This is a genomic window from Glaciecola sp. 2405UD65-10, assembly GCF_048820975.1.
In the GTDB taxonomy this organism is placed as follows: Bacteria; Pseudomonadota; Gammaproteobacteria; order Enterobacterales; family Alteromonadaceae; genus Glaciecola.
Window position 1 is genome coordinate 230,687 of record NZ_JBMEUF010000003.1, and the last position, 57,671, is coordinate 288,357.

Genomic DNA, 57,671 nt, shown 5'->3' on the forward strand with positions numbered 1-57,671 from the left:
AGTATGCCAAGTACGTACGCGATATGTTGTTTCAATATGAAGCAATGTATCAAGATTTGCCATTGCACCCACAAGAGCGTTCTTATGCTCGTGGTAAAATTTTCTGGCAATGCCTGAATGACAGTAACTGGTTAGTTTATATGGCCCAAGCCTACGATGCTATTTATTACTATTTAACAGAAAATGAGCGTGATGCACTAGAAGATAACCTATTTCGTCCTTTTGCAGACTTCATATCATTAGAAAATCCAAAATTTTATAACCGTGTTCACAACCACAGTACGTGGGGTATTGCTGCTGTGGGTATGATTGGATTAGTAATGAATGACGAAGAGTTAATTCAACGAGCCCTTTATGGGATTGAAGATGATGGCTTGGAAATTGGTGGAAAAGACAATGACGGCGGTACTATTAAAGTTGAAGGCCAACGTAAAGGCTTTTACGCAAACTTAGAAGAACCGTTTTCACCTGATGGTTATTACACCGAAGGCCCTTACTATCAGCGCTATGCTATGTATCCTTTCTTAATTCTAGCCCTTGCAATTGAGAATGCTAGACCTGAGCTTAAGGTGTTGCAACACAAAGATAACGTGTTGTTGAAGGGGGTGAATGCTTTGATGAATTTATCAGATGCTGACGGTGAGTTTTTCGCTATAAACGATGCACAAAAAGGCATGTCGTACCATAAAGAATCGTTAGTAACAGCGGTAAATGTGGCTTATCACTATGGCAACAAAAACCCTAAGTTGCTTAGCATTGTACAAAAGCAGGGCAAAGTTTTGTTGGACGAGTCAGGTTTGTCTGCGGCGATGGCTATTCGCGACGGCAAAGCGAAGCCATTTACCAAAAAGTCGATTAATTTAAGTGATGGCAAAGATGGAGATGAAGGCGGAATAGGTATTTTGCGATATGGAAACGAAGCCTTAACTTTAGTGTTTAAGTACGCAGCTCAGGGCTTGAGTCATGGCCATTACGATAAATTATCTTATTCTTTGCATGAGAAGGGCGATGAAGTACTTCAAGATTATGGTTTAGCCCGCTTTGTTAATATTGAGCAAAAAGGTGGCGGTAACTATCTGAAAGAAAATACAACATGGGCGAAAACCACCATTGCTCATAACACCTTGTCACAAGATCAAACAAAGCACTTTAATGGTAACTATGACATTGCGAGCCAGCATCATTCTGAGTTGTATTTCTTTGATGATAGTAACGAAAATGTACAAGTGGTAAGTGCAACAGAAAGCAATGCGTATCCGGGTACTACCATGCATCGCACAATGGCTTTAATTAAAGATGAGCATTTTGAAAAAGCGTTTATGCTAGATATTATGAAAGTGAGCTCTGCCTCTGAGCACCAGTATGATTTTCCCTTTTACTTCTTAGGACAAGTGCTTGATATGAACTTTCAGTATGAGTCACCGAAAAGCCTACATCCTTTAGGAGAAGCGAACGGTTACCAACATTTGTATGTTGAGGGTAAAGGTAAGCCTTCGAATAACAGCACTCAATTCTCATGGTTAAATAAAGGTAAGTACTACACTTTAAGTACCGTTACACAAAATTCAGATGAGTTATTATTTACCCGTATTGGTGCTAATGATCCTGAGTTTAATTTACGACGTGAAGCGGCCATCATGATTCGCAGAAACGACGCCGATACTACCTTTGTGTCAGTGGTTGAGCCTCATGGGTCTTATAGCCCTGTTTCAGAATTGTCGTCAAATCCGAAGAGTAATATTGCTACAGTGGAGCTTGTATTAGATACGCAGGCTTACACCGCAGTAAATATTACTGATTTAGCGGGCAATACGCAGCTGTTTATACTTGCTAATGATGACGCTAGTGGCGCAGCTAAGCACGAAGTAAAAATAAACGGGGAAAATTACTCGTTCACAGGCCCTTACTTTTACCAGTAAAGCTACTTGTATACCTTGCTAGATAACTAGCAAGGTATACGCACCGGCTAGCTGCATTCTAAAGCTAGAAAGTGCATGTTCTAGTGATTGGTATAAAGATTTTCAAACCAGCAACAGTGAGCCTTAAGCTTAAATAGGCTGGTTGGTATTCAATAAACTTCATATCTATTTTCGCGAAAATCACTGATGCTTTGATTGCTCATTTGGGGCAGTTTTCCGACGTCCACTTTTTCTATCATTTTGCAAAATTAATATGTATTTGATTGAAATACGAGCTGGTAGTCCACACATAATGGATCGGGAAAGATTTTCAATGAGACTCGCATACGCGTTCCCCGAATGCTTACAATAATGTTCGTTGTAAGAACTGGCAAGCCATCTGCGTTTAAAGCACTTAAGTGAATAGGCACAAACAAAACAAGGAAGTGGTCAAGAGTGAGAATAATAAAACTTGTTAGTATTTTTATAATTATATTTTCTATTTTAATTGGTATTTGGATTAGTCGGGCTACTGTAGAACTCACACAGGGCGGTGTGTATACAAATATTCTTCTCCCATTGGGCTCTCAAAGTATAAAAATCAACGCATTACGTGCAGTGCATGCCGAATCACCTAGCTTACAATCTATGCAAGGCCCTGTAGTGACATATGAAAATGACAAAATGAAGCTCCACTGGCACTGCCTCAATGAGACTTTTCTCAAATTCTATGATATCGACACCACCTCTGTTTCGTTCGACTGCTTAAAGCGAACGCATCATTTTTCGATATACCCAACACCACAATATAGCGAAGCTAATTACGAACAAGCTACCGGTGAAATAGCTGTTATAGGTGACCTAGAGGGAAATATAGCGTTTTTTAAAGATTGGGCACAAGCTAACGGAATTATCGATACCGAGGATAACTGGACTTTTTCTGACAATCACCTGGTAATTATCGGTGATATTGTTGACCGAGGCAGATATGTACATGATCTGTTGTGGTACATATATGAACTAGAGCAAAAGGCAAAAGCGAAAGGTGGTCATGTTCATGTTGTTATTGGCAACCATGAACAATATATTTTAACCGGAGTATTAAGCAGAGTAGAAGCAGAGCATTTGTATGCCACTGAGTTACTCATGCCATACACCCAAGCTTTTGCTCGGCAGAGTGTTATTGGAGCGTGGTTACGAAGCAAACCAATAATAATTAAGTTGGGAGATACCTTGTTTGTACATGGAGGTATTGCTAAGCATGTAGTAGCCGATGAATGGAACATCGACATGATAAATGAAGCGCATTGGAAATCGCTCTCAACAGATATTCCCTCAACCGAGCATAAACAAGTTCTTTATCAGAGCGACAGCTTAACTCGCTATCGAGGCTTTGCTGACGCTAATAATCATAAGTCGAAAGAATATGAGTCTGCCATAGCAGACACGCTAGAGCATTTTAACGTAAAGCAGATTGTCGTAGGTCATACGTTTGTGCCAGAAATAAAGGGTGTCTTCGATAACAGGGTTTGGCTCACGGAAGTTGATGATGCAAAACTTCAAAGCTTAATAATAAAAAATAACATTCCATATATAGTGACAACGCCATCACTGAAAGAAAATTATATTGATAAAGGCAAGCAACTTAGAAAGTTCAACTTATTCAATTACGATGATTGGTATGCACTATTTGGGGGTGGTGACTTTGTTAAAACACAATCCGAGGTATACGAAAAATACTTTGAATAAATAATCATTATAATCTGTCTGCGATAACAGAAATGATGCATATTCTTTATATCGAAACCTGTTCAGCACTTGCCCTGAAAAAGTTAACATTGCGCAGCCTTTTTCTTATTCGCACGTCGAGGTCATTTGGTATCGAAACTTAAGGAGTCTCGCCAATATTCCGTTTGATTTTTGATTTTATGTTATTCCCCGTCTTACGGACGGAAGCTGGCGCATAAGAGCTCTCAGCAGGTTATTAAGCTGCTAGTGCATAGTTTTCCACGGTTGCGACTATTTTTTATAGCTTTTAACGAGGCAAACCGAGCCTCGACGTGCACCGCCGAAATCATCAATCCTGTCGAATCCTGAATCAGCCGCGAAAGCCGGTTCACGGTATTGACTAGCCTTAGGCTACTCTTATGGTTATCAAAGCCATGAAAAAAATATGGGACCAACGAGCAATGCCGTATTCACGTATTAACAGCCAAACGTTTTTTATGTAATAGCTAAAGTTGTTTTGTCACTCATTTGTTTACCTATTATATATTTGGCTTCTATCCGTTTACTTTTCAATTAGGCGCGATAGAATCCTAGCTATTATCATCAATGTAGTATGTCACATGGATTTGTCTTATAAATCAAAACGTCGTTTGGTCGGCCTAAAGCTGTATACTTCGGGTCTCAAACAAGACGCCAAGACGCTTACTCAATCAATCCCGCTTGCATCTCAACTTGATATCATAAAAAAACGGACACTTGCGTTTTGGCTGAGCTTAACCACTCCTCAACGTATATACCTTTCTGCGACGTTAGTATTTATGATGTTTCTTTCTTTGGATATCGAAATAAGCCTTTCGGTACTTGCGCTGTTCTGTGGCGTTGTCACGATTGGTTTAGCAATCGAATTTTGGCCTAAATTTCTTAAAATGTGGGACAGTATACTGGGCAAAACATTGGTCTTAGTGTTTTATGCCATATTGGCTAACTTTTCACTCGCGAGCGCCGCCGGGCTTGTAAATGAAGTGTCAGGTGTCAGTGCAGCTCAACTTAGCTATACGCACAATATGGCGTTAATTCTTCATGTTCCCACTTGGTTTTTGGTAACGACTACGTTTTCACTCGTTTTAATACAGCTTTTGGTTCCATTCTACTTGGTTTTGCTTCTGCTACTTAAGCCGTTTGGTATTCATGGCTTATGGCACTCTCCCGAATACAAATACATTTTTAGTACCGCATTAATCAGGTACGTATGGATTTTTTTCATCGCTACATTTATTGTCGTAGGTGGGGCGAATTCCGGTATATTGAATGAAGAAACGCCAGTTTTTGGCGCAGTTGTACAAGGGTATGTACATGCTGACTCAAACATGCTCAGTGATGCGGTAGAAGATGAAAGTGCGCCTACATCAACAAAGCCTAACGGCAATGAGCTTGACGCCACAGTCAATGATAAAAATGATGTTGATGAATCCGGCGATATTGAAGTAGCAATTAGTGAAGAAAACGATAATAGAATAACGGTATCCCTACAACACACTCACAGCGCGATAAATATCAAAGAGAAAAGCGCTAAAATGAAACTTGCGCTCCATACATTAATCGCACATTTCATATATCATTATGAAGCTGACATTTACTCTCGATGTGAGCACCCAGAAAACACACGTATAGTCGAACTCAATGACTATGAAATATTAGTGGTTAGTGTGGATGAAAACAGGGAAATTGGATTTAGCTTTGACGTCATCGCCTGTCGTAGCCCCGGAATTGGATCCTAAAAAAGGGGTCAGAGTTAATTAAGAGAAATTAACTCTGACCCCTTTTTTGCATTATCCAGGCAATTTTCTTTTCGACTCAAAGTGGGTACTTAGTTCGAGAATTTAAATGTGCACTACGTGGTGCAATGCAGATAATTATTGCGTGTTACGCAAAAGTCTTTCTTATTTTGATGTGTTTATCCTTCTTCGTATTACCGCCATTATACCGCCAATGGTATCTACTGAACTCAAAGTTACATACAGGATTAAACAATGAAAGACCTATTTTCACCACTTACTATTGGCGCTACCACACTGCCTAATCGCATTATTATGTCACCTTTAACACGCTCGCGTGCTAGTCAACCTGGTAATGTTCCCAACGCACTTAATGCCGAATATTATGCTCAGCGCGCCAGTGCCGGCTTAATTATTAGTGAAGCAACTCAAATTAGCCAACAAGGGCAAGGCTATGCTTGGACACCCGGGATTCATTCAGATGAGCAAATTGAGGGTTGGAAGGCTGTGTCTAGTGCCGTCCACGACAAAGGCGGTCGTATATTTATGCAGCTATGGCACGTTGGAAGAGTATCTCATTATTGTTTTCAGCCAAATGGAGATACGCCTGTTGCACCGTCAAGCATGCCGGTTGAGGGGCAAGCGTTTATCTTAGATGAAAATGGTGAAGGCGGCTGGGCCGACATTCCTACACCACGAGCGCTCACAGTTTCAGAGATACAAGATATTGTGGCTGATTACGCAAAAGCTGCTGCTAATGCGATTAAAGCGGGTATGGATGGTGTCGAAATTCATGCAGGTAACGGGTATTTAATTGATAGCTTTATCAATTCTAATAGTAATGTACGTGACGACGAATACGGGGGAAATTTTGAAAAAAGAAGCCGTTTTTTACTCGAAATTGTCAAAGCGGTGTGTGATGAAATTGGCTCAGAAAAAGTAGGTGTTCGATTAACACCAGAAGGCCGCTTTATGGGAATGGGAGACGACACACCTAAAGATACATTTGGTTATATCGCTAAAGAGCTGAATGCATTTAATATTGCATACTTGCACGTTGTTGAGCCAAGAATGATTAACTTCGATAGAGATGAAGCATTCGATTACGGCGATATAGATGTAATTAAACTCATGCGTAATAATTTTAATGGTGTACTAATTGCTGCAGGCGGCTATGAAAAGTCATCGGGCGAGGAGGCCATTGATAATGATCGCGCCGATGCCATTGCATTTGGTCGTAAGTTTATTGCTAATCCTGATTTACCATATCGCTTTAGTATTGATGCCGACTTGAACGAACCTGATTACGATGCGTTTTATGGCGGGACTGAAAAAGGTTACACAGATTACCCTAGCTTGAATAATGCTGCGGCGGAGTAACTGAGATGACATTTTCGCCCGTAGTCGTTGCGTTTGTTATGACCTTTTTGGCAGGCTCAGCACTTACTGTGCAAGTAGCGACTAACGGTGTGTTATCAAAAGCATCAACCGGCCCGCTTTGGGCCGCGTTTTTCTCATTTTTGATTGGCACTCTTGCGCTTCTAATCTTACTGCTTATTTTACGTGAGCCACCACCCTCTATGTCATCGCTTCTTAAACTACCCAAATGGTACTTTTTCGGAGGCGTGCTTGGGGTGTTTTATGTGACGGTTGTGGTGATGTCTATTGGTGTTATTGGTAGTGTGTCATTAGTGACCACGGTAATTGTCGCCCAACTGATCACGGCAACTGTGTTAGAACATTTTGGTGTGTTGGGGATCCCCAAAAACCCAGTTCAGCTAAAGACATTAATTGGCTTTGCCTTAATGTTGGCAGGGTTCTCTCTTATTAAATAGCGTGGTAAATCCACGCTTTACAACTTCATACCTTGTCAAAATCTATTCCGTATATATTCACCTCGTCTTTTAAAATGTGTGAATTCAATACTCTATCAAACATGAATTACATGATAACCTGTCGGTAATGATCAATATCTTTGCATCTTAAGCAAAAATTATTTGGGTAATAATGCATGATATCAATAGAGTTGCTGCATGTTTATATGAGTGTGGTCGATACAAAAAGCTTTACGTTAACCGCCAACCGCTTGGGGGTAATGCCAAGTAGCGTATCGCGACAAATGAATATGCTCGAGCAACATTTAGATACCAAGCTGTTTAATAGAACGACACGAAAAATTCAACTCACCGAGGCAGGGCACACGCTTGCTGCCAGACTACCCGAAATTTTAAAGTCGTTGGACGACACGTTTGGGTTCATTGGTGACTTGTCGAGTAAACCTAAAGGGCTACTCCGCATTACCGCTCCAGTTGTTTTTAGTGAATTGTATTTGCACGATATGTTGATGGCTTTTCGTAAAAAATATCCAGAAGTTACATTGGACATACATTTAAGTGAAGGAGTTGTAGACATTGTTGAGGAGGGCTTTGATGTTGCTGTGCGCATAGGCAAGCTTGCAGACAGTAATTTAAGAGCGGTCAAAATAGCAAATAACCAACGTGATCTTGTTATTGCTCCGGTGCTTGAAGCGAATCTGCCCCCCATCGCTACACCAGAAGATATCACCGACTTACCTTGTCTGACATTTCGCTATAAAAGTGGGCGTGAAATATGGCAGTTTAAATCTCAGGGACACAATCAAAAAGTAGCCGTAAAAGGCCCACTTCGCGCAAACAATTCAATGTTACTTGTTAAGGCTGCGATTGATGGCGAAGGTCTTGCATTGTGCCCAAGGTGGCTCACTGAGCCATATTTAAAAAATAAGTCGCTCAACACTGTACTAGAGCACTACGATATTACCGCCAGCGATTTTGATTCCGCTATTTACTTGGTTTACCCGGACTCAAATTTAGTGACAGGAAAAGTCAGAGCGTTTATTGATTTTACCAAAGAGTATTTTTCACAATTCGCTTGGGCTGAGATGCACAAACGCTAGAGGTCGTTGCATCTAGCACCTTGTGTACTCCTGCAGACACTGAATGATAATTATCAACAATCTACCGTCATTCCTCGCGCATGAATAATGCGACATTGATAAATGAACCAATGCCGCTTACGCTAAATGTATTACACTAATACTCGTTTAGTTTTTCTGCGCCTAGCAACATAGCCAAACAGCGTAGCGAAGAATAAATAGCTTAAAGATGGCGCGTTAACGGGTGTTGGAGTGGGGGTAAGGTTGTTACTACCATTAAATACGCTTGAAGCGGAAGTGAATGGAACAGGAGAGTCAAAAACAAGTCCAGGCGTGAAGAAGTCTGCGTTACCGAAGACTTTCATTTCTATAAAAAAGTCAATTTCAGTAATTTTACCGGTCTCAACAGAAAATAAGCCTGAAAATGAATTCAAGGGTAGACCCGATGCCGCCCAGTCACCTGAGAATGTACCATTTCTTATAACATAGCCATCATCACCATACTTTAAAGGTTCGCCTGCTTGAAAGCCTGGATTCAAAGCACTTAGTATGAATGCATCTACATCAGCCCGTGTGGCTAAACTCAGTTCATCATCTTCGCTTGTTAAACCAAAGATTAACGATGCACCACTGGGACGGTTGGCAATATAAGGGAGGAATATTCCGTCCCACGCTACGCCAACGTCTATGTCAACTGTACCGCCTGCTGCTTGGTCTGTTAGGTCAAAGGTGAGTGTGTCGGCCATTCTAAGAAGAGCACTAGTGGCTACGCTTGACGTTTGACCCAGCGGTATTAGTGTTGTTGATACTCCCATTTCGCCTGTTGATAGGTCACCACTAACATTTGCAGTTCGCTCAACAAATTGTGAGCTATATATATCTTGTGTCACATCAACAGATGTCGCATCGCCTAGTTCTTCAGATATTATCGTATTGGTTAATACTCCTAATTCATATTTCATTCCATAACCGGTGCTTTCAATCGTCGCTGAAAGTGCAGGCACACTGACAAACATACTGGCTAACGCCAACACACATATTTTCTTTTTCATGGCTGATCCCTATTTTACTAATCCGTTTTTAACATTATTGTTATCTATATTTTGCGATCGACTAATGTTCTTCGGCAACAACTTCTTTATTGCTGTGCGCACGTGATACAAACACAAACGATGTCAACGATTTTGTATATCGTGGTGCACGAAATCAAGCGTAAAGGCCATTCCTTATAAAAATCTTATAAAAATATATATAAATTTTGAGGCGTAAAATACGGGGTTATTAGAGGTGAAATGTGCAGCCTAGGTCAGGGAAAAAGGAAAAAGTGGGTAAGGAGAATAAGACGGATTAAAGCTATTTGCTATCTCCCGTGACAGCTGTCTTTTTGACTAGATTGTTTTTTTTGAATATCTAATTATGGGAGTGTTTTATGGCGTGTTAGTTTAGCATTTCATGCGCAGACAGGGCGTTGGTGCCGGAAATGGATTATTGAAGCGCGAATAGCCCCACCATTTACTAGCGTTTTTCTTTATTATTGCAGCAGTAAATTGAGCCTATTCATGCTTGACCAAATAAAAAGATTAGATATTAGAGTACGTAGTAATACGCCCATCCGTCAAAAATCAAAAAGATGGATTTTTATACAATCATTATCTTTCCCTTATATTTTTAACAGGCATTCACATCCTAGTTTACAGATACTTTTTAAGCACTTGGATACCATCTCATATACCAAGCCATTAATTAATAGGAGCGAGTCGTCATGTTATGCATGGGAGATAAATTTAGAACTTTTCAACAATCAAAAAAAATCATTTTTGTTATTATGGTATCAGTTGCGCTGACGCCATGTGGAAAAGCCGTCGTTGCGTGTAATCAAGGGATACAAATTCCAGAAACCTTAGCTGTCGAGTATAGGATTTCTATCAGTGAGCGTCAGTTAGGTGAAAGTTCCGTTTGGTCATCACCTTCGCTTTTAGCTAAAGAGGGATTATTTACCGAAGCCCTCATGCCAATTGTAAGACTAGCTGATGATGGTGCTACTGTAGTGATTTCACAACGTTTAGAAAACAATAGTTTAGATATTCAAAGTCACGAAATTGACTAGCCTATGTGACTGATTTGACCTTAAGTGCGAACATGTTGTTGTTTCGCGTTGAGTTTCCCCCAAATGCCAACTGGGATGGAAGTTGTATGGGTTTATAAGTTAACTCACTTGTCGCCTCGACACGCCTCAATACCTTGTATAGTTTAAAAAATATATGCTATAAAGCATTCTAGAATTAAACAGGAAATGCGATGTTAAGGCTTTTTGCGCTTAACACGCTAAAAATTATGGATAAATTGTGAAAATATTCTCTGCATTGGTATGCGTGTTATTGTTAGGAATAAGTGGCTCATCATTTGGTAATGACATAGAAGTTAAAGCCGCCAAAATAATAAAAAGAGCTAATAAAGCGGAAGAAGCCTTTACCTCGCGCGGAGGCATGGAAGGTTGGACAAGAATTTCATTTATAGTAGATAAAGACGGAACAACGAAAGATATTGTTGTTTTTGATCATTCAGGCAAAGACCGATATGTCAAAAAAGCCACTAAATATATAAGAAACCTACAATACTCTCCTGCACTCGTTAATAATAAGCCCGTAACAAGTGCTCAAATCTTGTTTATTAAACACACATACTCAGAGGCTGGCCATAGCGAAGGTAGCGTTACGCCTGCCTTTGCAAAAGAATATCAAGCGACAATAGATGCTCTTGCTAGCCCTAACGTGAATATGCTTAGCATAAAAACATCCATAGACGATTTGGTAGAAGACCATACTAAAAATTTAAACGAGCATGCTTTGGCTGCTTGGTTAAAGTCTATCTATTATTATAAAAATGAAGAATTTTTAGAATATATGCGCCAATCTCAAATTACAGTAGATTTATACGAATACTTACCTGTAGCGATATTGGCTAAGTCAACGGTGAATCTTTTTGAGTCACAGCTCTATTTCGGAAATTTCAATGGCGCCTCTGAAACGCTTGCGCGTATGGGGAGTATTAGTGGCCTTAATTTATCTCAACAAACGTATCAGCAATTTGTAGATTCACTTAAAGCTGCCAAAGCGGCTAGATCAGAAAATGCGACTAAAGGTCAACTCACTAGCTTAGGCGCGTGGTCACAAACTTATGAACTCTCTACATTTAAAGTTGAAGTGTCTCAGGGAAAAGTTGATTCAGTAGAACTTAGATGTAATGACTATCAACAAAAATATGTTGAAGGTTGGGAGAAGAAAATAGAGCTTCCAGCACAAACTTCTGATTGCATTTTGTTAATTAAAGGGGATGCGGGATCAACATTTGATATTATTGAAATGACTAGTTGATAAGCAAAAAAGCAAAAGCAGGTTCACAAAAATGATTGGCTACAAGAAGCTCTTCTATGGGCTTGCTTAAGCCGTTGCCACATAGTGCTAGTAAATAATTACCAGCACTGTGAACACACTTAAGATTCGCAAGTTTAAAATCAAAATAACGTTTATATTAAAGGAATTTTAATTGAACGCCTGCGCTTATTCTTTTCTGGTGGCGATTATAATCAATTAGCGAGTCACCGTAACCATTAAAGTATTGAATTAAAAAATCATAACGCGCGTTAATGGGGTACGTATAGTTTATTTCGATACCGCCACGGTTATCATCAAAGCGTAAGTTATTACGTAAGCGGGTGGTAACGGTCGAACGTCCAAATTGCGCACTAAAACCTATTTCTATTCGCCCGTAATAGTCATTTATATCAGGGTTATCATCGCCTCTTGGGTCAAGCGGAAATTCTTTATCATCTTCAGGTATTCTATACCAAGTACGAACAAAATAAGCCGTATCTTCATCACTGAATAATGCAGAAACGGTAATACGGTTCCAGCTTCTAGACTTCAGTCCGTTTTGCCCATTTGACTGATGGTTCAAACCAATTTGCATCAAGTTAAATTGGTAGCCTAAAATCTTTATGTCAGTGTCAAACATATAGAATAACTCAGGCTCATAATTAGTTTCCCTAAAAGGTTTAGATGTTTCACTATTATATAACTGCCACAACGACATAGCGGTAAAACCAAAATACAGGCCCGAAAAATCATCATTGTGTGTCCACAAAGGTGTTTTTACGCTTATTTGATACTTGGCCTCTAAGTTATCTATGACTTCTTCGCCTTCACCATCTAAGGTTATGGAATTAGGATCGCTTACATGGCTCACTGGTAGAATATAGTTTGGCCAATGTTGGCTCATTGAAAAAAGGTTTTCGTTAGCTTCTTTATCACTGAGTATGCGCTCTTCATATATGCTGGAATTTGGCTCACCAGGCTTAACGGTAATCACCTCTACATCTTTTGGCTTAGCGTCATCTTCTTGCTGTGCGTCTTGTGCGTGGGCCGAAAATGCGCCTGCGCTACAACACAGTAATAACGCCATTTTAGGCACAATGCGGCTATATGAAGATGTAAACATGAAGGTCCTTATTAAAGAATAAAATGGGTATATTAAAGTTAAAATGTGAAGGTTTGACTTTCCCTCGCGCCCACACAGCTTGTTGTTCCGCCGCCAATTGCAATAATTTCATTCGCGTGCTCTACAAGTTCATCTACCATGGCGTCGTTGCGCTCTGGATCATGGCTATAAAGGGCGAGAGTCTTAACGTTTGCAGCTAAAGCTAGCTTTATTGCTTCCTCTGCAACCGAGTGCCCCCAGCCAGATTTAGCGGGCATATCTTCAATTACATATTGCGCATCATGAATAAGTAAATCAGCGTGTTTTACAAAGGTAACAAAGTCTAGAAAGTCGGTATTTTTCGCATAGGGAGGATAGAGTTCATTATCAGTTACGTACGCAATTTTAACGCCGCTATCTTCAATGCAATAACAGCTTCCACCACCAGGGTGGTTCATTTTTAAGCGCGTAATTTTGGCCGTAGAAATAGACCAGCTGTTTTGGCTAGGTTGATGTAAGCTCAGCTTCGCTTGGATTGCTTCTCGCGGAACCGGGAAAAAACTGCCTGACATTTGCTCTAAAAAAGCCTCAGGGCGAAGTTCATCGGTTTCACCCGGAGTAACATAAATGGGCCTATCTTTTTGATAAATAGGCGCAAAAAAAGGAAAGCCTTGTATATGATCCCAATGATTGTGCGACAGCAATATATGAATGGGGGAGGCGTCGCTCAACAAGCGTTTACCTAATAGGCGAATGCCGGTACCTGAATCAAGCACAATGTGCGTGCCATCATCAAGTTTGATATAAGTGCAGGCGGTGTTGCCGCCATAGCGGACAAAATCTTCGCCTGGTGTGGGAATAGAACCCCGTACACCGTAAAACGTTACCTGCACTGCAATCTCCTGATAGTTAGCTATTAAAGTGCGCTTAAAAACGCGGAAACTTCATCAATGGCTAACATAGACTTTTCACCCGTGCGTCGATTTTTATATTCAACTTGCTGGTTATCAAGGTTACGTTCACCAATTACAATGCTATGTGGCACACCAATAAGTTCCATATCAGCAAACATTACGCCTGGGCGCTCTTTTCTATCATCAAACAGCACTTCAACGTTTGCATCACTTAAGTTTTTGTATAAGTTTTCAGCCACCTCTTGCACTCGATGTGACTTATGCATATTCATTGGAATAATAACCACTTTGAATGGCGCAATTGCTTCAGGCCAAATAATGCCGTATTTATCATGGTTTTGCTCAATCGCAGCGGCAACAATTCTGGTTACCCCAATTCCATAGCAACCCATTTGTAACACTTCATGCTTGCCTGTTTCGGTTAGCACGCCGCAGTTCATGGCTTTAGAATATTTATCACCCAGTTGAAATATATGACCAACTTCAATGCCTTTGCGAATTTCCAACTCACCTTCACCGTCGGGTGATGGGTCTCCAGCTACAACGTCGCGTAGGTCGGCCGTGGTAAATTTAGGTACATCACGCTCCCAATTTACGCCTACAAAATGCGTATTGGCTTCGTTAGCGCCACATACAAAATCGCTGCAAGCCGCTGCGCTGTTATCTACAATAATAGGCAGGTTTAAATTAACTGGGCCTAAGGTGCCAAATCCGCATCCTACAAGTGCTATAACGTCTTTTTCATCAGCCATAAGCAAAGGGCTGGCAACCAAGTCATGTTTAATGGCTTTTATTTCGTTTAGTTGATGATCACCGCGAAGAACAAGTGCCACAATTGGCGACCCTGATGCTTCGCTGCCTTTCACCATAAGGGTTTTAACTGAATTCTTGGCGTCTATTTTTAATACTTCGGCCACCGAATCAATTGTTTTAGCTTCGCCGGTGTCTACTTTTTCTAAGGTTTGAGTGGCGGGTGCAGCATTGGCGGTGCAAACGGCTTGTGCCAATTCTACATTAGCAGCGTAAGTACTGGCGTTGCTAAACGCTATATCATCTTCGCCTGATTCAGCTAGCACATGAAATTCATGTGATACAGCACCGCCAATTGAACCTGAATCAGCAATTACTGAGCGGTATTCAAGGCCAATACGCTCAAATATATTGCAATATGCTTGATGCATTGTTTGATAAGTTGAATCTAAGCATTCATCACTTAAGTGAAAAGAGTATGCATCTTTCATCACAAACTCACGGCCACGCATAATGCCGAAGCGAGGGCGAATTTCGTCTCGAAACTTGGTCTGAATTTGAAATAAATTGAGCGGTAACTGTTTATAACTGCTTACTTCGTTGCGTACAAGCGCAGTAATAACTTCTTCATGAGTAGGGCCTAATACGAAATCTCGCTGTTGGCGGTCTTTAATACGCAGCAGTTCTGGGCCATATTCTTCCCAGCGGCCTGACTCTTCCCATAAATCTGCCGGTTGAACTACTGGCATGTTAATTTCAATAGAACCCGCTTTGTTCATTTCATCGCGCACAATATGCGCCACTTTATTTAATACACGTAAACCTGTAGGTAACCAATTGTACAAGCCAGCGGCTACCTTTCTTACCATACCGGCTCTTATCATAAGCTGGTGGCTAATTACTTCTGCGTCGCTAGGAACTTCTTTTTGTGTGGCAAGTAAATACTGTGATGTGCGCATATTCTTTATTATTTAGTGTTTAAAAGTGTATTGTTGCGCGATTTTAGCAGTCTGGGAAAACATACTAAAGCGAAATATGGTTTATTTAAATATCTATGCTCAATACCGTCACGGTATTGTTATGAACTTGCCAATGAACGTCGCTTGAGTAAAGCGACAAATGGTAAGTTTTGGTATCCGCTTTTGCTTTTTTATACGCTGGGCGAGGGTCTTGGCTAAGAATATTTTCAAGCAGGGCGCTAAAGTCACTAAACTGCGCTTCACATTTTGCTAAGGCCTTAAGTGTTGAATTGTCATACTTCACGCTGAGTAGACTTGAAGGTGCTTGTTCTGCATAACCTGCTAGGGCGTTTGGCTGCGAATCGGCATAAGGTAAGTAAGGCTTAATGTCTATAATAGGCGTTGCGTCTAGTAAATCTATTCCCCCCACTCTTAGGCGTTGTTGATTAAACCCTAGGTTTTCTACTAGTGACATGCCTATACCATTTGGACGAAAAGTGCTGCGCGTGGCAAATACGCCCATTTTTTTATTCCCGCCAAGGCGCGGAGGCCGAACCTTTTCACTAAATCCTTGTTCTAAATTTTCGTGAAACATAAACAAAAGCCAAAGATGTGAAAATTGTTCAATACCATCTAATGCGTGTTCGGGATTAATTTCTTTCACAAATTCTATTTCACCTTTTGCCAAGCTTAATGCTTGGCTTTGCCTTGGGATGGCAAATTTTTGCTTAAAAGGTGAATGAATATGGGCAATGGGAGATAGGCTGTACACAGCAGTGGTTCCTAAACAACTAATTTGTATAATGACACATAAGGTAAAGAGTAATGGTTTATAATACAAATAATTGACTTGAATAAAGCAAAATCACCCTTAAATTACGCTAAAATAATTGAGTAAATAAAAGCGCAAAATCTTAAGCTTCAAGGCAAGCATCGCTAAAAATATAAAACAAAAAGAATGTGTGCAGCAGAATAAGGAAAGTTATGATTTCGGTAAGCAATCTTTGCAAGCAGTTTGGCGGCAATACCGTGGTGAATAATTTGTCATTCGAACTCGCCCAAGGCGATGTACTGGCTTTTTTAGGGCCAAACGGTGCGGGCAAATCAACCACTATGAAAATGCTAACGGGTTTTCTCCCCGCTTCATCAGGTGTGATGACTATAAACGGCCTTGATTATAATGAGCCGGGGCAAGGCATTAAAATAAAACAAATGATTGGATATTTACCCGAAGGCGCGCCGGCCTATGCCGATATGACCGTGTATCAGTTTTTAGACTTCATAGCGCAAGCGCGCAAAATTCCAAAAAAAATCCGTAAACAAGCTATTAATAAAGTCTGTGAACAGGTTGAGCTAAAAAGCGTTCTTAATAAGAAGGTTGAAACCTTATCCAAAGGTTTTACTCGCAGAGTGGGTTTGGCACAAGCAATTATCCACGATCCTAAAATTTTGATTTTAGATGAACCTACTGACGGCTTAGATCCAAATCAGAAGCACCAGGTACGCCAATTAATTGCAAATTTAGCCAAAGATAAAATAGTGATTATTTCTACGCACATTCTTGAAGAAGTGACGGCGGTGTGTAACCGAGTAATTATTATAGCAAATGGTGAGAAACGCTTTGATGATACCCCTCAAACTTTACAGCAACAGTCAGCCTATCATAATGCGGTAACGATCAAATTAAGCTACTTAGCTGACATATCGGGCTTACTAGAAGTAGAGGGCGTAGCTGATTTAAAGCATGACAAAGCTTCAAGCCGCGTAACTATTTTTCCTGAGCCAGGTGTGTCAATTATTGAAAATGTTTCTGCCCACATACAGCGCACTCAAATGCCGGTAGATATGATATTTCCCGAAAAAGGCCGCTTAGACGAAGTATTTAGAAGTATTACAAAAAGCGAACAGAAAAAGGAGGTTGAATAATGTTTTCAAGTCCAAGCGTGATTATCTTTAAGCGGGAATTTGCGAGCTTTTTTGCCACACCGGTTGCTTACATTTTTATTGCAATATTCTTAGTTTTATCAAGCGTATTTACCTTTATGTTTGGCGGCTTCTATGAACAGGGACAAGCCGACTTACTCAGTTTTTTCAATTTTCATCCTTGGCTATACTTGTTCTTAGTACCCGCTATTGCTATGCGCTCGTGGTCAGAAGAGCGCAAAAGTGGCAGTATAGAACTGCTCATGACACTGCCTTTTACTACCATGCAAATCATGTTGGGTAAATTTTTTGCCGCGTGGGCTATTTTGGCCTTGTGCCTAACCTTAACCTTTCCTCTTTGGATAATATTGAATTATTTAGGCGAGCCTGACAACGGCATTGTGCTTGCGGCTTACCTTGGAAGCTGGCTCATGTCGGGAGCGTATTTAGCGGTAGGTGTGTGTATGTCGGCTACTACGCGAAATCAGGTGGTGGCCTTTATTCTTGCAGTAGTGGTGTGCTTCTTTTTAGTACTGGCCGGTTCACCGCTTGTGATTGATTTGTTTAAGTTGTGGGCACCTAACATGGTAGTCGATACCGTTGCCGCTTTTAGCTTTTTGAGTCATTTTCAAAATATGGCAAAAGGTGTAATAGCCTTAAATGATGTTGTGTTTTATATATTGAGTATTACCGTTTGGCTGTACGCAGGATATGTAGTTATTGAACAGAAAAAGGCGGACTAAAAATGAAAAAAACGTTTTCACAAGTTCTGTTTTATTTATTGTTAGCGGCAGTTTTCTTTACTGCAGTTTTAATTAGCCAATTGTTTTTACGTGGCTTTAGCCTTGATTTAACTGACGATAAAATTTATTCATTGTCACCGGGAAGCGTATCTATTGTTGAAGACATAGAAGAGCCGATTAACCTTTACTTTTTCTTTTCTGATACTAATTCCAAAGGCCTTACGGCGATACGTGATTACGCCAATAGAGTCGAAACCATTTTGCGCAAATACCAAGCCTTAAGTAATGGTAAAATCAATTTAGAAGTAATTGACCCCGTTCCTTTTTCAGAGGCTGAAGATAGAGCCGCATCATTTGGTTTAACAGCCGCCGGTGGAGCAGGGGGGGCAAATGATGCCGTGTACTTTGGCTTAGCGGGCACCAACTCACTTGATGATGGGATGATTATTGGTTTTTTTGACCCGCAAAAAGAGTCATTTTTAGAATATGACATTAGCAAGCTGATATACCAATTAAGTGAACCAGAACCCATACACTTGGCGCTAGTCACCGATTTGCAGGTAGCTGGCGGCCCTAATCCTATGACCATGCAAAACTCCCCACCAACGGTTATGTACCAACAAATGGAGCAGTTTTTTGATGTGAGCTTGTTAAGTGGGTCAAATGAAGAATTGCCAAGTGATACTGAGTTGTTAGTCATATTGCATCCACAAAATATAAGCCCAAGCTTAATCAATAGTATTGATCAATTTATGATGAAAGGTGGTAAGGCAATCGTGTTTGTTGACCCGCATTATGAATCTGAATTGATGGCACAACGAGGAGCCGTGGGAGCAAATAGTTCGAGTTTAGATTTACTTGAACACTATGGTGTTGCTGTAAACACCAATGAAGTGGTGCTTGATAGCATGGCCGGACTGGAAGTTAGAGGGGCGCAAGGCAATGTGATTAGGCATTTGGGATTCTTAGGTTTAGGCCGCGAAAATATCAATCAATCAGATATAACTACTGCTGATTTAGATAGTATCAATGGCGCGTCATTTGGTTCGATAAAAGTAGTGCCCGGAAGCCCTATTAGATTCAATCCATTGTTACAATCAACTAAGAATACGTCCTTAATGGAAGCAAGTGCCTACGCAAATATAAACAATCCAGAAGAACTGGGCGTAGCATTTAAAAATGCGCAAACACAACATACTTTGGCCGCTCGTATAACGGGCCGAGCGCAAAGTATAATAAGTCAAGAGCAGGCTGCTTTAATGCCTGATTTTACAGAGCAAACAAGCAAGCTTAACCTAGTGGTTGTGGCCGATGCAGATATCACCGCTGACCGTTTTTGGGTTCAACAAAGTAGTTTCTTCGGGCAAGCGATGTTTTCTCCCTTTGCTAACAATGGTGATTTAGTGATTAACGTGCTTGAAAACTTAGGCGGCAGTGAAGGCTTAATAGGCGTAAGAAGCCGCGGCACATTTTTACGTCCCTTTACCCGTGTAGAAGCCATTCGCAGTGTTGCCGAAGACAAATTTCGCACTCAAGAGCAACGTTTGCAGAGCGAATTAGAGCAAACTGAACAACAATTAATAGAATTACAATCGCAAAGCAATGGGATTAATTTAAGCCCTGAACAGAAACAAGCTATAGATGCTTTTACTGAGCAAAAAATTACGATTCGAAAAGCATTACGAAACGTGCAATTTCAGCTTGATAAAGACATTAACGCCTTAGGGAATACGCTTAAAATTGTTAATATTGTTGTTGCTCCATTTGTTCTGGTATTCATCTTATTTTTGATTTCAAGAGCGTTTAGAAAAACAGCAAAATCTTAAATATTGTAAATATACCTAAGGCAAAATTGATTAATATAAGGAAAGCAGCATGCAACGTCAGTTTACACTAATGATTATCTTATTGCTGGTATTAGGCACTGCTGGCGCTTTAATGTTCAGTGATTTTAAACAGAGCAAACGAAGCAACGCATTTATCAAGCAGCCGCTATTAGCTTCCTTGGATGAAGGGTTTACGCGCGGTAAACAATTTGAACCTATTTCAGTGCGCATTATAAATCAAGATCAAACAATACTAGATGCGACAGAACAAGACGGTAAATGGTTTACCAAGCATCTTGATGCAAGCCAAACTTACCCCTTAAATGACGTTGACCTGATTGCTTTGTTGCGCAAGTTAGCACAAGCAAATATTGTAGAATATAAAAGCAATAAAGCTAAGCATCATAATATCTTAGGGCTAGAAGCGGCATCAGCAAATAATCCAAATACCTTTGCCGTGAGTGTATTAACGAAAAACGGTAACACAGTGGATTTGTTAGTGGGTAATGCTTCATCAGTTCAGCAAGGCCAATACGTAAGATTTGCGGGGCAAAACCAAATGTTTTTAATAGATACACTATTGCCAATGCCCAGCCACCACACAACTTGGTTAGCACCAGATCTTTTAAATATTGACATACGTAAGGTTGCAAGTATTGAAAACATCGCTGTTAATGAAAGGGCAGTTGCGCCTGAACTAAGCGCAAACCAAAGTGTAAAACAAGACGTATCTTATATTGAAGCTGTTAACGCTATGCACTTTACTGATATTAGCGTGTTTGATGCGCAAAAGTGGGCACTTCTACAAAACATAACAACACTAAGTATTATGTTGCGCAATGGCGAAATAATAAAGGTAAGTTTAGCTAATTCTGAAGCTGAGACTTACCTTCACGTTGAAAGTGACGAGGAATATGCTCATTTACAACATTGGATGTTTACTATCCCTGATTATCAAATAGAAGTATTTGTACAAAGCACTGATGTACCTGAAGAACTAAGTGAAACAGAACAATAGCGACGCAATGTTTGCTATTGTTCCTGTAACTTTTTCACTAAGTAAGGCGTGAAAAAATCACGGCCTAAACTGCTTGCATGATCTATATTGCGTAGGGGGATGTCGTCAGGGTTATCCACAAATTGCAGCGCTAGGGTGATGCTCGCCTCTCGGATAAGGTGAAATATGGGTACAATAGAACGATTAGTAAAGTGACTTGTACTGTCTGCCGGCTCTCCCTCAAATTGATATTCTGGATGAAAACTCGCAAGTTGATATGTTCCCGTATAGCCAAGGTCTTCAAGTAAAGAGTTTGCCATATCAAGCACATCAAGGTAATCATCGAATTTGTACAAGGCTTGGCTGCAGGCTATGAGCGTGGTTTCAGTACTGGCGTTGTCATCCAGAAACTTACATTCCTGCGCAATAGTTTCAAGAATATCTGCAATTTTTTTGCTGGTGCAAATATGTAGCTTAATACTGCCTTTTTCACGCGGAACTTTAGCAAAGGGGCAGAACTGCTCGCCAATAATGACGTTATCTACCCAATCCCAAATACGCGTTTCAAGTTGCACTTCCATTACGATGGGCGCTTACTGTGATATTGCACGTAAGATTCTAAAGTGTTTTCAATTAAACTGGCCACCGTCATTGGGCCTACGCCACCGGGTACAGGTGTTATCCAATCAGCGCGTTCGCTAGCAGTTTCAAATTCAACATCGCCGGTTAAACTACCATCTTCTAAGCGATTAATACCCACATCTATCACAATTGCGCCTGGTTTTATCCAGTCGCCAGGAATGAAGTTAGGCTTACCTACTGCAACCACAAGCAGTTCAGCACGTTCAACATGGCTTTTTAAATCTTTACTAAATTTATGACAAGTAGTCACGGTGCAGCCGGCTAATAATAGCTCTAGACCCATAGGACGGCCCACAATGTTTGATGCACCTACTATTACCGCATCTAAGCCTTTTATAGGGCGTTTCGTTGCGTTAATCATTGTCATTATACCCTTGGGGGTACAAGGTCGAAGCGCTGGCATGCGCTGAGCTAGCCTACCAATATTGTAAGGGTGAAACCCATCTACATCTTTTTGTGGATGAATACGCTCAAGTACTTCCTCTGCGTTCAAGCCAGCAGGCAAGGGAAGTTGCACCAAAATACCATCAAGTTCATCATCATTATTGAGTTGGTCAACCAAAGCGAGCAATTCAGCTTGGCTTGTATTAGCCGGTAAGGTGAATTCTTTTGAAACCAGACCTACTTCAGCGCAAGCTTTGGTTTTATTGGCTACATATACTTGCGATGCTGCATTACTGCCGACCAATACTACCGCCAAGCCAGGCATTCTTTTATTGGCTTCTTTTAGGGTATCAATGTGAGAAGCCACGGTACTGCGAACTTGTTTTGCTATTTTTTTGCCATCTATGAGTTGAGCTGTCATATTTTTGAGAACACTGGGATAAGATGCGTGTATTGTAGCAAAGTTGTTTTTGTAATTGCAGAAAAAACATTTTTGTTAAAGAATATGAGTAATGCAGCGTAATTCGCTTTGTGTTTGTGCGCTTTTTATACACTCAATAAAAAAAGCGTGCTTAGGGGTAAAAAGTGTTTGACGAAAATGGGTCTAGTCGGTAACATGCGCCCCCCGTAAACAATAGCATTAACGCTCGTTGTTTATATGTCGGTGAGTGGCGCAGCTTGGTAGCGCACTTGGTTTGGGTCCAAGGGGTCGTAGGTTCGAATCCTATCTCACCGACCACTTTTTTAGCGCAGTGTATTTATTGTGCGTCCGTAGCTCAGCTGGATAGAGCACCCGCCTTCTAAGCGGGTGGTCGCAGGTTCGAATCCTGCCGGACGCGCCATTAACTAAATTTACTGATTGCTGCAATTTTAGCCTTTTAGATGGCATTAATTGTTGACGTCATAATATTTAAATGTACAATGCGCGGCTGTTGGCAATAGGCGGTATAATTGTTAGCACTAAGTTGTAAAGAAAGGTAGTACAGTGGTGGGCGTAGCTCAGTTGGTAGAGCCCCGGATTGTGATTCCGGTTGTCGTGGGTTCAAGTCCCATCGTCCACCCCATTTCTTCCCTATTTATTACTTGCACATATCTCTTTCGCGGGAGTGGTGGAATTGGTAGACACGCTGGATTTAGGTTCCAGTGCTTCACGGCGTGAGAGTTCAAGTCTCTCCTTCCGCACCATTAAAAAATATTCGGTGAGTGGCGCAGCTTGGTAGCGCACTTGGTTTGGGTCCAAGGGGTCGTAGGTTCGAATCCTATCTCACCGACCATTTTTTAATTTAGTTTCTCTTTTCGCTCAAAAAATCCTCATTAAATTCAAATTTCGTTGTTTTTTTCGTTTAAAAGCAAATGAATCTCTCGACTCTATTGTTTACTCTCTGTATAATCTGGCGTCCTTTTTTAAACTCATGCACCTATTTAGTTGTTTGGGTGCCACCCATGTCAGTGAACAGCATGCTACTGACGTGATAGATTTTACAACGCGCAATTGGCGCATAGTTGAGGTAGAAAAATGCAAGTTTCAGTCGAGACGACTCAAGGGTTAGAACGCCGTCTTACTATTACCGTTCCTGCGGCATCTGTAGATACAGCAGTTAAGTCACGTTTACAACAATTAGCAAAAACACAACGTATAAACGGTTTTCGTCCGGGTAAAGTACCTGTAAAAGTGATACAAAAGCGTTTTGGTGCAGCTGTACGTCAAGAAGTTTCTGGCGAAGTTATGCAACAGCATTTTTATCAAGCCATTATGCAAGAGAAAATCAATCCTGCTGGCATGCCTAACTTTGAACTTACTAAAGATAAAGACGGCGAAGATTTAGAATTTGCTGCTACTTTTGAAGTTTACCCAGAAGTTAAAGTAAACGGCTTAGACAAGCTTGAAGTGGAAAAAACTGTTGTAAATATCGCTGATAAAGACCTTAGCGAAATGATGAAAACCCTTCAAAAGCAACACGCTACATATAAAGAGTGTAAGCGTAAAGCGAAGAAAGGCGACAAGCTTACTATCAACTTTGTTGGATCAATTGACGGCGAAGAATTTGAAGGCGGAAAAGCTGATGACTTCCCACTAGAATTAGGCAAGAGCCAAATGATTCCTGGTTTTGAAGAGCCATTAGTAGGCGCTAAAACAGGTGATGAAGTTGTTGCTGAAGTAACCTTCCCTGAAGATTATCATGCTGAAGCATTAAAAGGTAAAGCGGCTTCATTCGCGATTACCGTAACTAAAGTTGAAGGCTTGAACCTACCTAAAGTAGATGACGAATTTGCTGAATTGTTTGGTGTTAAAGAAGGCGGTTTAGACGCACTTAAAGAAGAAGTGAAGAAAAACATGCAGCGCGAACTAGACCAAACGCTGAAAACTAAAGTAAAAGAGTCTGTTATTGAAGCCTTATTGGCCGATAACAAAGTAGACGTGCCAAAAGCACTTCTAGATCAAGAAGTAGAAGCCCTACGCGAACAAGCTAAACAGCGTTTTGCACAGCAAGGTAATGGTCAAAACTTACCAGAGCTACCAGCTGACATGTTCACTGAAAATGCTAAGCGTCGTGTTTCTGTAGGTTTGTTAATTGGTGAAATCATCAAAGAGAACAAAATTGAAGTAGACAGTGAGCGTGTTGATGCACTTATTGAAACTACTGCTTCTGCTTACGAAGATCCAAGCGAAGTTATTGAATATTACAAAAATAACCAAGAGTTATTACAACAAATTCAGAACTTAGCACTTGAAGAGCAAGCAATCGATGCCATATTAGATCAAGCGAAAGTCAAAGAAGTGGAAAAATCGTTTGATGAAGTCATGAACAAAACGGCGTAATTTATTACGTAGTATTTGACTTGACAGGTTATCAACTGATTAAATGCTCGGACTATCCGGGCATTTTTTTTAACTAAAAATAAGAGATGAAATGACTAATACTATTTTCACACCAAGCAATTCTTCTGTTAGTGCACCTTCAAACGCCTTAGTGCCAATGGTTATTGAGCAAACGGCAAGAGGGGAGCGTTCATTCGACATTTATTCACGCTTGTTGAAAGAAAACGTTATTTTCTTAGTGGGTCAAGTTGAAGATCACATGGCTAACTTAATTGTGGCCCAAATGCTTTTCTTAGAAGCAGAAAATCCAGAAAAAGATATCTTCTTGTATATTAACTCACCAGGCGGTTCCGTTACTGCAGGTATGGCAATATACGATACAATGAATTTTATAAAGCCAGATGTTAGCACTGTATGCGTAGGCCAAGCGGCTAGTATGGGGGCATTTTTGCTATCTGCCGGCGCAAAAGGCAAACGTTATGTTTTGCCAAATGCACGTGTAATGATTCATCAACCTTTAGGTGGCTTCCAAGGCCAAGCGTCAGATTTTGAAATACACGCGAAAGAAATCCTGTCTATTAAAGAGAAGATGAATCGCTTAATGGCTGATCATACCGGTCAAAAATATGAAAAAGTTGCGCAAGATACTGACCGCGATAATTTCTTAGGTGCGCAAGATGCAGTTGACTATGGCTTAGTTGACAGTATATTGAACAGTAGAGCCGATGTAGGTAAGTAAAATTTAAAGTAAACCGTTTGTATAATGGTTACAGTAATAAGTATATAGAAATGCCAAGTAATCGCCGATGCATGTATGTTTAGGCATTGGCGAAGCTGGACAATAAAGGCAAATATTATGAGTGATAACAGTACCAAAGACGGTGATAACAAATTATTGTATTGTTCCTTCTGTGGTAAAAGTCAGCACGAAGTGCGCAAACTAATAGCAGGTCCTTCCGTATTTATTTGTGATGAATGCGTAGAATTGTGTAATGACATTATTCGCGAAGAAATAAAAGAAATCTCGCCAAAGCAAAAGGCAGATGCTTTACCTACGCCTAGTAAAATTCATGCGCATCTAGATGACTACGTAATTGGTCAAGAGCACGCCAAAAAAGTGTTATCGGTTGCGGTTTACAACCATTACAAGCGCTTGAAAAATGGTGATGTACATGATGGCGTAGAATTAGGTAAAAGTAATATTTTGCTAATAGGGCCAACCGGTAGTGGTAAAACACTGCTTGCTGAAACCTTAGCGCGATTGCTTGATGTACCTTTCACCATGGCTGATGCCACTACTCTTACCGAAGCCGGTTACGTGGGTGAAGATGTAGAAAATATTATTCAAAAGCTACTACAAAAATGCGATTACGATCCTGAAAAAGCGCAGCGCGGAATTGTTTACATAGATGAAATTGATAAAATTTCACGTAAGTCTGATAACCCATCTATTACGCGCGATGTTTCCGGTGAAGGTGTTCAGCAAGCCTTGTTAAAATTAATTGAAGGTACAATAGCTTCTGTACCGCCTCAAGGTGGACGAAAGCATCCACAGCAAGAGTTTTTACAAGTAGACACTTCTAAAATACTGTTTATTTGTGGAGGCGCGTTTGCTGGTTTAGACAAAATTATTGAACAACGCTCAGCAAAAGGAACCGGTATTGGATTTGGTGCTGAAGTTAAATCAAAAGTTGAAGATTCAAAAGCGGCAGCATCATTTAAAGATGTAGAACCTCAAGATTTGGTGAAATACGGGCTTATTCCTGAATTTATTGGCCGCTTACCAGTGGTGACTAGTTTAGAAGAGTTAAGTGAAGACGCGCTTATTCAGATTTTGCAAGAGCCAAAGAATGCGATTACAAAACAGTATGCAGCTTTGTTTGCATTAGAAGATGCGGAGCTAGAGTTTAGAGAAGATGCACTTCGAGCAATAGCAGCCAAAGCGATGTCACGTAAAACCGGTGCTCGTGGACTACGCTCTATAGTAGAAGCGGTGTTATTAGACACTATGTACAGCTTGCCTTCTACTCCGGAAGTATCTAAAGTCGTTATAGACGAAACGGTAATTAAAGGTGAGTCAGAGCCTTTGTTGATTTACGAAAATAGCGATAAAAAAGCAGCATCCGAATAAAACAAAGGGCCTGATTTTGGCCCTTTTTTTGCAAAAGACTTTAAACTTTCCAGCTGTATCCCCATATAACAATTATGATAATTAGTTAAGAGAGAAACATGACTCCAAGTAGTATGCTCACAGGTATGCCCGTCCTAGCTCTACGCGACGTTGTAGTATACCCGCACATGGTAATCCCCTTATTTGTAGGTAGAGAAAAGTCTATTCAATGCCTTGAAGCCGCCATGGAGAATGACAAAAAAGTATTCTTAGTTGCTCAGGTTGATGCCGGCATAGACGAACCAAGCACCAGTGAGGTGTTTGACATAGGCACCGTTGCTACAATTTTACAATTACTTAAATTACCTGATGGCACGGTTAAAGTATTGGTAGAAGGAAGCGTTCGCGGAAAAATTGATAAGTATGTTGAAACTGAGCCTTTCTTTGTTGCCGATGTTAAAGTACTAGACGACGAGTTAATGGAAGAAACAGAGCAAGAGGTGCTAATTCGTTCAGCTGTGTCTCAGTTTGAAGGTTACGTTAAGCTAAATAAAAAGATTCCACCTGAGGTATTAACTTCTTTAAACGGTATTGAAGATATAGCACGCTTAGCAGATACCATGGCAGCTCATATGCCGCTTAAGTTGGTCGAAAAGCAGAAAGTGCTGGAGATGGCCTCGGTTGCTGAACGTATTGAATACCTCATGGCTTTGATGGAAGGTGAGATTGACCTTCTACAAGTAGAGAAAAAGATTCGTACACGTGTTAAAAAGCAAATGGAAAAAAGCCAGCGCGAATATTATTTGAATGAGCAAATGAAAGCGATTCAAAAAGAGCTTGGTGAATTAGATGACGCACCTGACGAATTTGAAGCGCTAAGTCAAAAGATTGAAAAAGCGAAGATGCCAGAAGAGGCTAAGCAAAAGGCCGTGACTGAGTTAAGTAAACTTAAGATGATGTCACCGATGTCAGCAGAGGCTTCCGTTGTTCGCTCTTATATTGATTGGTTAGTGTCAGTGCCATGGCACAAGCGAAGTGCTGTTAAGCGTGATTTAGGACAAGCTGAGAAGGTACTAGATAACGATCACTATGGCCTGGAAAAAGTCAAAGAACGTATTTTAGAATATTTAGCAGTTCAGCAACGAGTTAAAAAATTAAAAGGTCCTATTCTTTGTTTAGTGGGTCCGCCAGGCGTAGGTAAAACATCGCTAGGACAATCTATTGCGAAAGCAACTGGGCGCAAATATGTGCGTATGGCCCTTGGTGGCGTGCGTGATGAAGCTGAAATTCGCGGCCATAGACGCACCTATATAGGTTCATTACCGGGTAAACTGATACAAAAAATGTCAAAAGTGGGCGTGAAAAACCCCTTATTTCTACTTGATGAAATTGACAAAATGTCATCAGACATGCGCGGCGACCCGTCATCAGCTTTACTTGAAGTGCTAGATCCTGAGCAAAACTCTAGTTTTAGTGATCATTACTTAGAAGTGGACTACGACTTATCGGATGTCATGTTTGTTGCTACCTCAAATAGTATGAACATTCCAGGGCCTCTTCTTGACAGAATGGAAGTGATTAGACTTTCAGGCTACACCGAAGATGAAAAGTTGAATATTGCTGAACGCCATTTAATTGCAAAGCAAATTGAGCGAAACGGCTTAAAAGCCAAAGAGCTTACAATTGAAGATTCAGCCATTATTGGCATTATTCGTTACTACACGCGCGAAGCCGGTGTAAGAAGTTTAGAGCGAGAAATTTCCAAAATATGTCGTAAAGCAGTTAAAAATATTCTTTTGAAAAAAGAATCAGGCACAGTAGTAGTGAACCATGATAATTTGAAAGACTACTTAGGTGTTCAGCGTTTTGACTATGGAAAAGCCGATAAAAACAATCAGATTGGTCAGGTAACTGGACTTGCATGGACTCAAGTAGGCGGTGATTTGCTGACTATTGAAACCAGCGCAGTACCCGGCAAAGGTAAGACTACTGCAACAGGATCGCTTGGCGACGTAATGCAAGAGTCTATAAAAGCAGCCATGACCGTTGTGCGTTCAAGAGCTGAAAAACTTCGTATAAACGAAGATTTTCATGAAAAGCGAGATATTCACGTACACGTTCCCGAGGGCGCAACTCCAAAAGATGGGCCAAGTGCCGGTATTGGCATGTGTACAGCACTTGTGTCGTCACTTACTGGAAACCCTGTAAGATGTGATGTAGCCATGACGGGTGAAATTACCTTACGAGGTGAAGTACTTGCTATTGGCGGTTTAAAAGAAAAATTGTTAGCTGCGCACCGTGGCGGAATAAAAGTAGTAATTATTCCTCATGAAAATGAGCGTGATTTAGAAGAAATTCCTGCAAATGTTATAGGTGATTTATCTATTCACCCAGTTAAGTGGATTGATGAAGTACTAGACATTGCACTGGAAAATCCAGTGGAATCCTTCTCTGTAGCATCATAAAAAAGGCCAAATGGCCTTTTTTTATGCAGAATTGACAAGAAAATCACTTTTTTTGTTATTTTTTTTAAATAAGGTATTCACTTTCACTCTGATTATGCTACCTTAAGAAGGTACTCGCTTAAAGCCTTATTAATAAAGGGATAGCAAGCGATTTTATAATGAAAATAATTTTGTTGGTAAATTTATCTTAGCGAAATCTAATGAAGTAACTAACAAAGCATTAACATTTTTTTTAAAAGCAATATAATAACAACGAAGGGGATCATATTGTGAACAAATCTCAACTTATCGATGCAATAGCTGGAAGCGCAGATATTTCTAAAGCAGCTGCAGGACGTGCGCTTGACGCATTAACTGATTCAGTAACTGCTGCACTTAAAGAAGGTGACCAAGTTGCTCTAGTTGGCTTCGGTACTTTTTCTGTTCGCGAACGTGCTGCTCGTAGCGGTCGTAACCCACAGACAGGTGCTACTATTCAAATTGCTGCTGCAAAAGTACCATCTTTTAAAGCAGGTAAAGCACTTAAAGACGCTTGTAACTAAGCATCAATTATTTTTAAAAAGGCGATGGGAAACCATCGCCTTTTTTGTATCTGTCTTTTTTATACATAAGATGCGTAATTACTCGCGTATCATACTAAGGATAGGTATAATCTAGCGTCTAAATTTTTATTAAATCAAGGTGCTAGTTAGTCTGGCAGCAGATTCTTTTTATAAGAATAATTAACAAAAGGTTGTTGTTAAACATGTTACAAAACATTCGAGAGGGTATACAAGGCCCTTGGGCGATAGGAATTGTCGCAGTAATTGTAGTAAGTTTCGTATTTACTGGCGTTGGTAGCTACATTTCATCTTCTAATACAACAGCAGTGGCTATTGTAAACGGTGAGGAAATTGACGCGTCGACGCTTGATATTGCCTACCAAAACGAGAGAGCTCGTTTAGAAGGCCAGTTTGGTGAAGCAGTAAATTCATTATTTGCTAGCGAGAGCTATATAAATCAATTTAGATCAGACATCCTTGATCGTCTTATAAACGACGAGCTAGTGTCTCAAAAAGCACAGGCCTTAGGCTTGCGCGTGAGCGATGAACAAATTAAGCAAACCATCGCACAAATGCCTGAGTTTCAGGTGGCCGGTAGTTTCGATAATACAATGTATACTTCTAGCCTAGCGCGCGCGGGTTATAGCCCTAGCCAATTTGCTGAATATATGCGCAAAGAAATGACGCGTCAACAACTACAACAAGCTTTGCGCGGAACCGGTTTTAGTTTGTCTCATCAGGTACAGCAGTTATTGTCTTTGCAAGAGCAAACACGTGATGCCAAAGTAATTGAAATTGATATTAATAAATATCAAGATTCAATCACTTTAACTGATGAAGAAGTTCAAACGTACTATGAAAATAACTTGTCAGATTTTGATACTGAAGAACAAGTTAAGTTAGCTTACGTCACATTATCTGTTTCAGATTTAATGTCTAAATTTGAAGCAAGTGATGAGGAAATTGAACAAAGCTATCAAGACAACATCGCTTTTTATACCAATGAAGAAGAAAGAAGAATCGCTCACATCTTAATTGAAACCATCAACGGTGAAGATGAAGCACAGCAAAAAGCGGAAGAAGTAGTCGCGAAATTGAACGCGGGTGAAGACTTCGCAAGCTTAGCTGAACAATATTCTGATGACATCGTTAGTGCTGAAGAAGGCGGCGATTTAGGGATAATTGCACGTGGAGATTATGAAGGTGCGTTAGAAGATGCTGCCTTTGCTCTTGAAGCAAAAGGCGACATAAGCGGAATTGTTGAGAGCGAATTTGGTCTTCACGTTATTAAGTTATCTGAGTTGTCACCTGCGGTGGTTACGCCGTTGGCTGAGGTTCGCGATGAACTTAAAGAAGAAATCATCACAAATAAAGCCACTGACGAATACTTTGCGCTGCAAAATGAAATGTCGCGTTTAGCATTCGAAGAGCCTGATTCTTTAAGCGCAGTTGCTGAAGCGGTTAATCGTCCTATTATTGAAACACCTTTCTTTGAAGCAGGCCAATTACCGCCAGGTGTTAACTACCCCCAGTTAAATGATATTGCTTTTTCTAGCGAACTAATTGACGAGCAAGTTAATAGTGAATTAATTGAATTGAGTGATAACGTTATTATGGTTACTCGCGTTGCTGAGCATAAACCTCAGCGCACGCGTGCTTTAGATGAAGTGAAAGGCCTAATTGAAAGTGAACTTAAAAATAATAAGGCACAAGATCAAGCCTTTGAGTATGCACAAAGCATTCAGACCGCCTTATTCAACAATGAAGACGTAAGCGCTTTATTAGACGAGCATGACCTTGCTTGGCGTGAGTATAGCGATGTACGAAGAGATAGCGGCGAATTAGCACGTGAGTTTGTGGAGTCACTGTTTGCGCTAGGTGTAGATGTAGATGGCGCAGAACTTGTGACTTTATCTAATGGCAACGTAGGCATTGTTCAGCTCACAGCTGTTAAAGAAGCGTCTGACTTTGCTGAAGAGCAAACAAGTGCAGGTAAGAATCGTATTGCAAATGCACAAACACAACAAACTTACGAGAGCTTCGTAAATGCTCTGCGTGAAAACGCAGCAATTGAAGTGATTACGCAGTAAGGTTTCAAAACACTAATAAACCCCGGTTGCTGAAAGGTACCGGGGTTTTTTATTGCTTGCTTTATGTTAAGGGCGAGTGATTAGCCATACAATGGCAAAGAAAGCGATAATGACTGCAGACACAATAGTAATATAAATAAATCCTTTTTTGCCATCAGCTACAGAGTGCCCGTTGTAGCTTAAATAAGCGTACCAAATTAAGCAAAGTGTTAACGGAAATAAAAAAACAAACTTGATCATAAATGAGCGTTTCCCAAAAGAACAAAATAAAGCGTGTGCTACGTAAATTAGCAAAGTTACGTTAGTAGAACAGACCATTGATATAGGTAATATACTATAGGTAAGTAGGTTTAAGTTCATCCATTTACATATTTGATTTCTTTACAAACAAAAAAAACCGACCATAAAGGTCGGTTTTGAATTTTTAAAAGATAACTTATTCAAATGATATAAACGTTTATAATAAACGTGGCACCAAGAGTAAGTTAATTAACGTAAATTACGCTAACTCTTTAATTTGTGCATTTAAGCGAGACTTATGACGCGCAGCTTTATTCTTATGAATAAGGCCTTTAGTTGCCATTCTGTCTAATTGCGGTACAGCAGCATCTAATGCTGATTGTGCAGCTTCTTTATTACCAGCTTCAATAGCGGCAACCACTTTCTTTATGCAAGTACGAGTCATGGAGCGACGGCTTGCATTATGCTGGCGACGCTTTTCAGCTTGAATTGCACGTTTCTTAGCAGACTTAATGTTAGCCAAGGTGTAACTCCTAAAGTATTGATGTCAAAAATTGAGGGTGCGGATTATCTAAGTTATTGGCTGTTTTGTCAACACAATGACGCATTTTAATGAAAATAATCGTTAGTCTGTTTGCAAAACAAGTATACTATACTGATATTGTGCAGAAAAATTAGAATACGACCGATACCTTTGTATATTATTTTTTAATTTTATAGGCCTATTATGCAAACTGTAGCTGATTTAATGACCACACAGCTAGTTACCCTTACTAGCGAACACACTATGAAAAATGCCCACGACCTTATTAATAAAAAGGGAATTCGGCATATTCCAGTAATGGACAAAACAAACTCAACAATGCTGGGTTTAGTTACGCAAAAAGTGATGATATCAAAAGTGGTTGGGTTTATTAGTGAATTTGGCTCAGGTCACTTACTTGAAAAAGAAATGCAAACCTCCGTAATGGATGTAGCCATCACTGATTTTGAACGAGTACCTACGTCAATGAGTTTAAAAGATGCTGCAGAATATTTTTTAAAGAATAAAAATGGTTGCTTACCGGTTTTCGATAGCGAAAATAATTTAGTGGGGATGTTAACCTCATCAGATTTCGTAAAATTATCACTAAGCTTGTTAAGTTAACAAGCCAACACTAGACCTAGGACGAAGGAATGCCCAAAAAGTTATTAAAAGCCGGAATGATCGTGAGCGCAATGACCCTCATTTCACGAATTCTAGGCTTGGTTAGAGATGTTGTTGTGGCAAATCTTATGGGGGCGGGTGCCGCCGCCGATGTGTTTTTCTTCGCCAATAAAATTCCCAATTTTTTACGTAGATTATTCGCAGAAGGAGCCTTTGCTCAAGCGTTTATTCCTGTATTAACCGAAGTGCAAGCGCAAAATGACCAAGCAAAACTTAAGGATTTCACCGCTAAAGTGTCAGGCACCTTGGGTTTGATTTTATTTATTACCGCTATTGTAGGTGTAATTGCTTCGCCTGTGCTTGCTGCCTTATTTGGAACAGGTTGGTTTATAGATTATTTAAACGATGAACCTAGCGGAGCAAAATTTGAATTAGCATCGACTTTACTTAAAATTACCTTTCCGTACATTTTCTTTATTTCACTCACTGGTTTCGCTGGCGCTATACTCAATACCCTAAATAAATTCGCTGTTGCCGCTTTTACACCGGTATTGCTTAATGTTTGTATTATTGCCTGTGCGTTTTACCTAACACCTTATGTATCTATTGGCGCATATGCATTAGCGTGGGGCGTGTTTATTGGTGGTATAGTACAATTGAGCTTTCAGCTTCCATTTTTGTACCGTGCAGGTGTACTAGTTAAACCTAAATGGGGATGGTCAGATCCGAATGTGACCAAGGTGCGAACGTTAATGATTCCGGCGTTATTTGGCGTATCGGTTAGCCAAATTAACCTATTGCTCGATACCTTGATTGCCAGCTTCCTCATGACCGGTTCTATTAGTTGGTTATATTATTCTGACCGCTTGTTGGAATTCCCCCTTGGGCTGTTTGGTATAGCCATTGCTACTGTTATATTGCCTACTTTATCTAAGAATCATGTAAGTGATGATAAAAAGTCGTTTTCATCAAATATAGATTGGGCCTTACGCATTATTGCTATGTTGGGTATTCCGGCAAGTGCCGCCCTTATGGTGCTAGCAATGCCTTTGCTGCTTGTGATTTTTCAACGTGGTGAGTTTAGTATTGATGACACCTACATGGCCTCATACAGTTTAATGGCTTACGGAGCCGGTTTATTTAGCTTTATGCTGGTAAAAATATTTGCCCCTGCTTTTTATTCACGCCAAGACACTAAAACCCCAGTTAAATTTGGGATCATTACCATGGTTGCCAATATGGTGTTTAACTTAATTTTGGCATGGCCATTTAGTTATGTTGGCTTAGCAATGGCTACTGCTTTATCAGGCACGCTGAATGCGGTATTGCTTTATCGCAGGCTTGCCCAACTAGGGGTATATAAAATTCAAAAAGCAACTTGGCTTTTTCTGATTAAGGTGCTTGTTTCTACCGCGGTAATGACCACGGCAATAGTTTGGCTTTCATCGCAACTCGTATGGGAAGAAAGCACTTTTTATGTGCGGGTGCTTAATCTTTGTACTGTTGTTGGCGTTGGCTTAGTCAGCTACCTAGTTTGTTTACTTTTAGTTGGTATTCGCCCGCATCAACTAATAAACAAAGACTAGCCCGTAAAGAGCATGTCTTATTCCTTTTTGTGCCGTTAAATAATTGACTAAACCTAGCGAAAGCATTGGTATTAGCGCGTATGTTGTTTATAATCGAGGGTTTTGAAACTAGCATTCTTTATATAAATTGCGCTTAGTCAACAATATCTTGAAAAGTCGCCTTAGAAGAACAATGAGCACAAGTAATTTAGCGTGGAATTAATCAGAGGTTTACATAATATTGGCACTCATCATCATGGGTGTGTTTTGACTATTGGTAAATTTGATGGTGTTCACTTAGGACATCAGGCGGTACTTAAAAGCGTATTGCAAAAAGCCGAGGAATTAAATTTACCGGCGGTAGTGATGGTGTTTGAACCTCAACCAGAAGAGCTTTTTAGCGCAGAGCGTGCGCCTGCAAGGTTATCATTGCTTAAAGACAAATATATAGCTCTTCGCGATATAGGTGTTCATCGCTTATTGTGTGTGCGTTTTACTCGAGATTTTTCGGCAATTTCACCACAAAGCTTTATCCACGACCTACTGATAAAACAGTTAGGGGTAAAGTTTTTAGTAGTGGGTGACGATTTCCGCTTCGGCTATAAACGCGAAGGGGATTTTGACATGTTGCGTGATGCCAGTGAAACAGCAGGCTTTGATGTGGTAAGCACACAAAGTTTTAAGGTTCACGATTGCCGAATTAGTTCTACCGCCGTTCGCACAGCCCTTAGTCAAGGTGATTTTGAAGGTGCTAAAGAAATGCTAGGTGGTGCCTACGTAATAAGAGGCAAAGTTGTTCATGGTGAGAAAAATGGGCGTACCATAGGATATCCTACAGCTAACGTTTTAATGCGCCGCCATAAATCGCCCGTCAAAGGCGTATTCGCAGGGCTAGTTAAGACCAAAACTGGTATTTATAATGCGGTTATTAATGTAGGGAACAGACCTACCTTAAACGGTCAAAGAATGCAGCTAGAAGCGCATTTATTTGATTTCGACGGGGACCTTTATGGTCAAAACGTTGAAGTTGAACTATTGAAAAAGATTAGAGACGAGATTAAATTTCCTGATTTTCAGGTCTTAAAACAACAAATCAACAAAGATGCGACTCAAGCCAGAAGCTTGTTAGCTAACTTTGAATAATGGAAAAACAATATGAGTGATTACAAAGCGACGTTGAATTTGCCAGATACCGCCTTTCCTATGCGCGGCAATTTAGCAAATCGTGAACCTGAAATGCTTAAAAAATGGGACAAAAAAGATTTGTACCAAAAGATTAGAGAAGCAAAAGAAGGTAAAAAGCCGTTTATTCTTCATGATGGCCCCCCGTATGCGAACGGTGACATTCATATTGGCCATGCTGTAAATAAGATTTTAAAAGATATTATTGTTAAATCAAAAACCTTATCTGATTTTGATGCGCCTTACGTGCCTGGCTGGGATTGCCATGGTCTGCCTATTGAGCTTATGGTTGAAAAGAAAGTCGGTAAGCCAGGTAAGAAAGTTTCGGTAGCTGAGTTTAGAGAACGTTGCCGTGCTTATGCGAATCGCCAAATTGAAGGCCAAAGTAAAGACTTCCAGCGCTTAGGTGTACTAGGCAATTGGAAACAACCTTATAAAACGATGGATTTCAAAAGCGAAGCCGACATTATTCGTGCTTTAGCGCAAATTGTATCTTCAGGACATATGGAAAAAGGTTTTAAACCAGTCCATTGGTGTACTGATTGTGGCTCAGCGCTCGCTGAAGCTGAAGTAGAATATCAAGATAAAGTGTCACCCGCTATAGATGTTGCATTTACCGCTTATTCTGTAGATGCTATTGCATCTGCATTTGGCTTAAGTGCTGAGCAGTTTGAGCAGCATTCACCTAGCGTAGTGATTTGGACAACCACGCCATGGACGATTCCCGCAAACCGCGCCATTAGCTTGCACCCTGAATTGAGCTATAGTTTGGTTGATATGACGATAGATGGGGCTGTTAAACGTTTTGTGTTAGCCAGTGATTTAGTGGAATCATGTGCCGCGCGTTATAGTGCTGAAAAAGTTGCGACAGTGGCTGAGTGTTTAGGCCAAGCATTAGAAAATGCAAAAGTGAATCATCCTCTATTAGATATTCAAGTGCCGTTGATTTTAGGTGACCACGTAACTACTGAATCAGGTACTGGGTGTGTTCATACCGCCCCTGCACACGGTGTAGACGATTTTAATGTAGGCAAGCAATACGATATAGAAGTTTATAATCCTGTGGGTCCTAACGGTGTATATTTAGAAGACACGCCCATGTTCGCAGGTATGCATGTATTTAAAGCTAACCAAGCTATTATAGAAGCACTAGAAGAACACAATGCCTTAGTGTTAAATGTAAAATACGAGCATAGTTATCCGCACTGCTGGCGCCATAAAACGCCAATTATTTTTCGCGCCACGCCACAGTGGTTCATTAGCATGGATAAGCAAGGTTTACGTACGCAGTCATTAGAGCAAATTAAGCAAACACAATGGATACCTGCTTGGGGTGAAAATCGTATCACTAGCATGGTAGAAGGTCGCCCTGATTGGTGTATTTCTCGCCAACGTACGTGGGGGGTTCCAATTTGTTTATTTATCCATGTGGCAACGGGTGAAATACATCCAAATTCACAAGAGATTATGGAAAAAGTAGCTAAAGCTACTGAAGAAAAAGGCATTCAAGCGTGGTGGGACTTTAGCGACGAAGAGTTACTAGGTGACGACGCAGCAAACTACGTAAAAGTAACTGATACTCTTGATGTATGGTTTGACTCGGGTGTGACTCACTACTTTGTGGTGGATAAGCGCGAAGATATTCCAGCAAGTGCTGATTTATACTTAGAAGGTTCTGACCAACACCGTGGTTGGTTTATGTCATCTCTTATGTCATCAACGGCTATGCATGGCCACGCTCCATACAAGCAAGTGTTAACTCATGGTTTTACCGTAGATGCTAACGGTAAGAAAATGTCTAAGTCCATTGGAAACGTAATTGCGCCGCAGGAAGTTACGAATAAACTGGGGGCCGATATCCTTCGTTTATGGGCGGCATCAACTGATTACCGCGGTGAAATGACGGTGAGTGACGAAATTTTAAAACGCTCGGCTGACGCTTACCGTAGAATTAGAAACACGTGCCGCTTTCTGCTCTCTAATTTAAACGGCTTCAACCCTGAAACTGACTTAGTTGCTCCAGAAAATATGGTGGCATTAGATGCGTGGGCTGTGGCAAGAACCACTGAAATACAAGCACAAATATTAGCGGCATACGAAGAGTATGACATGCTAATAGTTTGCCAAACGCTAATGCAGTTTTGCTCAATTGAAATGGGTAGTTTCTACCTAGATATTATCAAAGACCGCCAATATACCGCTAAAGCCGATGGCTTAGCACGTCGCTCTTGTCAAACGGCTTTGTATCATATTATGGAATCATTGGTTCGCTGGATGGCGCCAATTATGAGTTTTACTGCACAAGAATTGTGGGAAGTGTTGCCAGGTAAGCGTGACGAATTTGTATTTACTGGTCAATGGTATGAAGGCTTACCTGTGGTACCGCAGAACAAGTTTGACCACAGCTATTGGCAGCAAATCATGAAAATTAAAGCGGAAGTAAATAGTGCGCTTGAAAAGGCTCGTACAGCCAAGTTACTAGGTGGTTCTTTAGAAGCCAAAGTGACCTTGTTTGCCGATGCCGACACCGCGCTAAAACTTAGCCAATTAGAAGATGAGCTTCGCTTTGTATTAATTACCTCTGAAGCGGTAGTTAAACCTTTGGAAAGTAAGACTGACGAAGCATCTGCAACCTCTGAAGAGGGCTTGTTCGTGCTAGTTGAAAAGTCATCTGATGAAAAGTGTACTCGCTGCTGGCATCATAAACCAGAAGTTGGTACTAACGCTGAACACCCAGAACTATGTAATCGTTGTATTGAAAACGTAGATGGTGACGGGGAAGCACGTCATTATGCATAACTTGTTTAAAAACACGGGGCTACGATTTTTGTGGATATCTGTTATTGCAGTGTTGCTTGATCAATGGAGCAAAATAGCGGTAGTGGATGCAATGAATTTGTATCAATCAATCCAAATAACGAGCTTTTTTAATCTTACATACGTACATAACTATGGTGCAGCATTTAGCTTTTTATATGATGCGGGCGGCTGGCAGCGATATTTTTTATCGGCAGTCGCTATTATAGTTAGCGTAGTCATTGTGTGGTGGTTAAAGCAAGCACCTAAGCATCAAGTGATGCTACCGGTGGCGTTTTCGTTCATATTAGGCGGAGCGCTAGGTAATGTGCTTGATCGCATGGCTCATGGGTATGTAATTGATTTTTTAGATTTTTACTATGGTAATTATCATTGGCCAGCGTTTAATGTAGCTGATTCAGTTATTTTTATAGGCGCAGCTCTGCTCATTATTGACATGTTCAAAAATAAAGAGGCAAATAAAGTAGATGAGTGATACAAACAGTTCAGATAATGGCATAGCTATTACCGACAACAGTGCCGTAATTCTGCACTTTGATTTAACCTTAGAAGATGGCACAGCAGCCGACAGTACACGTGTGCACGACAAACCGGCTAAGATGGTAATGGGCGATGGTAGCCTTACGCCCAATTTTGAAGATTGTTTGCGCGGTCTTAAAAAGGGTGATAAAAAAGCTTTTACCTTAGCGCCAGAAGACGCGTTTGGCCAACCTAACCCTGATAACATCTACCATGTAGATAAATCTAAGTTTAGCGCCGATATGGAACTTCAGGAAGGGACTATAATGGGCTTTTCTCAACCTGATGGTAGTGAACTGCCTGGGATTATTAGAAGTGTTGCAGGGCATTCTGTGACCGTTGATTTTAATCATCCATTAGCAGGGCAAACTGTTGTGTTTAATGTTGAAATTATAGAAGTGAAATAGAGAGAACCATGGAAATTCATCTAGCTAACCCAAGAGGTTTTTGTGCCGGCGTTGACCGCGCTATCACCATAGTTGAGCGAGCCTTGGAGATTTTTGAGCCGCCTATTTATGTAAGGCACGAAGTGGTTCATAACCGCTTTGTAGTTGACGGGCTAAAACATCGCGGCGCTATTTTTGTAGATGAATTAAGTGAAGTTCCCGATGACGCCATTGTGATTTTTTCTGCACACGGCGTTTCACAAGCGGTTAGAAAGCAAGCAAGTGATCGTGGTTTAAAAGTATTTGATGCTACATGTCCGCTGGTAACAAAAGTTCACATGGAAGTTATGCGTGCTAGCAATAAAGGCACAGAGTGCGTTTTAATAGGGCATAATGGTCATCCTGAAGTAGAGGGAACCATGGGGCAATATAGCAACCCTGAAGGTGGTATTTATTTGGTTGAGTCCATTCAAGATGTTGCTCAGCTAAACGTAAACAATCCCAATGAGTTGTATTACTGTAGCCAAACAACATTATCAGTGGATGATACGGCTGAAGTGATTGATGCTTTGCGTACTAAGTTTCCTAAAATTGACGGCCCGCGCAAAGATGATATTTGCTATGCAACACAAAATCGCCAAGACTCTGTTAGAGAGCTTTCAAGTGATTGCGAAGTATTGCTTGTAGTAGGGGCTCAAAATTCATCGAATTCTAACCGTTTGCGTGAGTTAGCAGAAAAAATGGGAGCGAAAGCTTACCTGATTGCTGATCAAGATTGTATAAAGCAAGATTGGCTTGAAGGTGTGAACAATATTGGCGTAACAGCCGGTGCATCAGCGCCAGAAGTATTGGTTCAGCGAGTAGTTGACCGGCTCAAAGAATGGGGAGCAGTTGCGGCCATAGAGCGTGAAGGGCGCCCAGAAAATGTGGAATTTGCGGTACCTAAAGAGCTAAGAATTAAACAAATTTCGTAAAGTCTAATTAGCGCTTATTTTCATAGTATCCGCGCTCAAAACGGCTATCAAAATATACGTAAAAGCGAATAATAGTTTTTCTATTATTTGCTTTTTTGCTTTAACCTTATAATAAATATTGCTTTTCTTCGGTTCTCAAAACCTTTCTTTACAAAAGAAAACTATCCCTAAATCCAGTATCTAATTAAATTTAATACCTTACACTCATTCATCATAACCAAGCATTGACAAAAATCAGTAAAGTGGCCATATGGAAAAACTTTTTTGATTAAAGCGATAGTAATGAGTAAGCCTAAGCACAGCACATTTCATGTAAACAATAGTACGCTACAAGCCCAGCGGGGAGTAGGTATGATTGAGGTACTAGTGACCTTAGTGATATTGGCTATTGGATTACTAGGTGTGGCTTCCCTGCAATTTGTTGGTTCATTTACTAATAAAGAAGCGTTGGCGCGAACGCAAGCTGTTATGGTTGCTCAGCAAATGAGTGAGCGCTTAAGGGCAAGTACTGTTCCCTCACAGGTAACAGACGGATTTGTGGTCAATAACAACTATTTTAATACTGACTTATACAACTTTGATAATTTGAGTTGTGGCTCGGGCCAATCTGACTTCGATTGTTTTTGTCAGGCAGTACCTGCTGATATCACTAATTGCGAAACCGGTGAGTGTGACGCCAGTGAAATTGCTACGTTTGATGCTTATCAAATGTCGTGCGCAGTAGTGAGAGAAAACCCCAGTGCTACTATAGAGGTAGCCTGCCTGAACGATTCAGATCCTGGCGATACAGATTCCTGCACAGCGGGCTCTATTCATTCTGTTATGGTGAAATGGCCCATGAAAAGTTGGGGCGACCAACACAAAATTGCGAATCAACGTTGCAATACAAACAACACCGCAGAATATGACTGCGTAGCCATTGAGATCGCACTATGACTTCTCGCCATAGCCAAAAGGGCTTTACCTTAATTGAAGTGATGATTTCACTCGCCTTGGGCTTAATTATATCAGCTGCAATTATTCAAATTATGGTAAGTAACAGCGTGACTGAACGCTTAAATAGAGCAGTAGCCAGTACACAAGAAAGCGGTCGATATATTATAGCGCGTATGCGTGATGAATTACTTCAAGTAGGTTTGTATGACCGTTTAAATCCTAATTTAAGTGATGCAGTGGATGTAGTAGAAGAGGAATCCTTCGTTCGTAATCATCCGGTGCCTATTCCAGGAGATTTTGCAGCGCGCCTTGAGCTAGGCGCAGCGCAAGGTGCAGATGGCGCAAACGATATTTTGGTGATTAGTTTGCAAAGTGATAGGGACTGCCGTGGCTACAAATTAGGCTACGGAGCTGATGAAGAGTTTTATGTGGTTAACGAGTACTTTGTAAGCGGAACATCGCTTAAATGCAGAGGTTTTGACGGACGTTTTTTGCGAAATCAAAAAGTAGCCGTTGGTCACAATGCTCATTCGGCATTTACCCTTTTAGATGACGTATTGAGTTTTCAAGTAAGTTACGGAACGACCGATACTACCATCAACGGCACACAAGCATTACCCACCCAATATATAGATGCCTCAGGATTAGAGGGCGCCTACAACGCAGGAAAGCAGGTTGTTAGCATTCGTGTAGCGATTGTGGTTAAGGGCGAGGGCGAAATTCAACTTGATAGCGCAGCTCAATTTAAATTATTGGGTGAAGATGTAATAACTGCACCAGATAAGGGCTTGTACAAAGCCTTTGAAACAACAGTAACACTTAGGAATATGAAAAATTTTGCCCGGGGACGAACGTGAAAATAAAGAATAAAATACAGCCGACTTACATGGGCTATTCATCAAAATCTTCGCAGCAAGGATTAGTGTTAGTTTTTGCATTATTAGTGCTTTTATCAATTACGGTACTAGGCGTATCGTCTGTATCAAGCAGTATTTTACAAGGTAAAATGGCCAGCTCAATTGAGCGAAAATCAATTAGCTTTGATGCTGCTGAAGCTGCTATTGCTGGCGTGGTTTTCGAATCAGAAGACGAATCTGTTTTAACTGATCCTGCCTTAACCGATCCCTTGTCAGAAGCTCGCCAAAATCCCGCAATAGATTTAGATATTGAAAAGTTAAGCTGTTTTGATAACAACAGAATCGATAGGACGATGACAAAAAATGGCGCCGTGTTTGGGCAACAACAAAACGGGGCGGTCAAATTTAGCGAAAACCCTGAGGTTAACAGTTGGTCTCGTACCGCTTTTGTGCAAGAGCAAGCGTGTCGAGGGTCAAGTAATGTTATAGGCGGCAGTAATATTAACTGCCATGTATTTATAGTTCGCGGGTGCGGGCAAACTGCTGGCAGTAAGTATGTGGTTGCTAATACACTTACCGCCGCTGTTTTTGCCCCAGCAACGAATCAGTGAGGTAGCGACTATGTTAAACATTCAAAAATTAAGCGTATCGCTATCAGCTTGTGTGTTAGGATTCTTAATTAGCTTTAGCGCTTTTGGCGATGACTTAGATATTTACCTAGGTACGAGTAATTCGTCAGTTTCATATAACCCTAATGTGCTATTTATTATGGATACATCAGGTAGTATGAGTAGCAAAGATGGCACATCTGATTCAAGAATGCAGCGCGTGCAAGATGCTTTACGAAATGCCCTTGCTAACGCTACAAATATAAATGCAGGCTTAATGCGTTTTTCTGACCATGGTGGTCCAATACTCTTTCCTGTTCGCGATATTGATTCAGCCGTTTCGCCAGAGCTCATTATTCCCGTAACTGACGGCAATGATGATGCCCATGAAATCGACAGCTCTGTTACGCTGTCAAACAACCAAATTGTTCTTTCATCTGATAACAATACGGTATATTCAGGTTTTCGTTTTCAAGATGTAAATATTCCGCGCGGGGCAGCCATCACCGGTGCTTACATTCGCTTCACATCAGGAGGTTTAAACACGGCTAGTACGAGTTTTCTTATCAGTGGTGAAGCCGCTGGAAGCGCTGAAGAATTTACGTCCATAAACAATGAATTGTCAGACAGAAATTTAACCACTAATCAAATTAACTGGGATGCTGATAATAATTGGCCTAACTTCGGCGAAAGTATACTCACACCTGATTTATCTTCTGTAGTACAGGAAATTGTAGATACAGACGATTGGTGCGGCGGCAATGATTTAGCGTTTATAATACAATCACAAAACGGCACCTTGGGCAGTGATAGAAAAACTTTTTCGCATGAGGATGGTAATAGCAGAGCCCCTCAGTTAGTAGTGACCTATGATGATTCAACCGCAACAGGCTGCGTTCGAGATAGATTTGTCTATCAAGTTGACCAACAAGATGAAAACGCAGAAGAAAAAAGCAATGGGTATCAAAGCACCCAATCAGAGTTGAGCTTTTATGAAGGCAGTAATGACTATATTGGCGTGCGTTTTAAAAACATTAATATGCCGCAAGGTGCGACTGTTCTAAATGCCTATTTAGAATTTACCGCTTATCAAAACAGTACGTCATCTGGTGCGCAAATGACTATTCGCGGAGTCGATCAAAACGATCCAAATGATTTTAGCCCATATTATCGTTACATGCTGCGCAATGCGCCTAAAACCTCAGCCAGTGTGTCGTGGACAAATATAGAGCCATGGTATCGAAATGGCGTATATCAAAGCCCATCTATCACCTCTGTGGTGCAAGAAATTGTTAATAGAAGCGGCTGGCAGCGTAACAATGAAATGATTATTGTTATGTCAGACTTCAACTATGCGCATCGCGGTGCATACACATTTAATGGGCAACCATCAGGCAGCACACGTTTAGTTATAGAGTTTGAAGGCAATGCCACACCCGGCTCAACATCAACCGTACGTCAACACTTAATCGGTAAGGTTGATGAATTAAGTGCAAATGGTCTAACCCCCATTGTTGATACACTTTACGAGGCTTCTTTATATTATGGTGGTAAGCCCGTAGATTATGGTTTGAAACGTGGCGAGAATGACACTAGTAGCTCTGTTCGCCGCGCAACGAGAGTCAGTCATCGTTCCAGTTATTTAGGGCAGGATTCCGTGCTTCCTAATGGCTGTAGCAGTGAAAACTTAAACGATAGTGATTGTCAAAGCGAATACATCCCTGCGGGCGCTACCTATATTTCGCCTGTTCAAGACCTTCAATGTCAAACGAATAACCACATCGTTATATTATCTGATGGTGTAGCGAACAATAACCATAGTGTATCCAAAATTCAGGCGATGCTAGGTAGTTCATGCACAGGCAGTGGTGGTGAACAATGTGGTTTAGACCTAGTTAAAAATATAAGTGACTCTGGTGATTCTGTGATTGACGCCCGAGTTATTACACACACAATTGGTTTTGCGGCAAATGCCACAGCAAATAATTTCCTTAACCAAATTGCACTGCAAAGTGGGGGAGGATTTTACCAAGCAAGCAATAGCACTGATTTATTAAGCGCGTTTGAAACTATTTTACGTCAAGTCAAAGATGTGAATTCTACCTTTGTATCCCCTGGTGTGGCAGTAAATCAGCTTAACCGTTTGTCTCACCGTGATGAACTTTATTTTGCTTTATTTAAACCTGCCGAGGGCACGCTTTGGCCAGGGAACTTGAAAAAATACAAAATAAGCGGCAACACTATTTTGGATAAGAACGGTATCAACGCGGTTGATTCATCATCAGGATTTTTCTCAGAAAACAGTCACAGTTATTGGTCACCCATTACTGACGGTAACGATGTGCGAGAAGGTGGTGCGGTAAGTCGTTTAGATTTGGTGAGAAACGTTTACTTTTTTGACGATACGCCAGGGCAAATTTTCAAAACCACTAACGAAGTACATGAGTCGAACAACACCATTACTACCTCAGATATGGAGGTGAATGCATTACCAAGCCCGGCAATTGTAAGAGAGCAAGTGCTAAAATGGGCACGTGGCGTAGATGTGAAAGATGATGATGCTGATGGCTCCAGTACCGATGTGCGTTTACAAATGGGCGATCCTATTCACTCACAACCGTTAATAGTCAACTATTCTGACACCGATAGCGCTATTTTTGTAGCAACTAACCACGGGTTTTTACACTCGATAGATGCTGAAGATGGCTCGGAAAACTTTGCGATTATCCCCAAAGAGCTACTAGGTAATTTGTATGAGTTTTATAAAGATGGTAGCACTTATAATCATGAGTATGGCCTTGACGGTGACATGGTTTTACGCGACTTTAATGGTAAGACCTATTTATATTTAGGTATGCGCCGTGGCGGAAATAATTACTATGTTTTTGATGTAACGAGTAAGTTAGCGCCTAAATTAGTATTCACAATTAATGGTGGTGAAGGTGACTTTGCTAATTTAGGGCAAACGTGGTCAAAACCCATTATTACTAAAATTCAAATAGGCCAGAACGAAAAAAATGTCATGATTTTCGGCGGCGGCTACGATGAAGCACAAGATACCAATACTGTGAGAACGGAAGATTCGGTAGGTAACAGTGTGTTTATAGTGGATGCAGAAGATGGCAGTTTGTTGTGGTCTGCAAGCAAAGAAGAAGGCAATCTAACGGTACCTGAAATGAAGTACAGCATACCTGCGCGCGTATCGGTGATTGATCGCAATAACGATCAGCTTGCTGATCATTTGTATGTATCAGATATGGGTGGCCAGTTGTTTAGATTTGATATTTACAATGGCGAAAGTACTAGCAACTTAGTGAAAGGCGGCATACTTGCAGATTTCGCTGGCAATACTGCACCAACTAATCGACGCTTCTATTATGGCCCAGACGTTTCAGAAATTATTCTAGGTGACGAGCAATACTATGCAGTAGCAATAGGTTCAGGTTTTAGGGCTGGGCCATTGAACACCGAAATAGAAGACGAATTTTACATGATCAAAGATACCGGGGTCTTTTCAACCGACACCAATGGTTACTTTGAACGCCCCTCTTTGCCAATTACCGGAGCTGATTTGTACGATGCAACATCGCATTTACTAACGTCAAGTGACGCTACTGAGCGAGAGCTTGCGCAGCAAACCTTTGCTGATAAAGACGGTTGGATGATGCGATTAACCGAGGGTGGAGAGAAAGTACTCTCTTCCCCGTTAATTTTAGACTATAAAATTTTCTTTACGACCTACCTTCCTGCTTCAACAAGTACGAGTTTGTGTGCGCCGCCTACCGGCAATAGTCGAGCTTACTTAGTTGATTTGTTCAATGCGAATGCAGTGAGTGATTTAAATGAAGATGGTGAAGAAACTGAAGATGATCGCTATGCGCAATTGTCGCAAACCGGTATAGCGCCTGAAACAAAGATACTGATAGAAGATATTACTGAGCCAGTAGTTTGTTTAGGCGCGGAGTGTGTATCTGCGGTAACTAAATTTGATTCGGATGGTAACGAAATTGCCTGTGGTACACAGTTTGAGTGCTTAGCGCAAAATATTTATGGTCGATTCCAACGTGTCCAGCAAGATGTATGGACCACTGAAGTAGAGCGCCAATAACTTGCAAGGCAATGCTTATTTGGCTTTATACGATTTTAAAAAGCATAGTATGCTTAAGGGAATATAATGAAAGGTAACAATAAAGCTACGGGTTTTACATTGATTGAACTGATGGTAACAGTGGCTATCATCGGAATTATTGCAGCCGTTGCTTATCCGAGTTATAAAAATATGCTAGCTAGCGGTGCTCGCAGTACGGTTCAAGCAGATTTGATGTCATTTGCTAGTGCAATGGAGCGACATAGTGCCTCAAACTACAGTTATAAAGGTGCCGCCAGTGGTGGTAGCGATACAGGTTCGCCCGCAATATTTACAGCGTATTCGCCTGCGTCTGAGCCCGCTGCTAACAAAAAGTATAATCTTAGTATAAGTACTGTCGCTAACGATGGGCAGTCATACATAATTAAAGCCACGCCGCTTACCGGTTCTATAGTTGCCAATACGGGAAATCTTTTTTACTACAGTGATGGGCGTAAAGCTTGGGATAAAAACAAAGATGGCAGTGTGTCGAGTGATGAATATTGTTGGTCGTGCTAGCAGCTTAATGTGTCACCGTTGCTTCTTTCATGCAAACCATCAAGATTTGTATCACGGCTTAATCGAGTTCTGCCTTGAAGAGAAATGAACAAACCTCGATTTAATTCGGGGTAATCTTGTAATGAACAAATAACAAGGCTTGCTGGCGTGCTGTTTGCGCCGCTTGCATAAAATCGAATATACGCATTAGGCCCAGTCACCGAGTTATAAGTAGCTTCACTATTAATGGCTCGCAGCAATGTTTCATCGTGATCTAATATCGCATTGTGATTTTCATCCATAAATATAATCAAAGATTGATTCCAATTATTTGCACACGTTTGCATGTTGGTGGTGGGGCATATTGTAACCGTAGCGTGCTCATCTATTGCGCTTAAGCGAGCGTAGCGAATAATGTTATTTAATTCGTTGCGCTGGGCAATAACTCTCGATTTGGCGATTGTAAATTGAAGACTAGGCGCCACTATGCCAAGTGCAATACTCATAATTGCAATAACAACGAGCAACTCTAGCAAAGTGAATCCGCGCGTATTTGTATAATGCCGTTGTGATAAAAAATGCCTTAACATAAACTAAACTCAGCTGTAAAAGAGCTAAGTTTAGTGAAGCCATATTTTTTAAATACTGTTCTTTAAACTAGTTTTAAGAACAAACTAAATTATTGCCATCAATATCTTCGTGAATATCATCAGCATTACTATCGGTGCTGATACGCGTTCGACCTTGCTGATTAATATTAACCGCTCTGGCCAGTTCAATAGGATTGTCAACCGAACAAAGAACAATACTCACCGACATATTAGTAGCGCCCGATTCATCAAACGTAATAGGAACATCAGGGCCGGTAAAACTTTCTTGGCTTGAACTCGCTTCTGCGGTCATTAAAAGAGGCTCATTGTTGTCACGCTGATTGTTAGTATTTGCATCAATGAAAACAATTTTTGGCAAATTCCAGTTATCACTGCAGGTAGAAAAGTTGTGAGATGGGCACACAACAGCAACGCCATTTTGGTCGATGGCTGAGAATCGCCCATATTGAACAACAGAACTCATTGCATTTATGGCTGCTGTAATTCTATTTTTACTTAATATGGTGTGGATATTTGGCGCAAGCACGCCAAATAAAATGGCCATTATTGCTAAGGCAATCAAGACCTCAACAAGTGTTAGGCCTTGTTGACGCTTTTTGTGATAAGAACTTATGTTCACAGCAAATAACACTTCACTACTCCTATTTAATACGAGTACACTATATAAGAATTTAATAAAGCAATGGGTATAACTATTGCGTGTTTGTTAGTCTTAGTTATACTTGTATTTCAAACTGCAATTTCTTATATAAGCTTTTGTAATTTCGTTAATTTCCCCTAAAATGTTTTGCAATGGAGGCACCATGAGTAAACAATCGATAATAAATGAAATGCGAGTTCTAGCCACGATTGACCCCTCGTACGAAGTGCAGCGCCGAGTTGCGTTCATAAAAAGTCAGTTGTTAGGTGCTAATTTAAAAACTTTAGTGTTAGGTATATCAGGTGGTATTGATTCATGTACCCTTGGGCGTTTGGCACAATTAGCGGTAAATGAACTTAACGAGGAAAGCTCTGGTTATCAATTTATTGCGGTGCGTTTACCGTATGGTGAACAAGCTGATGAAGCAGATGCTCAGGCAAGCATTGATTTTATTCAACCGAGCCTAGCGGTAACGGCTAATGTAAAATCAGGGGCTGATGCCATTCATAGCGAAGCTGTGAGTGCACTGAAATCGGCAAATGCCTATGGTGCTGATGCGCATCAAGATGACTTTGTTAAAGGTAATACAAAAGCGCGCACTCGCATGGCCATCCAATTTGATATTGCAGGGCTAACGAAGGGCCTTGTTTTAGGAACCGATCACTCCGCCGAAAATATAACGGGTTTTTACACAAAATATGGTGATGGTGCTTGCGATTTAGCGCCTTTATTTGGTTTAAGTAAGCGCCAAGTGAGGCAAGTTGCTGCATTCTTAGGTACGCCTGAGCATCTTATTACAAAAGCGCCCACCGCCGATTTAGAATCTTTAAATCCGCAGTTAAGCGATGAAGCCTCGTTAGGGCTTACTTATGATCAAATAGATGACTTCCTTGAAGGCAAAAGTACTAACGATGAAGTCGATACTAAACTCATAAAGATTTATACTGTAACTCAACATAAGCGTGTTCCTATTCCAACCATATATGACAACGAGTAATTTATGAAAAAAATAGAGGCGATAATTAAACCATTTAAACTAGATGACGTGCGCGAAGGCTTATCTAGCATAGGTGTATCTGGTTTAACTATGACGGAAGTAAAAGGATTTGGTCGCCAAAAAGGGCATCAAGAGCTGTATCGCGGCGCCGAATATCAAGTCGACTTCCTACCTAAAATCAAAATTGAAATTGTAGTGACCGATGATATTGTTGATCGCGCAATTGAAACCATCACTGAAATGGCAAAAACAGGAAAAATTGGTGACGGAAAAATATTTGTGTATAACGTTGAGCGTGCAATAAGAATACGCACAGCAGAAGAGGGCGAGGACGCCCTCAGCTAGTAACGTTTAGTGAGCGTGGCCGCAGCCACCTGCACCATGAACATGTCCGTGTGACAATTCATCGGCTGTTGCGTCACGCACTTCTTTAACCGTAACATCAAATACTAAGGTCATACCTGAAAGAGGGTGGTTGCCATCTACGGTTACGTGCTCATCGTCTTTATCAACAATCATTACTGATTGCTCACCTTGATCGGTAGTGGCTCTAAAGCTCATACCTACATCAACGTCCATGCCTTCAAACATACTTACCGGAACTTCTTGAATCAACTGTTCTTGACGATCGCCATAGGCTTTTTCAGGCGGTACTTCTAATTCAAATTTATCGCCAGCTTCGCGTCCGTATAGGGCTTCTTCCACTCCCACAATCATAAAGTTAGAACCTTGAATAAAAGCTAAAGGCTCGGCGTTTTCAGAAGAGTCGATAATATCGCCATCGGTAGTTTTAACTGAGTAATGTATTGTGACCACGTGGTTGTCAGCAATTTGCATAATTTTCCTTATGTGATTAAGTATTTTATTAAATATTAGGTACTTAGTGAAAGAATCCTTATTCGCTTAGCGTATAAGGCAGTTCACATACTTTAAGGTGCACCTCTGTATCCTTTAAGCGTACCACAGAGCCTACTTCTGTGTCATTTGCCATAACGGCCAGTATGTATAATCGGCCGTTATCGAAACATGCACGATTAATCACACCACCTCTTCGCCAATTTTCATCAAGTTGAATTTCAAGCAGCTTACCAACAGTGGCTTGCTCTGGTAATGTCTCGCAATCGGCTTCTAATATAAAGCAAGCCCGTTTGTTCTTGCCTAAAAATTTGGTGCGTGCAACTACCTCTTGCCCCATGTAGCAACCTTTATCAAAGTCAATGGCGTTAATGGCTTGAAAGTTTAACATTTGAGGAACAAATTCACCCAATGTAGCTTGTTGTATATTGCCCAAGCCTGCTTCAATTTCAAGCTTCTCCCAAGCACTGGTTTCGCTGTAGTCTGTACCCGCCATTTTCTGATTTAGTAGAGCAAGCCCTTGTTCATTTAAATAACACAAGTATCGCAATGAGCTGTCGTTGAAACAAATTGCTTGACCATACTCATTTGTACTCAGATGCAAATGCTCTTGTGGCAAGTCATTAAACATTTCATTTAATAAGGTAATGCCGTGTTCCCCTGCCACACCCACACAGTTTAAGGTTTTATTTTGTTCAATATCCACCTTAGAGAATACACCGTATTTTTTTAACTGAAGCAAGCTTTCTTGAGCTGATTCGTGGTGCATAGATAATAGAAATTTGTCATCGTATTCAGATAAGGTAAGCGCAGCAAACATTTTGCCTTTGAAGTCACAATGAGCCGCGATTCTAGCGGTTTTCGCATCGAAGTTTTGGGTTGCTACTGTGAGCTGCCCATGAAGGTATTCGTAGCGCTGTTCGTTCCCTACTTCAACAATAGTGAGTTGGCTTAAGGGTGAAACAATTAATGGATGATTTGACAAGGAAATTCTCCCAAAGTGAACGTTTAAGTCATAATGGGGGTAAATACAATATTTACAACACAAAACACTTGTTATTTAAGATCAGTGTTGTCTAGCTATAGATAGTGATAAACTCACGCAATAATTACCATGTAAGCATCCTATTTTAGGATTGCTTGCATGCCAAACAGTAGTGAATAGGAGTAGGTATGTTTGACGCAAAAAGAACGGCAAGATTAAAATGGGCATGCCGCAGGGGAATGCTAGAACTTGATGTGCTATTTTTGCCATTTGTTGAACAGGGCTTTGACCAACTAAGCAGCGAACAACAAGAAACATTTGAGCGCTTGCTAACATGTGACGACCCTGACTTATTCGCATGGTTCATGGGGCATCAAGTATGCACCGATCCTGAACTAGCTAAAATGATAGATATTGTGCTGAAACGCGTAAAACTTTACGTTGACTGAGCACTGCAACTGCATTGATTTAGTGCCGTCGCAAAGGTATCAGCGGCACTTCGTTGCTTTACAATACAACTTAATATTCAGCTTATTTATTGCATACCATAGCGCATTTCATTTCGCCCTTTTTGCGTTTTTATTGTGCGCTGTAGTGTATTTAGTTGGGTGCCAGCTTTATAGGCCTTGGATGCTTGAAGCAAATGGAGCTCAAGCTTTACGTATTCAGCTAAATGAAGCCAGCAACGAATTTACCTTAATAGAGAATGAGGGGGCGCAGGTACAAGCGCTTAAAGTGAATAAGCACTGGCTATGTGCTATTGGTTGTTGGATTAGCGTGGAAGTACTTTTGCCAAACAAATCAAAGGCCATTACTCACACTTTTTTCATTTATAAATTGCTTTGCAGTGAGCTTATTTATAGGCGGCTTTGTAGAATGCTCAAATGGCAGTAACATGCGCCAACAAAATACGGCGGCAACTAGCGCTTTAACACCTACTTTAAAAGGCGCTTCACAAGGAAGATAATGGTGATTAAATTATGTTGAAATTATATGCAAATGCAGTTTTTTACAAACCGAAAGCAACGCAAAAAAGCGAACACAACGCTCAAACCTCAGTACCCATTTTACCTAGTACAAATATAACAAAAACCGTAACAGTCTCTGCCGAGCACTGCCAAAAGTATAATCGTTTGTGCGAATGGCAGCCAAAAATAGCGTCATTGATTCACCCTAATTATATTCAAACCTTATCAATGCCATTACAGCTAAGCCTAATGGTTGAGCAGCCCTTTCCATTTAAACCCATTGGTGTGGTTCACATTGCCAACGAAATTGAAGTTAATCAATTACCAGAACAAGCCAGTACGCTTCGCTTGTTGTGCTATTTTGGAAAAGTTTACTTTCATAAAAGAGGCTGGTTGTTTGAAGTTATTACCCACGCTTTTGATACGAGCAATGCGTCAAATACGCCTGCGGTGGTTGCTACAAGTTACTATTTAGCCAGAGCAAAGCATGGGGCTGATACAGAGCATTTAGCGGCATGTGAGCCCCAGCTCCCGGCTTGGATAAGCAATGATATAAACGAAAACCAGACTAAAACAGCAGTGGGTAAAAAAACGCTTAAATTTGACAGCAACATTGGACGTAAATACGCGAAGATATCGGGTGACTACAATCCTATCCACTTATTTGCGAGTACAGCCAAATTTTTTGGTTTTAATAAAGCCATTGCCCACGGTATGTATTCCAAAGCGCGCGCAGCGTCATACACGCTATCTAGCATTGAAACGAGCACTAACATTCTTAGTAAGCCTTTCGTATTAAGATGCAGCTTTGTTCACGCGATATTTTTGCCGGCCAACACCCAATTAAACGTGTTCAACGTTAAGCAAAATAGTGAAGCGGGGCAAGGCGTGAATTTTAGTTTAGTGTCTATTCACAAGGGTGAACAAAAGCAACATTTAAGTGGAAGTATTCACACCATATAGTATGCAGCTCGAATTCTGAGCAAAGTTGACGATTGTTTTAATAGCGCGTAGTGTTGTTAATTATTTGTTAACTTGGTTTGCTGTATGACTCACGCTTCATTGTTCTCTACCCATATTGTTGAAAATCAGCCCGCAGAAATTTTGCCTTATAATTTATGGACACAAGACCCTTGCTTAAAAAGAGCGGTAGCTGAAAATGGTGGAGCATGGGCTGAGTTGGCACTTAGTGATTATGGAGAGGTGTGTGGTCATCACTTAATGGGCCACGGTGAGCTAGCTAATGAGCACAAACCAATTTTCAAGCCATTTGACCGATACGGCAGAAGAATTGATCATGTTGATTTTCACCCTAGTTATCATGTGTTGATGGAATCAGCTATGCATGCTCAAGTGCATAGTTTTTCTTGGCTAAATAAAGAAAAAGACGGTGCTCATGTGGCTAGAGCGGCATTGTTGTATATGCATTTTCAGGCCGATGGCGGTACCTCGTGCCCACTTACTATGACTCACGCTGCCGTAGCGGCACTTCAACATGGTTCTGAGGAAATACAGGCTTGGATAAAACCTTTAGTTGAAGGGCAATATGACAGCACGCAAGCGCCTGCAAAGCATAAAGCCGGCCTCACGTTTGGTATGGGAATGACAGAAAAGCAAGGGGGTTCAGATGTTCGAAAGAACACCACTTTTGCAACTCACAATGACGAAGGCTCGTATTCAATAGTGGGGCACAAGTTTTTCTTTTCAGCGCCTATGTGCGATGCGCATATTATTTTGGCGCAAACCGCGGGAGGCTTGAGTTGTTTTTTATTGCCTAGGGTATTAGAAAACGGTGAACTCAATAATGTGCGTATTCAGCGCCTAAAAGACAAACTAGGTGATTGGAGTAATGCATCTTCTGAGGTTGAGTTTTTAAATGCCAAGGCGCACTTATTAGGGCAAGAAGGGCGCGGCATAAACGTTATTATTGATATGGTGTCATTAACGCGTTTAGATTGCATGATTGGCTCAAGCGCCCTAATGCGGCAAGCTTGGGTGCAAGCATATCACCATGTGACGAATCGTGAAGCGTTCGGTAAAAAGTTAATAGACCAAGCACTTATGAAAAATGTAATGGCCGATTTAGCCCTTGAGCAACTTGCAAGCCTGGCGCTTACTATGCGCCTTGCCAAAGCAATAGATGAGTCAGGCAGTAATGAAAATGAAGCTCGGTTTGCTAGGTTAGCAACCGCAGTGGGTAAATATTGGATATGTAAGCGAGCGCCCGCATTTGCCAATGAAGCGCAAGAATGCTTAGGTGGCCTAGGCTATGTTGAAGAAAACCCTTTACCGCGCTTATATAGGCAAGCTCCCTTAAATTCTATATGGGAGGGAAGCGGTAATGTGCAGTGTTTGGATGTGCTAAGAACCATTCAAAAAGAACCCAGTGTGCTAGTGACTCTGTTTGACGAATTGCAGTTGGCAGCGGGTAAAAATTTGTATTTTGATGAGCACCTTAGCCGTTTGCGTAAAATGTATGAAGCGCAATCAACAGTGGAAATGCAAAGCCGTTTGATAGTCGAGAATACAGCTTTAGCCTTGCAAGCGTCTTTGCTGTTAAATGTGTGGCCAGCGCACATAGGAAGTGCTTTTTGTGATGCACGTCTTGCCAAAAACCAAGGGCTGGTTTTTGGCACATTAAGTGCCAATGCCCCTTTTGATGAAATTATTGCGAGCGCTGCGTTAAGCTTGTAAGTTAAATCGCTTAAATCAATAAAGTTCTGTGGGGCTATTGGTTTCTTTTTGTATAACTGTGGCCGTAGAATGCTCAAGCAAATCGGGGTAATCTAAATTGTAGTGCAGGCCACGGCTTTCTTTTCGCTTCATTGCGCACAGTACAATTAATTGCGCTACGCACACCAGGTTTCGAAGCTCAAGCATATTGTTACTGACTTTAAAGAATGAATAGTATTCGTCTATTTCCTGTTTCAGCAGGTTAATGCGTCGCATGGCTCGCTCTAAGCGTTTATCAGTGCGCACAATACCTACGTAATCCCACATAAACAAACGCAGCTCATGCCAGTTATGTTGAATAATAACCGCTTCATCTGAATCTATTACGCGGCTCTCATCCCAAGGGCGTATGGCTTCTTTGGTATGCGGGCGTTCTTTTGCTTGCATAATATGTTTTGCGCAGGCATGAGCAAATACTACGCATTCTAATAGCGAATTGCTGGCCATTCTATTTGCGCCGTGTAAACCTGTGCAAGCAACTTCTCCAATGGCATACACATTTTCTAAGTTAGTACGTGCATCTAGGTCAGTTTTTACACCACCACAGCTATAATGGGCAGCAGGTACAACGGGAATAGGCTGCTGAGTAATATCTATGCCTAGTGAGCGGCACTTTCGGTAAATATTAGGGAAGTGTTTAACAATAAAATCAGCCGGTTTATGGCTAATATCCAAGTACATGCAATCTTCACCTAGGCGTTTCATCTCATAATCAATGGCGCGAGCCACAATGTCACGGGGGGCTAAATCAGCTCTTTCATCAAACTTTTTCATAAACGCTGTGCCATCTTTATGGCAGAGTATTGCACCTTCACCACGAAGCGCTTCGCTTATCAGAAAATTACCAGCGTCAGGGTGATACAAACAAGTAGGATGAAACTGATTAAATTCCATGTTTGCAATTTCACAGCCAGCACGCCATGCCATTGCTATACCGTCGCCACTTGAAACATCAGGGTTAGAGGTATATTGGTAAACCTTGCTTCCGCCGCCGGTGGCAAGTGCAATAAAGCGCGCCTTTATGACTTCTACGCGCTCTTTTTTACGATTCCATACATAAGCCCCTACACAACTTGAATCAGCTTTGTGCGTCTTAATTAGGTCAATGGCGTTATAGCGTTCAAACAGGTGAATATTGGGGTGTTGTTTTACGCTGTCTGACAACGTGGTTTGAACGGCTTCGCCAGTGGCATCAGCGGCGTGTAATATACGCCTATGAGAATGGCCACCTTCGCGTGTTAAATGAAATTTTTTGTTGCCTTGTGGGTCAACTTCTTGGTCAAACGGTACCCCTTTACCAATTAACCATTCCATACTTGTTTTAGCATTTTCGGCAGTGTATCTAACTACCTTTTCATCACACAGCCCAGCACCCGCGGTGAGGGTATCTTGAATGTGACTTTCTATTGAATCGCTGCTATCAAACACGGCGGCTATGCCGCCTTGTGCGTATCGAGTGCTACCTTCGTCCATATCGCTTTTGCTTAACACAATAACGTTGCAGCTGTCGGCAACGTTAAGAGCTAGGCTAAGTCCGGCGGCACCGCTGCCAACAACTAATAAATCGCATGTGTGTTCAATTGCTTGAGTCATTATATTTGAAAATACTCTGGGAGAATGTGAGACAATGTGTAGTATATTTTAAACTTTGTACATAAAAATACTAGGTTTGGACTTTTTTTCTTATAAAAAAGCAATAAAATCGAACTTATTTGAAAAACACCAGTCAATAATAGCAACTTGCCCGCAGCCATGACGGTAGTAGCTGATAGGAGAAATGGCATTAATGAGCGAGCAGATAACCGATCAAGAACTAGTTAAACAGGTACAAAGCGGAAATAAAAACGCGTTTAACCTGTTAGTAGTAAGACATCAAAATAAAGTGATGAACATAGTGTCGCGCTATGTGAAAAATTCAGGTGACGTAGCTGATGTTACGCAAGAGGCGTTTATAAAAGCTTACAGAGCGTTGCCGAATTTTAGGGGAGAAAGTGCGTTTTATACTTGGCTGTATAGAATAGCCGTGAACAGCGCGAAGAATTATTTAACCTCGCAGGGTCGAAAACCACC

At 40.9% G+C, this 57,671-nt stretch carries 51 protein-coding genes and 5 tRNA genes (2 of these 56 running past the window's edge); 42 read left to right on the forward strand and 14 right to left on the reverse strand.

The features are described from left to right. The 6 genes from ACOI22_RS16220 to ACOI22_RS16245 all read left to right on the forward strand — a co-directional run. Window positions 1-1,919, forward strand: the 3' portion of a protein-coding gene (locus ACOI22_RS16220; RefSeq protein WP_420673283.1) for a heparinase II/III domain-containing protein. The gene continues 259 nt to the left of window position 1, outside the view; only the last 1,919 of its 2,178 coding nucleotides appear in the window; its start codon lies beyond the left edge, outside the window; it ends in the stop codon at window positions 1,917-1,919. A gap of 435 nt (window positions 1,920-2,354) precedes the next feature. After that, window positions 2,355-3,647: a metallophosphoesterase gene (locus ACOI22_RS16225; RefSeq protein ID WP_420673183.1), complete on the forward strand. Its 1,293-nt coding sequence runs from the start codon at window positions 2,355-2,357 to the stop codon at window positions 3,645-3,647. Window positions 3,648-4,246: 599 nt separating this feature from the next. After that, window positions 4,247-5,404, forward strand: coding sequence for a hypothetical protein (locus ACOI22_RS16230; protein WP_420673184.1), 1,158 nt, complete (start codon window positions 4,247-4,249; stop codon window positions 5,402-5,404). A gap of 252 nt (window positions 5,405-5,656) precedes the next feature. Next, a complete protein-coding gene (locus ACOI22_RS16235; RefSeq protein ID WP_420673185.1) occupies window positions 5,657-6,781 on the forward strand; it encodes an alkene reductase in 1,125 nt (374 codons plus the stop codon). A gap of 5 nt (window positions 6,782-6,786) precedes the next feature. Next, window positions 6,787-7,236: a DMT family transporter gene (locus ACOI22_RS16240; RefSeq protein ID WP_420673186.1), complete on the forward strand. Its 450-nt coding sequence runs from the start codon at window positions 6,787-6,789 to the stop codon at window positions 7,234-7,236. Window positions 7,237-7,412: 176 nt separating this feature from the next. Beyond that, window positions 7,413-8,336: a LysR family transcriptional regulator gene (locus ACOI22_RS16245; protein ID WP_420673187.1), complete on the forward strand. Its 924-nt coding sequence runs from the start codon at window positions 7,413-7,415 to the stop codon at window positions 8,334-8,336. 131 nt (window positions 8,337-8,467) lie between these two features. Here the strand turns inward: ACOI22_RS16245 and ACOI22_RS16250 are convergent, their stop codons facing one another. Next, window positions 8,468-9,367 (reverse strand): hypothetical protein, encoded by a 900-nt coding sequence (locus ACOI22_RS16250; RefSeq protein WP_420673188.1) that lies wholly within the window; start codon window positions 9,365-9,367, stop codon window positions 8,468-8,470. A gap of 710 nt (window positions 9,368-10,077) precedes the next feature. On the opposite strand from ACOI22_RS16250, the gene ACOI22_RS16255 reads away from it, so the two are divergent. Then, entirely contained in the window at window positions 10,078-10,422 is a 345-nt protein-coding gene (locus tag ACOI22_RS16255) for a hypothetical protein (protein WP_420673189.1), read from the forward strand. A 238-nt stretch (window positions 10,423-10,660) separates the two neighbouring features. Continuing rightward, window positions 10,661-11,689: an energy transducer TonB gene (locus ACOI22_RS16260; protein ID WP_420673190.1), complete on the forward strand. Its 1,029-nt coding sequence runs from the start codon at window positions 10,661-10,663 to the stop codon at window positions 11,687-11,689. Between the two features lie 157 nt (window positions 11,690-11,846). Here the strand turns inward: ACOI22_RS16260 and ACOI22_RS16265 are convergent, their stop codons facing one another. The 4 genes from ACOI22_RS16265 to tsaA form a co-directional block, all read right to left on the reverse strand. Continuing rightward, window positions 11,847-12,812 (reverse strand): phospholipase A, encoded by a 966-nt coding sequence (locus ACOI22_RS16265; protein ID WP_420673191.1) that lies wholly within the window; start codon window positions 12,810-12,812, stop codon window positions 11,847-11,849. Window positions 12,813-12,850: 38 nt separating this feature from the next. After that, the gene (locus tag ACOI22_RS16270) at window positions 12,851-13,684 is read right to left on the reverse strand and encodes an MBL fold metallo-hydrolase (RefSeq protein ID WP_420673193.1); all 834 of its coding nucleotides are present in this window, start codon (window positions 13,682-13,684) and stop codon (window positions 12,851-12,853) included. Window positions 13,685-13,707: 23 nt separating this feature from the next. Then, the gene (locus tag ACOI22_RS16275) at window positions 13,708-15,414 is read right to left on the reverse strand and encodes a proline--tRNA ligase (protein WP_420673194.1); all 1,707 of its coding nucleotides are present in this window, start codon (window positions 15,412-15,414) and stop codon (window positions 13,708-13,710) included. 85 nt (window positions 15,415-15,499) lie between these two features. After that, window positions 15,500-16,186, reverse strand: a complete 687-nt coding sequence (gene tsaA / locus ACOI22_RS16280) for a tRNA (N6-threonylcarbamoyladenosine(37)-N6)-methyltransferase TrmO (RefSeq protein WP_420673195.1) — start codon at window positions 16,184-16,186, stop codon at window positions 15,500-15,502. Window positions 16,187-16,398: 212 nt separating this feature from the next. On the opposite strand from tsaA, the gene ACOI22_RS16285 reads away from it, so the two are divergent. From ACOI22_RS16285 to ACOI22_RS16300, 4 genes are read left to right on the forward strand one after another with little or no spacing between them, the layout of a single operon-like run. Then, window positions 16,399-17,340 carry an ABC transporter ATP-binding protein gene (locus tag ACOI22_RS16285; RefSeq protein WP_420673196.1) on the forward strand — a complete coding sequence of 314 codons (942 nt, stop codon included), beginning with the start codon at window positions 16,399-16,401 and terminating at the stop codon, window positions 17,338-17,340. Further along, window positions 17,340-18,080, forward strand: coding sequence for an ABC transporter permease subunit (locus ACOI22_RS16290; RefSeq protein WP_420673197.1), 741 nt, complete (start codon window positions 17,340-17,342; stop codon window positions 18,078-18,080). Before ACOI22_RS16285 ends, ACOI22_RS16290 begins: the two co-directional genes overlap by 1 nt. Window positions 18,081-18,082: 2 nt before the next feature. Then, complete coding sequence (locus ACOI22_RS16295) at window positions 18,083-19,906, forward strand: Gldg family protein (RefSeq protein WP_420673198.1); 1,824 nt, start codon at window positions 18,083-18,085, stop codon at window positions 19,904-19,906. Window positions 19,907-19,955: 49 nt separating this feature from the next. Continuing rightward, on the forward strand, window positions 19,956-20,924 hold the full coding sequence (locus tag ACOI22_RS16300; RefSeq protein ID WP_420673199.1) for a DUF4340 domain-containing protein: 969 nt from the start codon (window positions 19,956-19,958) through the stop codon (window positions 20,922-20,924). A 14-nt stretch (window positions 20,925-20,938) separates the two neighbouring features. Here the strand turns inward: ACOI22_RS16300 and ACOI22_RS16305 are convergent, their stop codons facing one another. Then, window positions 20,939-21,484 carry a DUF1415 domain-containing protein gene (locus tag ACOI22_RS16305; protein ID WP_420673200.1) on the reverse strand — a complete coding sequence of 182 codons (546 nt, stop codon included), beginning with the start codon at window positions 21,482-21,484 and terminating at the stop codon, window positions 20,939-20,941. Next, complete coding sequence (gene folD / locus ACOI22_RS16310) at window positions 21,484-22,350, reverse strand: bifunctional methylenetetrahydrofolate dehydrogenase/methenyltetrahydrofolate cyclohydrolase FolD (protein WP_420673201.1); 867 nt, start codon at window positions 22,348-22,350, stop codon at window positions 21,484-21,486. The genes ACOI22_RS16305 and folD overlap by 1 nt, the downstream gene beginning before the upstream one ends. Window positions 22,351-22,591: 241 nt before the next feature. Here folD and ACOI22_RS16315 point away from each other — a divergent pair. From ACOI22_RS16315 to ACOI22_RS16365, 11 genes are all read left to right on the forward strand, one after another. Continuing rightward, window positions 22,592-22,668: transfer RNA gene (locus ACOI22_RS16315), tRNA-Pro, on the forward strand. A gap of 26 nt (window positions 22,669-22,694) precedes the next feature. Continuing rightward, window positions 22,695-22,771: transfer RNA gene (locus ACOI22_RS16320), tRNA-Arg, on the forward strand. A gap of 146 nt (window positions 22,772-22,917) precedes the next feature. Beyond that, window positions 22,918-22,993, forward strand: a tRNA-His gene (locus ACOI22_RS16325). A gap of 36 nt (window positions 22,994-23,029) precedes the next feature. Next, window positions 23,030-23,114, forward strand: a tRNA-Leu gene (locus ACOI22_RS16330). Window positions 23,115-23,126: 12 nt separating this feature from the next. Then, window positions 23,127-23,203: transfer RNA gene (locus ACOI22_RS16335), tRNA-Pro, on the forward strand. Between the two features lie 242 nt (window positions 23,204-23,445). Beyond that, window positions 23,446-24,750 carry a trigger factor gene (gene tig / locus ACOI22_RS16340; RefSeq protein WP_420673202.1) on the forward strand — a complete coding sequence of 435 codons (1,305 nt, stop codon included), beginning with the start codon at window positions 23,446-23,448 and terminating at the stop codon, window positions 24,748-24,750. 91 nt (window positions 24,751-24,841) lie between these two features. Then, window positions 24,842-25,489, forward strand: coding sequence for an ATP-dependent Clp endopeptidase proteolytic subunit ClpP (gene clpP, locus ACOI22_RS16345; RefSeq protein WP_420673203.1), 648 nt, complete (start codon window positions 24,842-24,844; stop codon window positions 25,487-25,489). A gap of 117 nt (window positions 25,490-25,606) precedes the next feature. Beyond that, the gene (gene clpX / locus ACOI22_RS16350; protein WP_420673204.1) at window positions 25,607-26,881 is read left to right on the forward strand and encodes an ATP-dependent protease ATP-binding subunit ClpX; all 1,275 of its coding nucleotides are present in this window, start codon (window positions 25,607-25,609) and stop codon (window positions 26,879-26,881) included. 98 nt (window positions 26,882-26,979) lie between these two features. Then, on the forward strand, window positions 26,980-29,325 hold the full coding sequence (gene lon, locus ACOI22_RS16355) for an endopeptidase La (protein WP_420673205.1): 2,346 nt from the start codon (window positions 26,980-26,982) through the stop codon (window positions 29,323-29,325). 269 nt (window positions 29,326-29,594) lie between these two features. Beyond that, the gene (gene hupB / locus ACOI22_RS16360; protein ID WP_420673206.1) at window positions 29,595-29,867 is read left to right on the forward strand and encodes a nucleoid-associated protein HU-beta; all 273 of its coding nucleotides are present in this window, start codon (window positions 29,595-29,597) and stop codon (window positions 29,865-29,867) included. Between the two features lie 203 nt (window positions 29,868-30,070). After that, window positions 30,071-31,957, forward strand: coding sequence for a SurA N-terminal domain-containing protein (locus ACOI22_RS16365; protein ID WP_420673207.1), 1,887 nt, complete (start codon window positions 30,071-30,073; stop codon window positions 31,955-31,957). Between the two features lie 66 nt (window positions 31,958-32,023). Here ACOI22_RS16365 and ACOI22_RS16370 read toward each other — a convergent pair whose 3' ends face one another. After that, complete coding sequence (locus ACOI22_RS16370) at window positions 32,024-32,197, reverse strand: hypothetical protein (RefSeq protein WP_420673208.1); 174 nt, start codon at window positions 32,195-32,197, stop codon at window positions 32,024-32,026. A 259-nt stretch (window positions 32,198-32,456) separates the two neighbouring features. Next, the gene (rpsT, locus tag ACOI22_RS16375) at window positions 32,457-32,720 is read right to left on the reverse strand and encodes a 30S ribosomal protein S20 (protein WP_420673209.1); all 264 of its coding nucleotides are present in this window, start codon (window positions 32,718-32,720) and stop codon (window positions 32,457-32,459) included. 204 nt (window positions 32,721-32,924) lie between these two features. Here rpsT and ACOI22_RS16380 point away from each other — a divergent pair, with 204 nt between their 5' ends. The 12 genes from ACOI22_RS16380 to ACOI22_RS16435 all read left to right on the forward strand — a co-directional run bounded on the left by ACOI22_RS16380 (window position 32,925) and on the right by ACOI22_RS16435 (window position 47,833). Continuing rightward, entirely contained in the window at window positions 32,925-33,344 is a 420-nt protein-coding gene (locus ACOI22_RS16380; RefSeq protein ID WP_420673210.1) for an HPP family protein, read from the forward strand. A 29-nt stretch (window positions 33,345-33,373) separates the two neighbouring features. After that, complete coding sequence (gene murJ / locus ACOI22_RS16385; RefSeq protein ID WP_420673211.1) at window positions 33,374-34,930, forward strand: murein biosynthesis integral membrane protein MurJ; 1,557 nt, start codon at window positions 33,374-33,376, stop codon at window positions 34,928-34,930. Window positions 34,931-35,122: 192 nt separating this feature from the next. Beyond that, window positions 35,123-36,052, forward strand: coding sequence for a bifunctional riboflavin kinase/FAD synthetase (gene ribF, locus ACOI22_RS16390; RefSeq protein WP_420673212.1), 930 nt, complete (start codon window positions 35,123-35,125; stop codon window positions 36,050-36,052). 12 nt (window positions 36,053-36,064) lie between these two features. After that, window positions 36,065-38,890 carry an isoleucine--tRNA ligase gene (ileS, locus tag ACOI22_RS16395; RefSeq protein ID WP_420673213.1) on the forward strand — a complete coding sequence of 942 codons (2,826 nt, stop codon included), beginning with the start codon at window positions 36,065-36,067 and terminating at the stop codon, window positions 38,888-38,890. Continuing rightward, entirely contained in the window at window positions 38,883-39,383 is a 501-nt protein-coding gene (gene lspA / locus ACOI22_RS16400; RefSeq protein WP_420673214.1) for a signal peptidase II, read from the forward strand. The genes ileS and lspA overlap by 8 nt, the downstream gene beginning before the upstream one ends. Beyond that, on the forward strand, window positions 39,376-39,834 hold the full coding sequence (fkpB, locus tag ACOI22_RS16405) for an FKBP-type peptidyl-prolyl cis-trans isomerase (RefSeq protein ID WP_420673215.1): 459 nt from the start codon (window positions 39,376-39,378) through the stop codon (window positions 39,832-39,834). The genes lspA and fkpB overlap by 8 nt, the downstream gene beginning before the upstream one ends. An 8-nt stretch (window positions 39,835-39,842) precedes the next feature. Further along, the gene (gene ispH / locus ACOI22_RS16410; RefSeq protein WP_420673216.1) at window positions 39,843-40,787 is read left to right on the forward strand and encodes a 4-hydroxy-3-methylbut-2-enyl diphosphate reductase; all 945 of its coding nucleotides are present in this window, start codon (window positions 39,843-39,845) and stop codon (window positions 40,785-40,787) included. A 282-nt stretch (window positions 40,788-41,069) separates the two neighbouring features. After that, on the forward strand, window positions 41,070-41,723 hold the full coding sequence (gene pilV / locus ACOI22_RS16415) for a type IV pilus modification protein PilV (RefSeq protein WP_420673217.1): 654 nt from the start codon (window positions 41,070-41,072) through the stop codon (window positions 41,721-41,723). Continuing rightward, window positions 41,720-42,580: a PilW family protein gene (locus ACOI22_RS16420; RefSeq protein WP_420673218.1), complete on the forward strand. Its 861-nt coding sequence runs from the start codon at window positions 41,720-41,722 to the stop codon at window positions 42,578-42,580. The genes pilV and ACOI22_RS16420 overlap by 4 nt, the downstream gene beginning before the upstream one ends. 29 nt (window positions 42,581-42,609) lie before the next feature. Further along, window positions 42,610-43,191, forward strand: a complete 582-nt coding sequence (locus ACOI22_RS16425) for a PilX N-terminal domain-containing pilus assembly protein (protein WP_420673284.1) — start codon at window positions 42,610-42,612, stop codon at window positions 43,189-43,191. Between the two features lie 10 nt (window positions 43,192-43,201). Beyond that, window positions 43,202-47,296 (forward strand): PilC/PilY family type IV pilus protein, encoded by a 4,095-nt coding sequence (locus ACOI22_RS16430; RefSeq protein ID WP_420673219.1) that lies wholly within the window; start codon window positions 43,202-43,204, stop codon window positions 47,294-47,296. Between the two features lie 66 nt (window positions 47,297-47,362). After that, complete coding sequence (locus ACOI22_RS16435) at window positions 47,363-47,833, forward strand: type IV pilin protein (protein WP_420673220.1); 471 nt, start codon at window positions 47,363-47,365, stop codon at window positions 47,831-47,833. Here the strand turns inward: ACOI22_RS16435 and ACOI22_RS16440 are convergent. Both ACOI22_RS16440 and ACOI22_RS16445 read right to left on the reverse strand, forming a co-directional pair. Further along, window positions 47,830-48,402, reverse strand: a complete 573-nt coding sequence (locus ACOI22_RS16440; RefSeq protein ID WP_420673221.1) for a GspH/FimT family pseudopilin — start codon at window positions 48,400-48,402, stop codon at window positions 47,830-47,832. The genes ACOI22_RS16435 and ACOI22_RS16440 overlap by 4 nt on opposite strands. A gap of 73 nt (window positions 48,403-48,475) precedes the next feature. Further along, entirely contained in the window at window positions 48,476-49,054 is a 579-nt protein-coding gene (locus ACOI22_RS16445) for a GspH/FimT family pseudopilin (protein ID WP_420673222.1), read from the reverse strand. Between the two features lie 172 nt (window positions 49,055-49,226). Here ACOI22_RS16445 and nadE point away from each other — a divergent pair, with 172 nt between their 5' ends. Together nadE and ACOI22_RS16455 are read left to right on the forward strand one after the other, a co-directional pair. Then, window positions 49,227-50,060, forward strand: a complete 834-nt coding sequence (gene nadE, locus ACOI22_RS16450) for an ammonia-dependent NAD(+) synthetase (RefSeq protein ID WP_420673223.1) — start codon at window positions 49,227-49,229, stop codon at window positions 50,058-50,060. 3 nt (window positions 50,061-50,063) lie between these two features. Then, complete coding sequence (locus tag ACOI22_RS16455) at window positions 50,064-50,405, forward strand: P-II family nitrogen regulator (RefSeq protein WP_420673224.1); 342 nt, start codon at window positions 50,064-50,066, stop codon at window positions 50,403-50,405. 6 nt (window positions 50,406-50,411) lie between these two features. Here ACOI22_RS16455 and ACOI22_RS16460 read toward each other — a convergent pair whose 3' ends face one another. Then, window positions 50,412-50,897 carry an FKBP-type peptidyl-prolyl cis-trans isomerase gene (locus ACOI22_RS16460; RefSeq protein WP_420673225.1) on the reverse strand — a complete coding sequence of 162 codons (486 nt, stop codon included), beginning with the start codon at window positions 50,895-50,897 and terminating at the stop codon, window positions 50,412-50,414. A 58-nt stretch (window positions 50,898-50,955) separates the two neighbouring features. Continuing rightward, a complete protein-coding gene (ygfZ, locus tag ACOI22_RS16465; RefSeq protein ID WP_420673226.1) occupies window positions 50,956-51,900 on the reverse strand; it encodes a tRNA-modifying protein YgfZ in 945 nt (314 codons plus the stop codon). Between the two features lie 188 nt (window positions 51,901-52,088). On the opposite strand from ygfZ, the gene ACOI22_RS16470 reads away from it, so the two are divergent. From ACOI22_RS16470 to ACOI22_RS16485, 4 genes are all read left to right on the forward strand, one after another. Beyond that, window positions 52,089-52,349, forward strand: coding sequence for a succinate dehydrogenase assembly factor 2 (locus ACOI22_RS16470; RefSeq protein ID WP_420673227.1), 261 nt, complete (start codon window positions 52,089-52,091; stop codon window positions 52,347-52,349). Window positions 52,350-52,530: 181 nt separating this feature from the next. Next, window positions 52,531-52,794, forward strand: a complete 264-nt coding sequence (locus ACOI22_RS16475) for a hypothetical protein (protein WP_420673228.1) — start codon at window positions 52,531-52,533, stop codon at window positions 52,792-52,794. Between the two features lie 86 nt (window positions 52,795-52,880). Continuing rightward, the gene (locus tag ACOI22_RS16480) at window positions 52,881-53,831 is read left to right on the forward strand and encodes a MaoC/PaaZ C-terminal domain-containing protein (RefSeq protein ID WP_420673229.1); all 951 of its coding nucleotides are present in this window, start codon (window positions 52,881-52,883) and stop codon (window positions 53,829-53,831) included. Between the two features lie 84 nt (window positions 53,832-53,915). Beyond that, window positions 53,916-55,562: an acyl-CoA dehydrogenase family protein gene (locus ACOI22_RS16485; protein WP_420673230.1), complete on the forward strand. Its 1,647-nt coding sequence runs from the start codon at window positions 53,916-53,918 to the stop codon at window positions 55,560-55,562. 15 nt (window positions 55,563-55,577) lie between these two features. On the opposite strand, the gene nadB is transcribed toward ACOI22_RS16485, so the two are convergent. Beyond that, window positions 55,578-57,194 carry an L-aspartate oxidase gene (gene nadB, locus ACOI22_RS16490; protein ID WP_420673231.1) on the reverse strand — a complete coding sequence of 539 codons (1,617 nt, stop codon included), beginning with the start codon at window positions 57,192-57,194 and terminating at the stop codon, window positions 55,578-55,580. Between the two features lie 193 nt (window positions 57,195-57,387). Between nadB and rpoE the strand changes: the two genes are divergently transcribed. Further along, window positions 57,388-57,671, forward strand: partial view of an RNA polymerase sigma factor RpoE gene (gene rpoE, locus ACOI22_RS16495; RefSeq protein WP_420673232.1) — the beginning only. Its footprint extends 295 nt past the window's final position; 284 of the gene's 579 nt are visible here — the first part of the coding sequence; its start codon is at window positions 57,388-57,390; the stop codon falls past the right edge of the window.

Excerpts from the sequence above, each read along its gene's own strand:
- ACOI22_RS16230 (WP_420673184.1), top strand. The coding sequence starts at position 4,247 with ATGGATTTGTCTTATAAATCAAAACGTCGTTTGGTCGGCCTAAAGCTG.
- ACOI22_RS16235 (WP_420673185.1), top strand. The coding sequence starts at position 5,657 with ATGAAAGACCTATTTTCACCACTTACTATTGGCGCTACCACACTGCCT.
- ACOI22_RS16240 (WP_420673186.1), top strand. The coding sequence starts at position 6,787 with ATGACATTTTCGCCCGTAGTCGTTGCGTTTGTTATGACCTTTTTGGCA.
- ACOI22_RS16245 (WP_420673187.1), top strand. The coding sequence starts at position 7,413 with ATGATATCAATAGAGTTGCTGCATGTTTATATGAGTGTGGTCGATACA.
- ACOI22_RS16250 (WP_420673188.1), bottom strand. The coding sequence starts at position 9,367 with ATGAAAAAGAAAATATGTGTGTTGGCGTTAGCCAGTATGTTTGTCAGT.
- ACOI22_RS16255 (WP_420673189.1), top strand. The coding sequence starts at position 10,078 with ATGTTATGCATGGGAGATAAATTTAGAACTTTTCAACAATCAAAAAAA.
- ACOI22_RS16265 (WP_420673191.1), bottom strand. The coding sequence starts at position 12,812 with ATGTTTACATCTTCATATAGCCGCATTGTGCCTAAAATGGCGTTATTA.
- ACOI22_RS16275 (WP_420673194.1), bottom strand. The coding sequence starts at position 15,414 with ATGCGCACATCACAGTATTTACTTGCCACACAAAAAGAAGTTCCTAGC.
- ACOI22_RS16285 (WP_420673196.1), top strand. The coding sequence starts at position 16,399 with ATGATTTCGGTAAGCAATCTTTGCAAGCAGTTTGGCGGCAATACCGTG.
- ACOI22_RS16290 (WP_420673197.1), top strand. The coding sequence starts at position 17,340 with ATGTTTTCAAGTCCAAGCGTGATTATCTTTAAGCGGGAATTTGCGAGC.
- ACOI22_RS16295 (WP_420673198.1), top strand. The coding sequence starts at position 18,083 with ATGAAAAAAACGTTTTCACAAGTTCTGTTTTATTTATTGTTAGCGGCA.
- ACOI22_RS16300 (WP_420673199.1), top strand. The coding sequence starts at position 19,956 with ATGCAACGTCAGTTTACACTAATGATTATCTTATTGCTGGTATTAGGC.
- ACOI22_RS16305 (WP_420673200.1), bottom strand. The coding sequence starts at position 21,484 with ATGGAAGTGCAACTTGAAACGCGTATTTGGGATTGGGTAGATAACGTC.
- folD (WP_420673201.1), bottom strand. The coding sequence starts at position 22,350 with ATGACAGCTCAACTCATAGATGGCAAAAAAATAGCAAAACAAGTTCGC.
- tig (WP_420673202.1), top strand. The coding sequence starts at position 23,446 with ATGCAAGTTTCAGTCGAGACGACTCAAGGGTTAGAACGCCGTCTTACT.
- clpP (WP_420673203.1), top strand. The coding sequence starts at position 24,842 with ATGACTAATACTATTTTCACACCAAGCAATTCTTCTGTTAGTGCACCT.
- clpX (WP_420673204.1), top strand. The coding sequence starts at position 25,607 with ATGAGTGATAACAGTACCAAAGACGGTGATAACAAATTATTGTATTGT.
- lon (WP_420673205.1), top strand. The coding sequence starts at position 26,980 with ATGACTCCAAGTAGTATGCTCACAGGTATGCCCGTCCTAGCTCTACGC.
- ACOI22_RS16365 (WP_420673207.1), top strand. The coding sequence starts at position 30,071 with ATGTTACAAAACATTCGAGAGGGTATACAAGGCCCTTGGGCGATAGGA.
- ACOI22_RS16370 (WP_420673208.1), bottom strand. The coding sequence starts at position 32,197 with ATGATCAAGTTTGTTTTTTTATTTCCGTTAACACTTTGCTTAATTTGG.
- ACOI22_RS16380 (WP_420673210.1), top strand. The coding sequence starts at position 32,925 with ATGCAAACTGTAGCTGATTTAATGACCACACAGCTAGTTACCCTTACT.
- murJ (WP_420673211.1), top strand. The coding sequence starts at position 33,374 with ATGCCCAAAAAGTTATTAAAAGCCGGAATGATCGTGAGCGCAATGACC.
- ileS (WP_420673213.1), top strand. The coding sequence starts at position 36,065 with ATGAGTGATTACAAAGCGACGTTGAATTTGCCAGATACCGCCTTTCCT.
- lspA (WP_420673214.1), top strand. The coding sequence starts at position 38,883 with ATGCATAACTTGTTTAAAAACACGGGGCTACGATTTTTGTGGATATCT.
- fkpB (WP_420673215.1), top strand. The coding sequence starts at position 39,376 with ATGAGTGATACAAACAGTTCAGATAATGGCATAGCTATTACCGACAAC.
- ispH (WP_420673216.1), top strand. The coding sequence starts at position 39,843 with ATGGAAATTCATCTAGCTAACCCAAGAGGTTTTTGTGCCGGCGTTGAC.
- pilV (WP_420673217.1), top strand. The coding sequence starts at position 41,070 with ATGAGTAAGCCTAAGCACAGCACATTTCATGTAAACAATAGTACGCTA.
- ACOI22_RS16420 (WP_420673218.1), top strand. The coding sequence starts at position 41,720 with ATGACTTCTCGCCATAGCCAAAAGGGCTTTACCTTAATTGAAGTGATG.
- ACOI22_RS16425 (WP_420673284.1), top strand. The coding sequence starts at position 42,610 with ATGGGCTATTCATCAAAATCTTCGCAGCAAGGATTAGTGTTAGTTTTT.
- ACOI22_RS16430 (WP_420673219.1), top strand. The coding sequence starts at position 43,202 with ATGTTAAACATTCAAAAATTAAGCGTATCGCTATCAGCTTGTGTGTTA.
- ACOI22_RS16435 (WP_420673220.1), top strand. The coding sequence starts at position 47,363 with ATGAAAGGTAACAATAAAGCTACGGGTTTTACATTGATTGAACTGATG.
- ACOI22_RS16440 (WP_420673221.1), bottom strand. The coding sequence starts at position 48,402 with ATGTTAAGGCATTTTTTATCACAACGGCATTATACAAATACGCGCGGA.
- nadE (WP_420673223.1), top strand. The coding sequence starts at position 49,227 with ATGAGTAAACAATCGATAATAAATGAAATGCGAGTTCTAGCCACGATT.
- ACOI22_RS16455 (WP_420673224.1), top strand. The coding sequence starts at position 50,064 with ATGAAAAAAATAGAGGCGATAATTAAACCATTTAAACTAGATGACGTG.
- ACOI22_RS16460 (WP_420673225.1), bottom strand. The coding sequence starts at position 50,897 with ATGCAAATTGCTGACAACCACGTGGTCACAATACATTACTCAGTTAAA.
- ACOI22_RS16470 (WP_420673227.1), top strand. The coding sequence starts at position 52,089 with ATGTTTGACGCAAAAAGAACGGCAAGATTAAAATGGGCATGCCGCAGG.
- ACOI22_RS16475 (WP_420673228.1), top strand. The coding sequence starts at position 52,531 with ATGCTTGAAGCAAATGGAGCTCAAGCTTTACGTATTCAGCTAAATGAA.
- ACOI22_RS16480 (WP_420673229.1), top strand. The coding sequence starts at position 52,881 with ATGTTGAAATTATATGCAAATGCAGTTTTTTACAAACCGAAAGCAACG.
- ACOI22_RS16485 (WP_420673230.1), top strand. The coding sequence starts at position 53,916 with ATGACTCACGCTTCATTGTTCTCTACCCATATTGTTGAAAATCAGCCC.
- nadB (WP_420673231.1), bottom strand. The coding sequence starts at position 57,194 with ATGACTCAAGCAATTGAACACACATGCGATTTATTAGTTGTTGGCAGC.